Source organism: Sorangium sp. So ce295 (assembly GCF_051527405.1).
GTDB classification, from domain to species: domain Bacteria; phylum Myxococcota_A; class Polyangia; order Polyangiales; family Polyangiaceae; genus Sorangium; species Sorangium cellulosum_B.
This window is the reverse complement of sequence record NZ_CP150324.1, coordinates 12,903,811-12,960,233: the sequence shown is the minus strand read 5'-3', so window position 1 is coordinate 12,960,233 and position 56,423 is coordinate 12,903,811. Positions and strand designations below refer to the sequence as shown.

The 56,423-nt window shown below is 72.0% G+C and carries 49 protein-coding genes (2 of these 49 only partly in view); 27 read left to right on the top strand and 22 right to left on the bottom strand.

Annotated features, from left to right (window positions below; genetic code table 11):
- Both WMF11_RS48900 and WMF11_RS48895 read right to left on the bottom strand, forming a co-directional pair.
- Positions 1 to 421: the 5' portion of a hypothetical protein gene (locus tag WMF11_RS48900; protein ID WP_437975645.1), read on the bottom strand. It extends 140 nt beyond the left edge of the window; 421 of the gene's 561 nt are visible here — the first part of the coding sequence; the start codon lies at positions 419 to 421; its stop codon lies beyond the left edge, outside the window.
- 183 nt (positions 422 to 604) lie between these two features.
- On the bottom strand, positions 605 to 1,345 hold the full coding sequence (locus WMF11_RS48895) for a 3-oxoacyl-ACP reductase family protein (protein ID WP_437911103.1): 741 nt from the start codon (positions 1,343 to 1,345) through the stop codon (positions 605 to 607).
- 109 nt (positions 1,346 to 1,454) lie between these two features.
- On the opposite strand from WMF11_RS48895, the gene WMF11_RS48890 reads away from it, so the two are divergent.
- Positions 1,455 to 2,072, top strand: coding sequence for a TetR/AcrR family transcriptional regulator (locus tag WMF11_RS48890; protein ID WP_437905877.1), 618 nt, complete (start codon positions 1,455 to 1,457; stop codon positions 2,070 to 2,072).
- Positions 2,073 to 2,130: 58 nt separating this feature from the next.
- On the opposite strand, the gene WMF11_RS48885 is transcribed toward WMF11_RS48890, so the two are convergent.
- From WMF11_RS48885 to WMF11_RS48875, 3 genes are all read right to left on the bottom strand, one after another.
- Complete coding sequence (locus WMF11_RS48885) at positions 2,131 to 2,856, bottom strand: SDR family oxidoreductase (RefSeq protein WP_437975644.1); 726 nt, start codon at positions 2,854 to 2,856, stop codon at positions 2,131 to 2,133.
- Positions 2,857 to 2,933: 77 nt separating this feature from the next.
- Positions 2,934 to 3,479: a hypothetical protein gene (locus WMF11_RS48880; RefSeq protein ID WP_437975643.1), complete on the bottom strand. Its 546-nt coding sequence runs from the start codon at positions 3,477 to 3,479 to the stop codon at positions 2,934 to 2,936.
- Positions 3,479 to 4,831 carry an AAA family ATPase gene (locus tag WMF11_RS48875; protein WP_437905874.1) on the bottom strand — a complete coding sequence of 451 codons (1,353 nt, stop codon included), beginning with the start codon at positions 4,829 to 4,831 and terminating at the stop codon, positions 3,479 to 3,481. Before WMF11_RS48875 ends, WMF11_RS48880 begins: the two co-directional genes overlap by 1 nt.
- Before the next feature lie 119 nt (positions 4,832 to 4,950).
- Between WMF11_RS48875 and WMF11_RS48870 the strand changes: the two genes are divergently transcribed.
- Positions 4,951 to 5,205 carry a hypothetical protein gene (locus WMF11_RS48870; protein ID WP_437905872.1) on the top strand — a complete coding sequence of 85 codons (255 nt, stop codon included), beginning with the start codon at positions 4,951 to 4,953 and terminating at the stop codon, positions 5,203 to 5,205.
- A 13-nt stretch (positions 5,206 to 5,218) separates the two neighbouring features.
- On the top strand, positions 5,219 to 6,370 hold the full coding sequence (locus tag WMF11_RS48865; RefSeq protein ID WP_437975642.1) for a methionine aminotransferase: 1,152 nt from the start codon (positions 5,219 to 5,221) through the stop codon (positions 6,368 to 6,370).
- 38 nt (positions 6,371 to 6,408) lie between these two features.
- Here the strand turns inward: WMF11_RS48865 and WMF11_RS48860 are convergent, their stop codons facing one another.
- The 5 genes from WMF11_RS48860 to WMF11_RS48840 all read right to left on the bottom strand — a co-directional run bounded on the left by WMF11_RS48860 (position 6,409) and on the right by WMF11_RS48840 (position 10,615).
- Complete coding sequence (locus WMF11_RS48860) at positions 6,409 to 6,765, bottom strand: response regulator (RefSeq protein WP_437905870.1); 357 nt, start codon at positions 6,763 to 6,765, stop codon at positions 6,409 to 6,411.
- A gap of 88 nt (positions 6,766 to 6,853) precedes the next feature.
- Complete coding sequence (locus WMF11_RS48855; protein WP_437905869.1) at positions 6,854 to 7,588, bottom strand: response regulator; 735 nt, start codon at positions 7,586 to 7,588, stop codon at positions 6,854 to 6,856.
- A gap of 22 nt (positions 7,589 to 7,610) precedes the next feature.
- A complete protein-coding gene (locus tag WMF11_RS48850) occupies positions 7,611 to 9,191 on the bottom strand; it encodes a sensor histidine kinase (protein WP_437905868.1) in 1,581 nt (526 codons plus the stop codon).
- Between the two features lie 25 nt (positions 9,192 to 9,216).
- Complete coding sequence (locus WMF11_RS48845; protein ID WP_437905867.1) at positions 9,217 to 9,957, bottom strand: sensor histidine kinase; 741 nt, start codon at positions 9,955 to 9,957, stop codon at positions 9,217 to 9,219.
- A 46-nt stretch (positions 9,958 to 10,003) separates the two neighbouring features.
- Positions 10,004 to 10,615, bottom strand: coding sequence for a response regulator transcription factor (locus WMF11_RS48840; RefSeq protein WP_437905866.1), 612 nt, complete (start codon positions 10,613 to 10,615; stop codon positions 10,004 to 10,006).
- Between the two features lie 718 nt (positions 10,616 to 11,333).
- Between WMF11_RS48840 and WMF11_RS48835 the strand changes: the two genes are divergently transcribed.
- The 5 genes from WMF11_RS48835 (at position 11,334) to WMF11_RS48815 (ending at position 14,643) form a co-directional block, all read left to right on the top strand.
- Complete coding sequence (locus tag WMF11_RS48835; protein ID WP_437555635.1) at positions 11,334 to 11,837, top strand: GreA/GreB family elongation factor; 504 nt, start codon at positions 11,334 to 11,336, stop codon at positions 11,835 to 11,837.
- Between the two features lie 170 nt (positions 11,838 to 12,007).
- The gene (locus WMF11_RS48830; RefSeq protein ID WP_437975641.1) at positions 12,008 to 13,153 is read left to right on the top strand and encodes a Spy/CpxP family protein refolding chaperone; all 1,146 of its coding nucleotides are present in this window, start codon (positions 12,008 to 12,010) and stop codon (positions 13,151 to 13,153) included.
- 29 nt (positions 13,154 to 13,182) lie between these two features.
- Entirely contained in the window at positions 13,183 to 13,758 is a 576-nt protein-coding gene (locus tag WMF11_RS48825) for an RNA polymerase sigma factor (protein WP_437547641.1), read from the top strand.
- Positions 13,751 to 14,185, top strand: a complete 435-nt coding sequence (locus tag WMF11_RS48820; RefSeq protein WP_437975640.1) for a hypothetical protein — start codon at positions 13,751 to 13,753, stop codon at positions 14,183 to 14,185. The genes WMF11_RS48825 and WMF11_RS48820 overlap by 8 nt, the downstream gene beginning before the upstream one ends.
- Entirely contained in the window at positions 14,182 to 14,643 is a 462-nt protein-coding gene (locus tag WMF11_RS48815; RefSeq protein ID WP_437905863.1) for a hypothetical protein, read from the top strand. Before WMF11_RS48820 ends, WMF11_RS48815 begins: the two co-directional genes overlap by 4 nt.
- A gap of 40 nt (positions 14,644 to 14,683) precedes the next feature.
- On the opposite strand, the gene WMF11_RS48810 is transcribed toward WMF11_RS48815, so the two are convergent.
- Entirely contained in the window at positions 14,684 to 15,607 is a 924-nt protein-coding gene (locus WMF11_RS48810) for an NAD(P)/FAD-dependent oxidoreductase (protein ID WP_437905861.1), read from the bottom strand.
- Positions 15,608 to 15,731: 124 nt separating this feature from the next.
- Between WMF11_RS48810 and WMF11_RS48805 the strand changes: the two genes are divergently transcribed.
- From WMF11_RS48805 to WMF11_RS48795, 3 genes are all read left to right on the top strand, one after another.
- On the top strand, positions 15,732 to 16,748 hold the full coding sequence (locus WMF11_RS48805; RefSeq protein WP_437975639.1) for a DUF4349 domain-containing protein: 1,017 nt from the start codon (positions 15,732 to 15,734) through the stop codon (positions 16,746 to 16,748).
- A 438-nt stretch (positions 16,749 to 17,186) separates the two neighbouring features.
- Positions 17,187 to 18,038 (top strand): hypothetical protein, encoded by an 852-nt coding sequence (locus WMF11_RS48800; RefSeq protein ID WP_437905859.1) that lies wholly within the window; start codon positions 17,187 to 17,189, stop codon positions 18,036 to 18,038.
- Between the two features lie 411 nt (positions 18,039 to 18,449).
- A complete protein-coding gene (locus WMF11_RS48795; RefSeq protein WP_437975638.1) occupies positions 18,450 to 19,829 on the top strand; it encodes a PAS domain-containing protein in 1,380 nt (459 codons plus the stop codon).
- Between the two features lies 1 nt (position 19,830).
- On the opposite strand, the gene WMF11_RS48790 is transcribed toward WMF11_RS48795, so the two are convergent.
- The 5 genes from WMF11_RS48790 to WMF11_RS48770 form a co-directional block, all read right to left on the bottom strand.
- On the bottom strand, positions 19,831 to 20,829 hold the full coding sequence (locus WMF11_RS48790) for a hypothetical protein (RefSeq protein ID WP_437975637.1): 999 nt from the start codon (positions 20,827 to 20,829) through the stop codon (positions 19,831 to 19,833).
- A gap of 26 nt (positions 20,830 to 20,855) precedes the next feature.
- A complete protein-coding gene (locus WMF11_RS48785) occupies positions 20,856 to 21,998 on the bottom strand; it encodes a tetratricopeptide repeat protein (RefSeq protein ID WP_437975636.1) in 1,143 nt (380 codons plus the stop codon).
- Positions 21,999 to 22,029: 31 nt separating this feature from the next.
- Complete coding sequence (locus WMF11_RS48780) at positions 22,030 to 23,598, bottom strand: serine/threonine-protein kinase (RefSeq protein WP_437975635.1); 1,569 nt, start codon at positions 23,596 to 23,598, stop codon at positions 22,030 to 22,032.
- A gap of 328 nt (positions 23,599 to 23,926) precedes the next feature.
- The gene (locus WMF11_RS48775) at positions 23,927 to 24,673 is read right to left on the bottom strand and encodes a cyclase family protein (RefSeq protein ID WP_437975634.1); all 747 of its coding nucleotides are present in this window, start codon (positions 24,671 to 24,673) and stop codon (positions 23,927 to 23,929) included.
- Between the two features lie 226 nt (positions 24,674 to 24,899).
- Complete coding sequence (locus tag WMF11_RS48770; RefSeq protein ID WP_437905853.1) at positions 24,900 to 26,447, bottom strand: serine/threonine-protein kinase; 1,548 nt, start codon at positions 26,445 to 26,447, stop codon at positions 24,900 to 24,902.
- A 154-nt stretch (positions 26,448 to 26,601) separates the two neighbouring features.
- Here WMF11_RS48770 and WMF11_RS48765 point away from each other — a divergent pair, with 154 nt between their 5' ends.
- From WMF11_RS48765 to WMF11_RS48755, 3 genes are all read left to right on the top strand, one after another.
- On the top strand, positions 26,602 to 30,612 hold the full coding sequence (locus tag WMF11_RS48765) for a protein kinase domain-containing protein (protein ID WP_437975633.1): 4,011 nt from the start codon (positions 26,602 to 26,604) through the stop codon (positions 30,610 to 30,612).
- Positions 30,613 to 30,897: 285 nt separating this feature from the next.
- Positions 30,898 to 31,641: a hypothetical protein gene (locus WMF11_RS48760; protein WP_437975632.1), complete on the top strand. Its 744-nt coding sequence runs from the start codon at positions 30,898 to 30,900 to the stop codon at positions 31,639 to 31,641.
- Between the two features lie 92 nt (positions 31,642 to 31,733).
- Entirely contained in the window at positions 31,734 to 33,098 is a 1,365-nt protein-coding gene (locus WMF11_RS48755; protein ID WP_437905850.1) for a sigma 54-interacting transcriptional regulator, read from the top strand.
- A 146-nt stretch (positions 33,099 to 33,244) separates the two neighbouring features.
- On the opposite strand, the gene WMF11_RS48750 is transcribed toward WMF11_RS48755, so the two are convergent.
- Complete coding sequence (locus tag WMF11_RS48750) at positions 33,245 to 34,711, bottom strand: hypothetical protein (protein WP_437975631.1); 1,467 nt, start codon at positions 34,709 to 34,711, stop codon at positions 33,245 to 33,247.
- 401 nt (positions 34,712 to 35,112) lie between these two features.
- Here WMF11_RS48750 and WMF11_RS48745 point away from each other — a divergent pair, with 401 nt between their 5' ends.
- Positions 35,113 to 35,382 carry a hypothetical protein gene (locus WMF11_RS48745; RefSeq protein WP_437905848.1) on the top strand — a complete coding sequence of 90 codons (270 nt, stop codon included), beginning with the start codon at positions 35,113 to 35,115 and terminating at the stop codon, positions 35,380 to 35,382.
- A 759-nt stretch (positions 35,383 to 36,141) separates the two neighbouring features.
- Complete coding sequence (locus WMF11_RS48740; protein WP_437975630.1) at positions 36,142 to 36,663, top strand: hypothetical protein; 522 nt, start codon at positions 36,142 to 36,144, stop codon at positions 36,661 to 36,663.
- A 23-nt stretch (positions 36,664 to 36,686) separates the two neighbouring features.
- On the opposite strand, the gene WMF11_RS48735 is transcribed toward WMF11_RS48740, so the two are convergent.
- Together WMF11_RS48735 and WMF11_RS48730 are read right to left on the bottom strand one after the other, a co-directional pair.
- The gene (locus WMF11_RS48735; RefSeq protein WP_437975629.1) at positions 36,687 to 37,577 is read right to left on the bottom strand and encodes a cyclase family protein; all 891 of its coding nucleotides are present in this window, start codon (positions 37,575 to 37,577) and stop codon (positions 36,687 to 36,689) included.
- A gap of 67 nt (positions 37,578 to 37,644) precedes the next feature.
- Positions 37,645 to 39,039, bottom strand: coding sequence for a pyridoxal-phosphate dependent enzyme (locus WMF11_RS48730; RefSeq protein WP_437979405.1), 1,395 nt, complete (start codon positions 39,037 to 39,039; stop codon positions 37,645 to 37,647).
- A gap of 172 nt (positions 39,040 to 39,211) precedes the next feature.
- Between WMF11_RS48730 and WMF11_RS48725 the strand changes: the two genes are divergently transcribed.
- Positions 39,212 to 40,078 carry an SDR family NAD(P)-dependent oxidoreductase gene (locus WMF11_RS48725; RefSeq protein ID WP_437975628.1) on the top strand — a complete coding sequence of 289 codons (867 nt, stop codon included), beginning with the start codon at positions 39,212 to 39,214 and terminating at the stop codon, positions 40,076 to 40,078.
- A gap of 6 nt (positions 40,079 to 40,084) precedes the next feature.
- On the opposite strand, the gene WMF11_RS48720 is transcribed toward WMF11_RS48725, so the two are convergent.
- Together WMF11_RS48720 and WMF11_RS48715 are read right to left on the bottom strand one after the other, a co-directional pair.
- Positions 40,085 to 41,815 (bottom strand): helix-hairpin-helix domain-containing protein, encoded by a 1,731-nt coding sequence (locus WMF11_RS48720; protein ID WP_437975627.1) that lies wholly within the window; start codon positions 41,813 to 41,815, stop codon positions 40,085 to 40,087.
- Positions 41,816 to 41,947: 132 nt separating this feature from the next.
- Positions 41,948 to 42,793, bottom strand: coding sequence for a helix-turn-helix domain-containing protein (locus WMF11_RS48715; protein ID WP_437975626.1), 846 nt, complete (start codon positions 42,791 to 42,793; stop codon positions 41,948 to 41,950).
- 180 nt (positions 42,794 to 42,973) lie between these two features.
- Between WMF11_RS48715 and WMF11_RS48710 the strand changes: the two genes are divergently transcribed.
- Positions 42,974 to 43,846: an NAD(P)-dependent oxidoreductase gene (locus tag WMF11_RS48710; RefSeq protein ID WP_437975625.1), complete on the top strand. Its 873-nt coding sequence runs from the start codon at positions 42,974 to 42,976 to the stop codon at positions 43,844 to 43,846.
- A gap of 105 nt (positions 43,847 to 43,951) precedes the next feature.
- Here the strand turns inward: WMF11_RS48710 and WMF11_RS48705 are convergent, their stop codons facing one another.
- A complete protein-coding gene (locus WMF11_RS48705; protein WP_437975624.1) occupies positions 43,952 to 45,034 on the bottom strand; it encodes a formylglycine-generating enzyme family protein in 1,083 nt (360 codons plus the stop codon).
- 320 nt (positions 45,035 to 45,354) lie between these two features.
- On the opposite strand from WMF11_RS48705, the gene WMF11_RS48700 reads away from it, so the two are divergent.
- The 9 genes from WMF11_RS48700 to WMF11_RS48660 form a co-directional block, all read left to right on the top strand.
- Positions 45,355 to 45,870 (top strand): hypothetical protein, encoded by a 516-nt coding sequence (locus tag WMF11_RS48700; RefSeq protein ID WP_437547616.1) that lies wholly within the window; start codon positions 45,355 to 45,357, stop codon positions 45,868 to 45,870.
- Positions 45,870 to 46,592 (top strand): hypothetical protein, encoded by a 723-nt coding sequence (locus WMF11_RS48695; protein ID WP_437975623.1) that lies wholly within the window; start codon positions 45,870 to 45,872, stop codon positions 46,590 to 46,592. The genes WMF11_RS48700 and WMF11_RS48695 overlap by 1 nt, the downstream gene beginning before the upstream one ends.
- Entirely contained in the window at positions 46,589 to 47,926 is a 1,338-nt protein-coding gene (locus WMF11_RS48690) for an SLC13 family permease (protein ID WP_437975622.1), read from the top strand. Before WMF11_RS48695 ends, WMF11_RS48690 begins: the two co-directional genes overlap by 4 nt.
- A gap of 697 nt (positions 47,927 to 48,623) precedes the next feature.
- Positions 48,624 to 50,714 (top strand): FG-GAP-like repeat-containing protein, encoded by a 2,091-nt coding sequence (locus WMF11_RS48685; RefSeq protein ID WP_437975621.1) that lies wholly within the window; start codon positions 48,624 to 48,626, stop codon positions 50,712 to 50,714.
- A 293-nt stretch (positions 50,715 to 51,007) separates the two neighbouring features.
- The gene (locus tag WMF11_RS48680) at positions 51,008 to 51,304 is read left to right on the top strand and encodes a hypothetical protein (RefSeq protein WP_437905830.1); all 297 of its coding nucleotides are present in this window, start codon (positions 51,008 to 51,010) and stop codon (positions 51,302 to 51,304) included.
- Between the two features lie 4 nt (positions 51,305 to 51,308).
- Positions 51,309 to 52,523 carry a YcaO-like family protein gene (locus tag WMF11_RS48675; protein WP_437905829.1) on the top strand — a complete coding sequence of 405 codons (1,215 nt, stop codon included), beginning with the start codon at positions 51,309 to 51,311 and terminating at the stop codon, positions 52,521 to 52,523.
- Between the two features lie 2 nt (positions 52,524 to 52,525).
- Entirely contained in the window at positions 52,526 to 53,626 is a 1,101-nt protein-coding gene (locus WMF11_RS48670; RefSeq protein ID WP_437979404.1) for a TfuA-like protein, read from the top strand.
- Positions 53,616 to 54,407 (top strand): trypsin-like serine peptidase, encoded by a 792-nt coding sequence (locus WMF11_RS48665; RefSeq protein ID WP_437905827.1) that lies wholly within the window; start codon positions 53,616 to 53,618, stop codon positions 54,405 to 54,407. The genes WMF11_RS48670 and WMF11_RS48665 overlap by 11 nt, the downstream gene beginning before the upstream one ends.
- Before the next feature lie 633 nt (positions 54,408 to 55,040).
- A protein-coding gene (locus WMF11_RS48660) for a hypothetical protein (RefSeq protein ID WP_437975620.1) crosses the window boundary here: on the top strand, positions 55,041 to 56,423 show its 5' portion. It continues 438 nt past the right edge of the window; 1,383 of the gene's 1,821 nt are visible here — the first part of the coding sequence; the start codon lies at positions 55,041 to 55,043; the stop codon falls past the right edge of the window.

Below are 56,423 nucleotides of genomic sequence, written 5' to 3'. Positions count from 1 at the left end.
GCCCGATCCGCCGCGCGAAGAGGCGGCCGAGCAGCTCTGCGATCGCCTCCTGTGCTCGTTCTTCGCCACGAAGCTCGCCTCGCAGCTCGCCTCGTCGCTCGGCCTCGATGATCATCTCTCCGATGATCGGTGTGCGCCGGAGCAGCCCCTCTTCCTTGTCCTCCACCATGTCGATGAGCTCCTTCCGCAGATTATGCCCCCAGGGATCGATGGCGGCCGTCACCAGGAGCGCCGTGTACAGCTCGGCCCGCTCCGCCGCGGCCTTTGCCCCCGCGTGGATCTCCGCGACGACCTCCCGCAGCGCCGCCGCGGTCGCGTCTCGCGCCAGCGGGGCGAACACCAGCCAGAGCACGCTGCCGCGCGCCCGGAGCTCCGCGACCGTGCGCTGGTAGACGGCGTCCACGCCGGGTGGCGGCGCCATGCCGGGCTGCGCTCAGAGGTCGAATCGAGCTGCGATCTCGCTTGCCGACGCCGGCGCCGCGAAATATCGAATGTCGGCAGATACCGATGCTCCTGGGACAACTCGACGGCACCGCGCCGTACCTCCCTGGAGTCGCTGTGATGGCCGCGCGACCGGCGCCCAGCGCGGGCCGCGCGGCCCCCCTCAGGCCGAGAACCCGCCGTCGATGGTGATCGTCGCTCCGGTGATGAAGCGCCCGCCTTCGCCGGCTAGATGAGCGACCGTGGAGGCGATGTCGTCGGTGTTGCCGTAGTGACCGAGCGCGAGCATGCTCCGCTGCCCATCCGCTCCGGCGCCGTTGGCCGGGTTCATGTCCGTGTCGATCGGGCCGGGCTGGATGAGGTTGGCGGTGATGCCGCGCGGCCCGAGATCGCGGGCGAGGCCCTTCGTGAGGCCGACCAGCGCGGTCTTGCTCATGGAGTACAGCGTGATTCCCGGCCCCGGCACCCGGTCGGCGAGGCAGCTGCCGATGCTGACGATGCGCCCGCCGGCGCCCATGTGCCGCGCCGCGGCCTGCGAGGCGAGGAAGACGCCCCGCACATGGATCCCCAGCGTCTTGTCCAGGTCCGCGAGCGTCACGGCCTCGAGCGGCGCCATGATGGCGACACCGGCGTTGTTGACGAGGATGTCCAGCCTGCCGAGCTCGGCCACCGTCCGCTCGACCGCGGCGACGATCGCAGCCGGATCCGCTGTGTCCGCCGCGATCGCCATCCCCCGCCGACCCGCCGCCTCGACGTCGGCGATCACCGACCGCCCCTTGTCCGCGGCGCTCACGTACGTCAGCGCCACATCCGCCCCGCCCCGCGCCAGCCGCTTGACGATCGCCGCGCCAATCCCGCGGCTGCCCCCGGTCACCAGCGCCACCTTGCCTGCAAACTCCGCCATCGCTACCTCTTTTCTGTACAGATCGATACAGAATATATACGTTGTCCCGTGACCGGTGGTCAATCGGTTTTTTTATCGATCGTCACAGAAACACAGAAAGGTCTCGCTGATGGTCGGACGAGGGCGCCCTCGCAGCTTCGATCGGGACGCCGCCTTGCGGCGGGCGATGGAGGTGTTCTGGGAGCGGGGCTACGAGGGCACCTCGCTCAGCGATCTCACGGCCGCGATGGGCATCAACTCGCCGAGCCTCTACGCCGCGTTCGGCTGCAAGGAGGCGCTGTTTCGCGAGGCTGTGGCGCTCTACAGCGAGGTCGAGGGCGCGGCGACGAACCGGGCCATGAGCGACGAGCCGACGGCGCGCGGGGCGGTCGAGGCGATGCTGCGCGGCAACGTGGAGGGGTACGCGACGCCGGGCAAGCCGAGCGGCTGCATGATCGTGCTCGCCGCGACGCTCGGCACGCCGGAGAACGAGCGCGTGCGCGCCTACCTCGCCGGGTGCCGGCGGGCGGCGCTCGACGCGCTCCGGCGCCGGCTGGATCGCGGCGTCGCCGAGGGCGACGTGCCGGCGGGCACCGACACGGCGGCGCTCGCCGCCTTCTACACCACCGTGCTCCAGGGCCTCTCCCTCCAGGCCCGCGACGGCGCCTCGCGCGAGGCGCTCCGGGCGATCGTCGACTGCGCGATGGCCGCCTGGGAGACGCTGGCGAGGCCGCGCGCCGCGGTCTGAGCGCGCGCGGTCTGAACGCGCGGCGATGCGCGCGGCGCGCGCGAGGCGAGCCCACCCTCTACGTGGCTTCGTTCATCGGCCGCATGACGATCTGCACGATGCGCGAGCGGTCCCGCGGCAGCGCGGCGAGCACAACGGCCTCGGCCACGTCGTCCGGCGTGGAGAAGCCCTGCATGCGGTCCGAGCCGGCGGTGCGCCCGTCGCCGAGGGCGAAGTGCGTCTCGACGCCGCCCGGACAGACGGCGCTCACCTTGATGTTCTCCTGCCAGAACTCGCGATCGAGCGCCTGGGTCAGGCCCATCTGCGCGAACTTGGAGGCGCAGTAGATGGCCTCGCTCGGATAGCCCTGCAGGCCGGCGACGCTGGCGACGTTGATGATGTGGCCGCCGCCCTGGCGGCGCATGTGGGGGATCACCTCGCGGCAGAACAGCCATGTCCCCTTCACGTTCGTCGCCATGATGCGGTCGTAGTCGTCCTCCGACCACTCGAGGAAGGGCCGGTATCCGCCGATGCCCGCGTTGTTGACGAGGATGTCGACCCGCCCGAGCTCGCGGACCGCCCGCTCCACGCACGCGGCGACGGACGCGGCGCGGGTGACGTCGGCCTCGATCATCAGCCCGCGGCCGCCCGCCTCGCGGATCTCCCCTTCGAGCGCCGCCAGATCGGCCGTGGTGCGCGCCACGCCGACCACGACGGCCCCCTCCCGGCTCAGCGCGAGCGCGCTGGCCTTCCCGATTCCCCTGCTCGCCCCGGTGATGAGCGCGATCTTGTCCTTCAGCCGCACGGTGTCCCCCTCTCTCTCCGCCGCGCGCAGAGGAGAGGAACGGAGCGCCGCTCCCCGCGCCGGCGGGAGGCACGCTATCACGGGCGCGGCTCGCCGGCGCGAAGCCGGTGCCCGGCCTCAGGCGGAGCGCCGGCCTTGAGCCAAGCCAAAGCGCGGTCGCCCTCGGCCCCCGGGTTGACCCACACGATCGTCCGCAGCGCACGGACACGCCGCGACGCGCCGGCGAACAGGCCTCGCGCCGTGTCGTCCAGGGAGAGGATCGTCCGATCTGCGGCCTGCGCCGCCTCGACCAGGTGGACGTCCTTCAGCATCGCCTCGCGGCCCGGCTCCGTCGCCGGGGCGGCCTCGATCTCCCTGCGCAGCGAGGGATCTGCAGGCACGTCCTCCAAGAGCAGCTTCTTGCGGGCGACCATGGAGACCCGCCACTGGCTCGCGAACACCGATTGGTGCTTGTTCCACTCGTCTCGGATGGCAGGGGGCATGACGGCCCGATGGCAGACGTCGAGCACCGTGGTCAGGGCATCGCGGCAGCGCTTGGACAGCGGGTACGTCGCGCCCTTTCCGCCCGCCGCGCGGGCCACCGAGGCATCGATGACGAGGCGCCGAGACGCCTTGGCGCGCATCAACGCCCGGCCAGCCGCGCTTCGGCGGCGTCCAGATACCGGCTCTGCGCGGCCAGCGCGACCTCGGCGAAGTCTTCGGGCCAGTCCCCGAACGCGCCCGCGTCGTCCAGCTCCGCGCTCCGGACCTCGGTTGCACCGTCCTCGGTCTGGGAGAACCAGTGGAGCGCCACACGATCGGGAGAGAGGGCTCCTTCGGCGACGAGCGACTGCACGCCGAGCAGCAAGAGAGAGCTGTGAGTCTCTGCGACGACGCGCACGCCGCGGTTCGCGGCGTCGGCCAGGATCTGCGCGAGCGCGACCTGCGCCCGCGGGTGCAAGTGAATCTCCGGCTCCTCGAGGTAGACGAGCTGGCCGGGGCGCGCGATGAGGAGCGCCACGACCACGGGCAGGCACTGCGACAGGCCGAAGCCCACGTCGGCAATGCTGACGAGATCACGCGCCCCCCCGCGACCCCCCCGGCGGAGGCGCCCGACGCGCAGCTCGACCTGCGTGTCGTCGATGCGGGAGGTCTCGACCTTCCACGTCAGCCCGAGCCTCTCCAGCGCCGCCCCGAGCTGTTTTTGTCGGATGTCCTTGGTGATCTGCCAGTGATGGATGATGCTGGCCACGTAAGGCTCGAATGTGCCGGGGAAGACGCCCCCCACAGCCGATGTCTTGTAGGTGCGCGTCGGATTGCCACGAAGCGCGGGTACGTGAATGATGCCTAGCAGCGCCGTGTCTATCCACCGCGCCGGGCCCATCACCGTTCCCGCCACACCAGCAAGAGGGCCTGTGCGCTTTCCCTCGGCTCGGACCGTCAGGAAGCAACGATCGCGAACAACGGAGATGCTTTGAAACAATGTGGCGGCCTGCTCGCCACCACCTCCGGGTAGGGAACCAAGAATCTCGTCGCGAGACGCTCCGGCCCGCACCGTGAAGGGCGGTTCGCCTGGTCGCGTCGAGGACATTTCCACGAGGTCGAAGCCCATTCCAGGCTGCCGCTTGAAACGCACCGTCACCTTGCCGCCCCCGGTCACCACCATCGTGATCGCGAAGCCTTCGCTCATGCGCTTCTTCCCGCTTCGCGAGAGCAACTGCTCTGCTGCGGTGAACCGCACATGCGGCCCGTCGAGCAGGAGCGCACCCGGATCGTAGGGTGCCTCGAGGGTCTGCTTGAGAAGGAGCGGCGCCTGCATCACGCTCGATTTACCGGAGCTGTTCGCGCCGGCGAGGAGCGTCAACGGGCGTATCGCGACCTCCGTCCGCTGCCGCAGCGACTTGTACCCCTCGACCGCGATAGCGCTGATGCCGGCGGCTGGCGGTGCCGGCTTCGACTGCGGGGAGGCCTTCTTCGTCCGCTCGTCCTTCGCCATCTTGCCGGGCGCACTGTCCCATACCGCGGCCCCGCGGTCCAGATGCACCGACCCGAGCGGACCGCACCTGCCCGACGGACCGCCGTCCAGTGGCGAGCATCGCGCACCGGATCGGCATCATGATGAACATGATCCCGATGCTCGCCGGGGAACGCCGCCTGGACGTTCATTACGGTATCTTCTATCTCGCGGCGGGGCTCTCCGCCGCGGCGGGCAACCTGATCATCGACCGGCTCTTCGACGGGAGCTCCAGGAGGGTCGGCGCGGCGCCCTGGCTCCTGCTCGTGGCGGTCGGCCTGGCCTCGGCGTCGGCCGTCGCGGCGCTCGCGCTCCGCGGCGCGCTGCCGGGGAGCGCGGCCGCTCTGAAGGGGTGATATATAGCCCGCCATGACCACGCCCGCGCTCCCATCGAAGCTGCCGTCGACCGGCGTCAGCATCTTCACGGTGATGACGCGGCTCGCGAACGAGCACGGCGCCATCAACCTGTCGCAGGGCTTCCCGGATTTCGACTGCGCGCCGGAGCTGGTGGAGGCCGTCGCCCGCCACATGCGCGCCGGCCACAACCAGTATGCCCCCATGCCGGGCGTGCTGGCCCTGCGCGAGGCGCTCGCGATGAAGATCGAGCGGCTCTATGGCCGCCGCTACGATCCGGCGACCGAGATCACGATCACCTCGGGCGCCACCGAGGGCATCTTCAGCACGATCACGGCGTTCGTCCGCCCCGGGGACGAGGTCATCCTGTTCCAGCCCTGCTATGACTCGTACGCGCCGGCCGTGCTGCTGAACGGCGGAACGCCCGTGTTCGTCACGCTCCGCTTTCCGGACTACCGCGTCGACTGGGACGAGGTGCGGCGCGCGATCACCCCGCGCACGCGGCTCCTGCTCATCAACTCACCGCACAACCCGACCGGAACGATGCTGTCGGCCGACGACATGCGCGAGCTCGGGCGGGTGCTGGAAGGGACCGACGCCCTCGTCGTCGGTGACGAGGTGTACGAGCACATCCTCTTCGACGGCCGCCGGCACGAGAGCCTCGCGCGGTATCCAGAGCTGGCCGATCGCTCGGTGGTCATCAGCTCGTTCGGGAAGACGTACCACACGACCGGCTGGAAGGTGGGCTATTGCGCGGCGCCGCAGGCGCTCTCGGCCGAGATCCAGCGGGTGCACCAGTTCGTGACGTTCGCGGTGAACGGCGCCATCCAGCACGCGTATGCCGAGGTCGTGGCGCGCGATCCGCTCGCCGCCGATCTCGCCCCCTTCTACCAGGCAAAGCGCGACCGGTTCCTGAAGCTCATCGAGGGCTCGCGGCTGCGCCCCCTGCCGTGCGAGGGCACGTATTTCCAGCTCGTTGACTATTCCGAGATCACGACGGAGCGAGACGCCGACTTCGCGCTGCGCCTCATCCGCGAGCACGGCGTCGCCTCGATCCCGATCTCCCCGTTCCTCTCCGGCGTGGAGCCCGGGCCCGTCCTGCGGTTCTGCTTCGCCAAGCGGGACGAGACGCTCGAGCGCGCGGCGGAGCGGCTGCGCCGGGTCTGAGGGCCCGCCGCGGCGGGCCCGCGTGGCGCCTACGCGCGTCAGCCGAGCAGCTGCCGGATCCGATCGAGCAGATCCGGAAAGCCGATCCCCTTCGAGAGCACCGCGTCCGGCGGGGGCGCGTCGCCGAGGGCGTCGTCGCCGCTGCCGCTGATCAGCACCGCCTTCGCGCGCGGCAGGCGCGCCCGCAGCACCGCCACGAGATCGGTGCCGTGGCCGTCGCCGAGGTTCTGGTCGAGCAGCGCGAGGTCGTACCGCGCGCCCTCCGCCGCGATCTTCCGCCCGGCCTCGGCGAACGAGCCGGCTTCCTCCACCTGGAAGCCCTCGTCCTCCAGGAGCGTCGCGAGCACGAACCGGGACGACGCGTCGTCGTCGACGAGGAGCACGGTCACGCTCACGCCGCCCTCCTCCGCCCGCGCGGCCGGCGCGGTCGCGGCCAGGCAGGTCGCAGCGCACGCCGCCGCCCGGCGCCATGTCTCGCGGCCCTCAGCACGTCCCCGGGTCGCTCCTGGCGCGCGCGATCGTGTGCATCAGCTCGCGCACCTCGAACGGTTTGTGGAGGCAGGCATACCCGCCCTGGCTCGTGAACGCGTGGATCATCTCCGGCGTCGCGTGGCCGGTCATCGCGATCACCGTGATCCCGCGGCTCAGCTGCCGGATCTGCTCGTGCGTCCTCACGCCGTCCAGGGACGGCATCCGGAGGTCGAGCACGCAGACGTCGACCGCCGCGTCCCGCGCGCGCTGGATGGCCGTGTGCCCGTCGTACGCGGCCTCCGCGCGCAGCCCGGCCGCCTTGAGCCCCGCCACGATCGACTCCGCGACCGCGGGGAGATCGTCCACGACGAGCACGCCGCGCGACGAGAGGGCCCGCGCGATGATCCGCATGAGGTGCTCCATCGAGAAGGGCTTGTAGATGACCGCGTAGACGCCCTCGCCGATGCCCTGCTCGATGAGCTGCTCGCGCGCGAAGCCCGTCATCAGCACCACCGTGAGCTCCGGCTGGAGCCGCTTGATCTCCCGGAACGTCGCGACGCCGTCGAGGCCGGGCATCCTCACGTCGCTCAGCACGAGCGCGAAGCGCCGCCGCCTCACGAGCTCGAGCGCGTGCGCCCCGTCCCGCGCCTCGACGACCTCGTACCCCTCGAGCTCGAGGTTCGCGGCGAGCGTGGCGCGCATCCCCTCCTCGTCGTCCACCACGAGCACCGGTCCGGTCCCTTGCATCGACGGCCGTCTCCCTCCGCTGTCACGCGGGCTGCACAGAGGAGTGTACCTCCGGTGCGGCGGCGCGCGGTAACCGGATGGTGAACGTCGTCCCCGCCCCGGGCGCGCTCTCCACCGCGATCGTGCCGCCGTGCAGGCGGACGATCCCCGCGGTGATGGCGAGCCCGAGGCCCGTCCCCTTCAGCTTCGTGCTGAAGAGCGGCTCGAAGATCTTCGCGAGGTGCTCCTCCTCGATCCCCTCCCCGTTGTCGGCCACAACGAGGCTCACGGCCTGGTCGCACACACGTCCAACCACGCGCACCCACCCCTCGCGTTCGGCCGGGATCGCCTCGGCCGCGTTCTGGATCAGGTTCACGAGCACCTGCCGGAACTGGTCCTTGTCGAGGCTCGGCACCGGCAGCGCCGCCGGCACGAGGTTCTCCAGGCGCACGTGCGCGGGCGGCGTGACGACCGACATGGCGTCGTCCACGAGGGGCGCGAGCGGGCAGGCGGTGCGGCGGAGCCTGCGCTCACGCGCGAAGTCCAGCAGATCGCCGATGATCCGGTTGCACGAGAGCAGCTCCTTCTCCATCAGAGCGAGGAGCTGGGCGACGCGCGGCTCCGCGCCGACCTCGGTCCCGGCGAGGCGCTTCTTGAGGTAGTGCGTCGCGTTCCGGATGGCGCCGAGCGGGTTGCGGAGCTCGTGCCCGACGCTCGCCGCGAGCTGCCCTATCGCCGCGAGCCGCTCGACGCGCACGCTCGACGCCTGGGCCTCGCGCAGGCTCTCGGCCATGTGGCGGAGCGCCGCGCCCATGCGCCCGAACTCGTGCTTTCCCAGGTCGGGCAGCGGGTAATCGAGGTCGCCTCCGGCGATGCGCCGCGAGCACTCCGCGAGCGCGCCGAACCCGCGCGCCATCGAGCGCAGGAGCCCGCCGAGCAGGACGACGAGGAGCACGAGCGCCGCCGTCATCAGGGCGATGCTCGCGATCCTGATCCTGGCGCCTGCGCGGCCCGCCTCCTCCGTGTTCCGCGCGACGTCGCGCCGCGCGTCGGCGATGGCCGCGTCGATCTGGGGCACGAACCCCTCCTCGTACTCGACCTCGGGGCGCTCCACGAACCTCCGGTAGGCCGCCGGATCCCCGGCGCTCGCCATGCGGGACACGTGGTCGACGCCCCCGGCGATCGCCGCGAAGCTCGCGCGCATCCGGCGCAGGCGCTCGTCGCCCTCCTGCGCCTCGCGCAGCGCCTCGGAGGCGCGCTCGCCCTCGATCAGCGCCCGCTCGAGCGGCGCCCACGCCCGCTCCAGCGGCTCCCGCGCCCGCTCCAGCGGCTCCCGCGCCCGCTCGATCGCCTCCGCCGCGGACAGGTCCCGCGCGACGAGCCCGGCCAGGTGGTGGAGCTCCTCGGTGTCGCCGCCGCCGAGGGAGATCTCCGCGGCTTCCCGCATGTAGCGGCCGGCGTGGTTGGCGAGCGTGACATGGCGGGTGAGATCCTCGTACGACAGCTCGGCGCGCCGCTGGAGCCGCGTCATGCTGGCGGACGTGACGTGGAGCGCGCCGGTCGCGAGCAGCACGACGGCCGCGGCGACGGCGAAGATCAGCGAGAGGGCGGCCCGGATGCTCATCGCGGCGCCTCGGCCGCGCGCGCCGTCACAGCCGCTCCTCCACGAGCGCGCCCGCGCCGGGCGGCTCGGGCGCCAGAGCGAGGGGCAGCTCGATGCAGGCCAGCGTGCCCGAGGGCGCGCCGCGGCCGAGGGTGAGCGTCCCGAAATAGCGGCGCGCCACGCGCCCGGCGATGTTGAGCCCGAGGCCGAGGCGGCCCGGCTTGGTGGTGTAGAACGGGCGCGTGATCGCCTCCCGCTCCTGCTCGGGCACGCCCGTCCCCGCGTCGCCGACCTCGATGCGGTAGCGCGCGCCGGCCACGCTCCCGCGCAGCGTGACCACCCCGCCCCCGGGCATCGACTCCGCCGCGTTCTCGACGAGGCACCGGACCGCCAGGGCGAGCTCGGCCGGATCGAGCTCGACGACGCCCTCCGCCGCGTCGACGTCGACGCGGATCCCCGGCTCGGCGATGCGCGCGCAGGCCGCCGCCGTGAGGACGCACTCGCGGGCGCTCGCGCTCACCGGCCGCCGCCTGAGGCTCGGGTTCGCGTCGACGGCGCCGTCGACGAGCGCGCTCGCCGCGATCGCCTCCTCGTCGATGACGTCGAGGAACTGCTCCACCCGCGGGTCGTCCCGAAAGGCCTGCTCCCGGGCAACCTTGCGCCGGATGAAGAACGCCGCATTGCGGATCGTCCCGAAGCAATTGCGCAGATCGTGGCGCAGCGTGGCCACGATCTCCTCGGCCGTCGCGGTCTGCTCCACCGCGCCGAGCGGATCTCGGCTCGTCATCGTGGGGGATGGCCTCCTCGGGTGCCGCGTTCGCCGCCGCGGTCGATCACTTGAGGGTCCGGGCCGGGAGCCCAGCGTCTCCGACCCGCACCGTGTCCAGGTAGCTCGACGCCGCGCGGGAGGACGGGGGCGGGTACGAGCTCACCCGCTCTCGCTGCGAGGACACCGGCGCGTCCTGGACCTCCCGCGGCCTGAGCGACGGCGTGGCCCTCCTCGTCTTCGAGGCGGGCGCGGCGGCCTCGCGCGCCGAGGAGGCGCCCGCGCCGGCGTCCGCGGACCGCCGCGCGCGGGCGAGGCGCGCGAGCTCCAGGACGATCCGGGTGACCCGGGCGGGCTCGAACGGCTTGAGGATGACGTAGTGGCGGCCCGCCTCGCCGGAGCGGATGTACTCCTCGTCGCCGGTGATCAGCAGGCAGCTCGTGTAGAACGGCAGGCCGGCGACCCGCTTGAGGAGCTCGTCTCCGTTCATCCCGGGCATCTTGTAGTCGGAGCAGACCACGTGGAACTGGCCTGTCTGCAGCAGCTCGAGCGCCCGGTGGGCGGACGTGCAGGTCTCGACATCGACGTCGTCGTCGAGGATGGCCGCGATGCTGTCCAGCATCCTCCGCTCGTCGTCGACGACGAGCACGCGCAGCCTCTCCTGGGCATACAGGCTCACGATTCTCCTCTTGTGTGCTCGTGCAGTGATCGGGAAGCAGCCCGGGCGAGCGGCGGCAGGACGCCTCGCGTCATGTCGCGCGCGCTCGGCCCGCGCGCTCCAGGCTGTGCGGTGGCGCCGCACGACACCCATGCTCTCGTGTCGATGCGTTCCAGCCCGGAGCAGCGGCGCAGCAGATTAGGAATCTACACTACTCACCGTACCCCGGCAAAGAGATTCCTGAACGATTCCTGAGCGGTTCTCCCGCTCGCCGTCGCGGAGCGTCATCGCGCTTCATCAGCCGTCTTCGCGCGTCTTCGCGCGTCTTCGCGCGTCTTCGTGCTTCCAGGTCACCGTGTTGAAACATTCGATTCACACGAACGATAAGCGCGTCGGCAGTCCGCCGCGCGAGGCGCGCGTGGATTGCACATCTGCAAGGGGCGGGGAGATCTCGACGCGAAAAGGCGCCATGAGCTGCGACTCTGTGCGAGAGGCATCTATTACAGAGTTGCAATCAGCGCAGGTGTGCGCTCGGCGCCGCCCGCCCGCGGGCGGGCGCGCGGCGCGCGGCCTTCCCGGAGGAGCCGGGCCGCCTCCCGTCTCCTCATCATCTGCATCGGCACCGGCGGAGACGGACGCGCGCCGCGTGGCGCCGAGGACGGCTGCGCCCCTCGGCCGTCCTCAGCGCCGCGCGGCGCCCGACGACCGTGGAGTGACCGCCGCGATCCCGTCTGGTAAGATGTGCGTGTCCATGCCACCGGCCATCGACAAGCGCGCTTTGCTAGCGGCCCTGAAGGACCAGCTCGCCCGTGAGCTCGAGCGCTCCACCGAGCGGGCGCGCGACGCCGCGAGCGCCGTGACGCACGAGGAGAACCGCGCCGAGGGCGACAAGGACATGCGCGCCACCGAGGCGTCCTACGTGGCGCGAGGTCACAGCGAGCGCGTGCTCCAGATCGAGCAGGCGCTCGCCAGGCTGGGCGCCGTCACGGTGCGCGACTTCGGCCCTGGCGCGGGCATCGAGAGCTCGGCGCTGGTGGAGCTGGAGAGCGGAAAGCGGCGCGCGCTCTACTTCCTCCTGCCGGCCGCGGGCGGCGAGCGCATCCAGTTCCAGGGGGTCGAGCTGCAGACCCTCGCCACGACGAGCCCCCTCGGCGCGTCCCTGCTGGGCCTGTCGGAGGGCGACGAGGCCGAGGTCGCCACACCGCAGGGGACGCGCACCCACCTGATCGCCAGCGTGCGGTAAGGCCGGGCCCGATCCAGCCCGCGTTCGCCTCTCCCGGCTCCTTGCGGAGCTTGCCGGACGACCGGGCCTCCAGAAAAAGTAGCTCGTCCTCGTAGGGCCCCCCTCCCCGCCCGCGTCACAGGGATGAACGACCCGCTCGGCACGACGCGGGCGACGCAGGAGAAGAGTCCATGACGCAGTCTCGTTGGTGGAGGCTTGGTGGGATATTGCCGCTCGTCGGCGCGCTCGTCGGCGCGGCCGGTTGCACGGCGGAGACGGGGCAGGGCAACACGTCCCCGAGCGACGAGGCCGCCGAGGCGGCGCTCGCCAAGGGCCCGCCCGGGGCGGGCGGTCCCCGAGGGGGCTTCGGCGGCCATCGCGGCGGGCCGCGCGGCCCCGAGCACCTCCTGCGCGCGGCGCTCCACGAGCTCGACCTCTCCGACGCGCAGGAAGCGACGATCGAGGGCGCCCTCGAGGGGCTGCGCGACGGCGCGAAGGAGCGCCCGAAGGACGGGGCCGTCTTCGCGGCGCTCGCCGAGGGCGTGCGCGCCGGCAAGATCGATCGGGCGGCGATCGAGGCGAAGCTCCCCGACGCCGGCCGCGCGGCGGAGGAGCGCCGCGCGCGCGTCGCCGGGGCGCTGAGCACCCTGCACGCCACGCTCACGAAGGAGCAGCGCCGGCAGCTCATCGATGTGATCGCCGCGAAGATGGACGAGCGAGCAGAGCGCGGCCCGCGCGGCGGCGAGCAGGGCGGCGAGCACCACCGCGGCCCGCGCGGCGACCGCGGCGGCATGGGCGGCCCCGGCATGCGCGGCGACCACGGCGGCATGGGCGGCCCCGGCATGCGCGGCGGTCCGCTGGGCCACCTCCTCGCCGGCCTCGACCTGCGCGACGAGCAGCGCGCGCAGATCGACAAGGCCCTCGAGGCCGCGCGCCCGGGCGACGCCGACCGGGTCGGGCGGAAGGAAGATCACGCGGCGAGGCGCGCCGAGATGCGCGCGCGGCTCGAGACGTTCGCCGCGGATCGCTTCGACGCGAACGCGTTCCTGCCGCAGCCGCCGGCGGGCGAGAAGATGGGCCCGCGGGCGCACCTGGACCGCATGGTCGGCGCGCTGGCCGCGATCGTCCCGATCCTCGACGAGGCGCAGCGCAACGCCCTCGCCGAGCGCATCGAGAAGGGGCCGGCCGCGGGCAGGCACGGCCGCGAGCACGGCCACGGGCCTGGCAGGCACGGCCGCGAGCACGGCCCCGGGCCCGGCATGCGCGGCCCCGGGCCCGGCGGACCCGGCGGCGAGCACGGCCCCGGGCCCGGCATGCGCGGCCCCGAGCGCCGCTGAGCGCCCGTCCCTGTAGCGCGCGCGGTGCCATGGGCGCAGAATCGCGGGGGAACGTGATCGTCGACCTCAGGCTCGTCGCAGCGCGCGTCGCCAGGGGCGATGATGCGGCCTTCCGGCAGATCGTCGAGCACACGCGCGCGCCGATGTACCGCCTGGCCGCGCGCCTGGTCGGCGACCTCGCCGAGGCCGAGGACGCCCTGCAGGAGGCGTTCGTCGACGCCTACCGCGCCCTGCGCGAGGGGCGCTACGACGGGAGATCGAAGGTGGAGACCTGGCTGTACCGCATCGTGACGAACGCCTGCCTCGACGCCCTCCGGCGCCGCCGCGACACCCCGCGCGAGGCGCGCGAGGCGTCGACCGAGCCGCGCTTCGACGGCCTCGTCTCCGCCGAGGCGCGCGTCGCGCTGCGCGAGCTCGACGCGCTGCTCGCCGCGCTCCCGCCCCAGGAGCGCGCCGCGCTCGTCCTCGTCGCCGTCGAGGGCCTGCCCGCGAAGGAGGCCGCGGCGGCGCTCGGCTGCTCCGAGGGCGCCGTCGAGCAACGCCTGGTGCGCGCCCGCGCCGCGCTCCGCGCCCGGCAGATCGAGGAGGAGGCGCCGCATGTCTGACCGCGACGACGACCGGACCGGACCCGATCGGGACCTCGCGCGCCTCGCGGCCGCGACCGCTCGCATCGACGCCGACGACCGCTTCACGGCGGCCGTGCTGCGCGCTGCGACGGCCAGCACGGCCAGCACGGCCAGCACGGCCAGCGCGGCCAGCGATCCGCTCGCGCGCATCGCGGCCGCGACCGACGGCCTCGAGCCGGACGCCGGCTTCACCGACGCCATGGTCCGCGCCGCGACGGCCGCTCCTCGGCTCCTGCCCCTGCCCGCGCGGCCCGCGATCGCCGACGGCATCGTCCGCTCGGGTCGCCCTGCCCTCGTCGTCACCGCCCTCGCGGCGGCCGCGAGCATCCTCTTCTTCCTGCAGGCGCAGCGCGACGTCGACAGCGCGATCATGGCCTCCGTGGAGGCCCTCGAGGCGAGCGAATGACAGAGCGCCCCGCGTCCCCGCCCCCCCTCGCCCGCTGGAAGCCGCTGGCCGTGCTCGCCGCGGTCTTCCTCTTCGGCGGCGTCGCCGGCGCGGCCATCGGCCGCGTCACGGCGCTGCGCGACCTCGAGGCCACCTTCCGGGGCCCTCCGACCGAGGCGCGCGCGCAGTTCCGCCTCAAGGCGATGCGCCGCCACCTCGACCTCACCGACCGCCAGGTGCGCGAGCTCAAGGCGACGCTCGCCGAGGCCGAGGCCGAGCGGGACAGGCTCCTCTCCGAGTGCCGCCCCGCGCTCGACGCCCTCCGCGATCGCACCGACGCGCGCGTGAAGGGCGTGCTCACGCCCGAGCAGCTCACCCGCTACGAGGAGCTCGAGGCCGAGCGGCGGCGGCGCCCGGGCCCGCCGCCGTTCGGGCCGGGGCCTGGCCGCGGGCGCGGGCCGGGCGGTCGGGGCGACTGAGCGCCTGTCCTGGCAGCGCCGGCGAGGGCGCGCTGCCCCGCTACGCGAGCTCCTCTTCTTGCAGCGCGCAGTTGATCCCGAACGCCGCGGCGGCTCCCTCCGCGGCGGCCACGATGGCGAGCAGCACCTCCTTCGAGGCGTCCCCGGCGACGAAGACCCCATCGCGGGTCGTCTCCTCGTGCTCGGCGACCGTCTCGACGCCCCGCTCCTCCGTGACCGTGCAGCGGAGCCGCCCGGCCAGATCCGCCCCCTGCTCCTGCTTCGCCTTGAGGAAGAGCGAGCGGCGCTCCACCGCGCTGCCGTCCTCGAGCACCACGCGCTCCAGCATCCCGTCCCTGCCCTCGAGCCGGGCGACGCGCTCCTCGCGCACGCCGATCCGGTGGCGCGCGAGCCGATCGGCGTCCGATCGCGACAGGGACGCTGGGCCGTCCGTGAACAGGACGACGTCATCGCTCCACGTCTTCATGTTCACGGCGAGCGAGACCCCGGTGCTGCCCTGTCCGTAGACGCCGATCGCCTGATCGCGCGCCTCCCATCCATCGCAGTAGGGGCAGTGGTGCACGCTCTTGCCGTACATCGCGGGGAGCCCCGGGAGCTCCGGCAGCCGATCGACGAGCCCGGTGGCGAGCAGCAGCTTGCGGCAGCGCAGGCGCTCGCCGCCTTCCAGCGTCACCTCGAAGCGCCTCGCTCCGCGGCGGACGTCGGTGACGGCGGCCTCGCGGATCTCGACGCCGTACGGCGCCAGCTGCTCGCGCGCTATCCGCCGGAGCTCGGACGGCGCGATCCCGTCGCGCGACAGGAAGCCGTGCATCTCGCGCGCCGCGTGGTTGCGGTACCGCCCCGAGTCGCACACGAGGACGCGCCTCCGGCAGCGCCCCAGGATGAGCGCCGCGCTGAGGCCGGCCGGCCCTCCGCCGACGATGATCGCGTCGTATCCCGGGGTGTCCTCTTCGCGTGTCGACATGGTCGGCGCCCGCCTCGCAACGGGCGGGCCCGCCGCCGGCGCGCACGGCGTGTCCGCGTCCTCGCCCGAGGTGGGCTCACAGGCGCCGCTCGCGGTCGTTCGCTCGAACCGCTATGGTCACCGCATGCGCTCCTGCATGAGGCTGCCTGCCGTGCTGCTCCTGGCGGTGACGCTGACGAGCGCCTGCGCCAGAGGGGACCATTCCGGATCGGCCCCGCCCGCGCAGATCGCGGCGCTGGATCAGCGAGCGCCGGGGCCCTCACCCGCGTCGGCGCCGCTCGCCGGGCGGGCGATGCGGATCACCGTCGAGACCGCGATCCTCGTCGACGCCTTCGAGCCCGCGATGCAGCGGCTGCGGACCGCGGTCGAGGAGCACGGCGGCTACGTGAGCGAGGCCCGGGTGCACGGCGGCCCGCACCGGAGCGCGTCGCTCGAGGCGCGGGTCCCCTCGGCGAAGGTCGGCGCGTTCCGCGCCGTGGCGGCGTCGGTCGGCGAGGTGGTCGACGACGCGGAGAAGGCCGAGGACGTGACCGAGCAGCGCGCGGACATCGGCGCGCGGCTGCGGAACGCCCGCGCCCAGGAGAAGCGGCTGCTCGACCTGCTCTCCGACAGGACGGGGAGCCTCGCGGACGTTGTCGCCGTCGAGAAGCAGCTCGGGAGCGTGCGTGAGACGATCGAGCAGATCGAGGCGCAGGAGCGGTTGCTGGAGGGGCAGATCGCCTATGCGACCGTGAAGATGTCGATCACGGCGCGCGGCGAGGAGCAGACCTTGGGCGCCGGCGGCAAGATCGCCCGCGCGGCCAGCGAGGGAATCGAGAACGCGGGGGTCGTCGCCGTGAAAACCGCGGTCCTCGCCGCCTCGATCGGCCCCACGTTGCTGCTCCTGGCGGCGCTCTTCGGGGCGCTCACCTACGCCCTTCGCGCGATCCTCCGGCGGCAGCGGCGCACGACAGCCAGCTTCCGTCCACCCTTCCAGGCGGGCCCGATGCACGCTTACCCGACCGGCGCGGCGCCGGTGCAGGGTGCGCAGCCTTCCCCGATCACCGCGCCGCCGGCGCAGGGCACGCAGCCTTCCCCGGAACCGACCTCGCCGCCTCCGGCGCAGGGCCCGCGCGGCGACGGCGAGATCGACCCCGGGTGAGCCTGCTGGCTGACCCGAGCAGATCGATCACCGCCCGCTCGGCCCCCGCGCACGAGACCCCCTGACAGCGCCTGCCGGGGCGCTCGGCGGCGCGCTCGTCAGCGGCGTGCCTCGCGCCATGGCCCCGGCCCCGCGCACGCTCCTGTCGCCACACTGCACATCGCAACGACACACAGGCCGCTCGCTGCCCTTCTGTCGAGCCTTCATGCAATGTGAGATTTCGATCATCCACCGCTCCTTACTGGGTCTCAGACGGCGCGCGACACGCGACCTCGCGCTCGCCCGGCACGCCGTGGACAGAGCACCGCTGACTCCAACGACTCCAGAATTCTACACAAATCGCCAGTTGAGTACTGGACATGATGGCTAGTCATCGGTACACCCCATGTGACCTTCGACGAGGGCACGAAGGGACGAACCCGGGGGGGGGGAACGACGATGTACCGGATCAGCATCGCTGTTTTCGCAGCGCTTTTGGTCGCGTCTTTGGTCGGCTGCGTCGCAGTTCAGGAAGAGGAGGAGGACTCCGTAGGAGTTGCCCTTAGCGCGCTCGAGTTCATCAACGCCCTCAACCCCAACGCCCTCAACCCCAACGCCCTCAACCCCAACGCCCTCAACCCCAACGCCCTCAACCCCAACGCCCTCAACCCCAACGCATTGAGCCCGGCGGCCCTGAGCGCGATCCAGGATCCGGGCGCGGCCGGCGATCTCTCGCGCCAGCTCCTCAGCTATGTGGTCGGCTGTGCGTTCCTCCCCTCGCAGTCGTTCAGCTTCTCGTGGACCGACGGCTCGGGCACGGTGCGCAACGAGCAGTACTGGGGGATCATCGGCCTCGTGCCGGACTGGAGCACCAAGCCGCTCGGCCTGATGGACCAGCAGTGGATCTCGGCGTGCCTCGCGTCGCGGACGAACTGGTACGGCGTCTCCGTGACGATCTCCTCGCGGGGCACTCCCTCGGCCATCGACAAGACCGGTACCCTCGAGCTCACGACCTACACGCATCTGGAAGGCGCCTTCTGGGGCAATCTGTTTGCCCCCTCTCCTTACCTGAACGCCTGCTACGACGAGGCGAATCGCGGCCATGCACGGTCGCTGATGCGGGATTGCGCCGCCGGTCACCTCACCAGCGGCGGGGCCGTCCAGCAATGCGGGATGCTCAGCATCCGCGGGTCGTGCGCCGCCTACTGCCAGCAGCTCAACACGAACGGCATGTACTACCCGAGCTGCGTCAACAACCTCACCGGCATCCCGGAGTCGACCACCCGTGTGATCACCGTCTTTCTTCCCTAGCCACCGGCGGCGAGCCCGAGCCGCGGGACCTATCCCCTGGTCGACAGGACGCTCTCCGGGAACAGGAGCCACGCAAACACGAAGCGGCGTCCGTCCGGATCGAACGTGTCTTTCGCCGTGTCGATAGCGCCTCCGAGATGCTCCGATGTACGAGGCGACGAGCACGAAGGGCAGGTTCCGGTCGGTGGTGCGCGGGGCTGCGATGAGGGCGAGTCGGTCGTGCGTGGGAGTACCGCTGTCGACGCGCCAGCCCGCGAGAACGAGCCATCCCCGGCCGATTCAGTACTTCACGGGGCCGGCCTGATGGTGCACCATTTCAGCGCAGCAGGTATCCCGGACGGCCGCGGGCGGAGAGCGGTGCGCAGGGCTCAGAGGGCTGAGCGCGCTCTCCTCGGCGGCGAGCGGCCGCGCGTGAGATCGCACATCAGGCAGGGCTCAGGGGGGACGATGGAGATCGACCGGCAGAGCGACGAGCGAATCAAGGCAGAGAACGCGCGGCTCCGGGCTCGCGTGGAGGAGCTGGAGCGAAGGCTCGGCTCGGGCGCGGCGCCGCGCGACGCGCAGCGCGAGCTCGCGGACAGCGTGCCTTACCGCGCGCTCTTCGATGCGGTGACCGTACCGCTGGTGGTCCACCGCGCGGACGGGCTCCTCGTCGCGATCAACCGGGCCGACTGCGCGCGGTGGCGCATCAGGCCCGAGCAGATCATCGGCAAGTACAACGCGCTGGAGGATCCGCAGGCGGTGAAGACGGGCCACGCCGAGGCCTTCCGCCGAGCGCTCGCCGGGGAGGTGGTCACGCTGCCCCCGGTCCCCTACGACACCGAGCCGGGCGAGCTTTACAAGGAGAGGCGCCGGCTCTGGACCGAGCCGAGCTACGTTGCATTCGAGGACGCGAGCGGGAACCGCTTCGTGGCGGTGGTGACCATCGACGTCACCGCGCGCGTGGAGTCCGAGGCGCAGAGGCGCCGGGGCGCCGCGCTGCTGGAGGCCTTCATCCAGAACGCGCCGATGCTCATGTTCGCGCGGGACAGCGAGGGCCGCCACACGCTGCTGAACCCGCCGGTCGAGGCGCTCCTCGGCAAGCCCCGCGAGGAGCTGATGGGGAAGACGCAACACGACCTGTTCCCCGCGGAGATCGCCGACCGGTTCACGACGCAGGACCGGGCGGCGATGGCGTCGTCCGAGCCCATCACCTCCGAGGACGAGATGGATCTGGCCGACGGGACGCACGTGTACATGAGCACCAGGTTCGCGCTCCGCGACGAGGAGGGCAGGGTCTCCGGATGCGGGGCGATCGCGGTGGACATCACCGAGCGGGTGCGGGCCGAGGCGAGGACCCGGCAGCTGCAGGAGAAGATGCTGCGCGTGCAGCAGGAGACGATACGGGCGATCTCAACGCCGCTGTTGCCCATCGCGGACGGGGTGCTGGTGGCGCCCCTGGTCGGCGAGCTGACCCGCGAGCGGGGCGCGCAGTTCACCGAGACGCTGCTGGACGGGATCTCCCGCCAGCGCGCGCGGATCACCCTCCTCGACGTGACGGGGGTGCCGCAGGCGGGGCCGGAGGTGGCGGACGCGCTGATCCGGGCGGCGCGGAGCGCGCGGCTGCTCGGGGCCGAGGTGGTGCTCACCGGGATCCGGCCGAGCGTGGCGCAGGCGCTCGTGCAGCTGGGGGCCGATCTGGGGGGGATCGTGACGCGGGGGACGCTGGAGCGCGGCGTGACCTATGCGCTCTCCGGACGCGAGGGCGCGCGGGCGCCGGCGCGAACCCGGAACGGGCGCGGCGCGCACTAGGTCACATCCCGGGGCCGTCGTCGCTCTTCGCCAGCGTCGCGGCGTTGGTCTCCACCTGCTCGCGGGTCAATGGCTTGCCGTACAGCGCGGCATACTGGATCGAGCCGCGGAGAGAGCGCCCGGCCTTCCGCGAGTTTCCGAGCACGAGATACCACGTCGGCTCCGCCCACGTGAAGACGAAGTCGGCGGGCGGCCGATCCGGGATCGCGTTCGTTTGCGCGTCGCCGTTCACGTAGAGATCGACGACGCCCTCGGCGGCGTTCAGCACGAGGTGCAGGACGCACGGCCGCTCCAGCTCCTCGAGGGGAATGAACCACTGCCCCACGAGCAGCGTCTGGGAGCTGGCGTAGATGTGGAACAGCAGCTCTCGGTTGCCCATCCCGTCGGGGTCGCCCGCGCTCAGCGAGTACTTCCCGAACTCTCCGGTATCGGTCCCGAGGTACAGGATGCGAGCCGGCACGCCCTCGACCGCCGCGGCCGTCACGCTCACCACGGTCTCGAGCGTGAGCGCCGCCTTCGAGACGAGGAGCTTGCTCGGGGGCGTGGCGGTCGAAGAAAACACGGCCTCCACGCGCGCGTTGCCGCCGAGGTTGTTCCAGCGGATGCCCCTGCGCCCCGCCTCGCCTTCCAGGTTGAGCCTCTCTCCGTCCGACACCACGTCGAGCGAGAGCCCCGGCGCTGGTCCCGAGTCGACGAGCTTGCCATCCGTGCCGTACGCGTCGAGGAAGTACCGCGCGAGCAAGCCATCATCGACAAGGCAAGTCGAGATATGGCTCCCCGGCCCATCGCAGCCCTCCGGGGGCGCCCCGCCGCAGCCGCCACCCCCTTCACAAGGCTCCACGGTCCCGCCGGCGCTGCCGCTCGTTCCGCCTGCGCCGCCCGTGCCGGGCACGACATCCTCGTAGCTGTAAAAGACGCAGCTCCCCCCGGTGAGCGCGACCAGCGGGACGATCGTCGAGAGCGCCCGGCCCATCCACGTCCAAGATACGATGCGCACCATCGGGACGATCCCTCTCTTCGGAAACCTCACCAGCGCTTGCTGAGCCCGAGCCCGCCCGGCATGGGGATCACCGACAGGCCGGTCGCCGTCGCGTCCCGCGCGTCGGGCTGCCCTGTCAGGAGGACGTACGCCGCCGTGCCGAGCCCCGCCGCGCCCGCGGCAAGGAAGCTCCAGACCGCCGCGTTCGCGAGGTCTGCCTTGGCGTGCCCCAGGTCGTTGTACGCGCGCAGGTCGAGCCCGGGGCAGCGCGCAGGGTCGGTGCAGGCCGGCTCCAGGAGGCGCTGCTGCGCGCTCGCCTTCCCGTTCGAGAGCAGCACGAACGCGACCCCGAGCCCCGTCCCCGCGGCGGTCGCGGCGAGCCCCGTGAACACGACCGCGGGGCTGCGCGGGCGCGGGCGTGCATCCGCCGCGTCGCCCGCGTCACCGCCCTCCTGGGCGCTGCCGTCGGCCGCACCCTGCCCAGGCCCCAGCGGCCCGCCGCCCTCCTGGGCGCTGCCGTCGGCCGCGACCTGCCCGGGGCCGAGCGGCTGCGGCTCGCCGCCCGCGCCGCGCCCGGTCCTGTCGCTCTCGATCCGCACCTTACCAGCCGCGAGATCGACCTCGACCTTGGCCCTCATGCCCTCCTTGAGGACGATCTCCTTCGTCAGCCCGCGTCGTCCAGGCGCCCCCACGGCGAGCGTGTGGCTGCCCGGATCGCGCGCGACGGGCGTCGACGGCGGCACGTCCAGCCCGCCGAGCGCCACCTGGGCGCCCCCCGAGCCCGCGCCCGTCACGGTGATCTCCACGGTCGGGATGCGCGACGAGAGGGCCTCGAGCTCCGTCCTCGCCTCGGCCTGCGCCTGCCGGAACGCCTGCGAGGCGTCGGCCGGGAGCTGCTCGTCGACGATGACCTGGTAGACCGAGCGCGCCTCGGTCAGGCGGCCGAGCTTGTGGCAGGAGCGCGCGACCATGATCAGGAAGGTCGGCGCATGCACCGTGGCCTCGGCTCGGCGGAAGGCCTGGAGCGCGTCCCGGTACCGGCGTGCTCGGTAGGCCGTCCACCCCTGGTTGGCGTACGCGACGGCCGCCTGCCGCGCCTTCGCCGACGGGGGCGGCGCCTGCGCGGACGCCTCCGCGCCGGCGAACGTGACAAGGAGGAACGTACCCATCACCGCCGCTCGGAAGCGCATTCTTGCTCTCTGGGGACGCGGAGCCACCCGGCTAGAGCCCCCAGTCCGGCCTGCTCCCGCCGGACTTCTTGCGAGGAGCCGGCGCCGCCTTGCGCGGCGCCGCCGTCGACGTGGTCCGAGCGGTGGCCGGAGACGCGGGGCGCGCGGGCGCGGCGCTCCGCGCCGCCGCCGCGGAGGGGACGGCGGATGCCTGTGCCGGCGCCAGGGAGGCGGCGCCCGGCGCGCCCGCGCCCGGCTCGAGCGGCGGCGGGGCCGGTACCACCGCGGGGGTCGCCGCGGCGCGCGCCTCGGGAGCGCTCGCGATGGCGGGGACCGCGGCGGGCCCGGCCGGCGCGCCGCTCGACGGCGCGGCGAGCGCGGGCGCCGCGGCGGCCGCGGACACCTGGGCCGCGGTCGGGTCGCCGCCGGTCGATGCGCCCTTGAGCGTGGCGATGAACAGGCCGCCCCCCACGGCGACGATCGTCGCCCCGATGGCGACGCGCCCCGCGACCCGCGCGATGGCGCCGCGCGCCGCGTGCGGCGCCGACAGGTTGATCGCGCCGGTCAAGGTGCCCGGCAGCGAGTGCGGGTTCGGCGTCGAGGCGCGGACATCGTTCGGGTCCGAGCGCCGCTGGATGGGCATCGTCGTCAGCTGCGCCACCGGCGGCGTGCCGGGGTCGGCGAGCCCGGACACGCCGCCGGAGACCAGCGACGACCACCCGGCGCCCAGCGAGGTGTCCCCCACGAGCGAGAAGAACGGCGGCGCGCCCGCGACGCGCGCGAGCTCGTTCACCATGTCGCGCACGTTCTGGAACCGCTTGTCCCGATCGCGCGCCAGCGCCCGCTCGAAGAACGCGTCGATGCCGCTCGGCAGATCGGGGGCGAGCGCGCGCGCCGACGGCACCGTGCCGAGGATCACCTTCGTGACCACGCGCCCGATCGCGTCGCCCGGGAACGGCAGCTGCCCCGTGAGCATCTTGAACAGGATGACCCCGAGCGACCAGAGATCGCTGCGCGCGTCCACGTCCCGCTCGCCATAGAACTGCTCCGGGCTCATGTAGTTGGGCGAGCCCATCACCTCGCCCGTGGCCGAGATATCGGTCGCGAGCACCGCCGAGACGTCCTTCGCGATCCCGAAGTCGAGCAGCTTCACGATCTCGCCGTCCTCGCCGTCGACGCGCGCCAGGAAGAAGTTGGCGGGCTTGAGGTCGCGGTGCACGAACCCCGCTTCATGGACGCTGCGGAGCGCCTTCCCGGCCTGGACGATGATGTGCAGCGTCTCCGGGAGCGAGAGGCGGCCGCACCGCTGGAGGCGCTTGCTGAGATCCTCGCCTTGCAGGAGCTCCATGACGAGGTAGGGCACCTCGTCGTCCTCCTCGAAGCCGAAATCGTGGACCTGCACGATATGGGGGCTCTTGAGCTGCGCGGCGGCGCGCGCCTCCCGCTCGAAGCGCGCCCGGAGCACCGGCAGCCGCGAAAACGAGTCGCGCATGAACTTGATCGCGACGAGCGTGCCGAGCTGTACGTGCTGCGCCACCCAGATCGAGCCCATCCCGCCGTGCGATAGCTCTCGCTCCAGGCGGAACTTGCCGGCCAGAAGGACGTCTTTCTCGAACTTCATACGCCCGGTCACCTCCCGAGGGGGGAGTCGAGAGGATACCGAATCCCGGGCAGGACGCGAAGCTCCGTGTGGTCGCTCCGGCGCGGGGAGCAGCACCTCGTACGACCGTCGCGGGGGGCGGTATGCAAACAGGCGACACGGCGCCGGAGCAGGGCGACGGGGCCAGGACGGCGCGCGCTGCGCCCCAGGCGTGCCTGCGCCGATCCGTCCCCTGGGCGAAAGGTGAGGCGACGCGTGCGGCAGGTCAGAGAGCAGCCAGGGGTGCTGACGCGCTGCAATGCGCAACGCCGCGGCCGCCGCCCGAGCCTGCCCGGCGATGTGCGCCGCGCTAGCTCGCCGGGCCGCCGGAGGCCGGCACCAGCGCCAGCACCCGGGCCGGCGCGCCGCTGCCGCGCGCGAGCGGGAGCGGCGCGACCACAACGACCGCCCCGGCCTCGGGCAGCTGATCCAGGTTGGCGAGGTTCTCGATGTGGTAGCCGCCGGCGCCAAGGAAGGCCCTGTGCTGCTCGAATGTCTCGCTCTGCCCCGGGTCGGTCGACAGCGTATCGATACCGATGCAGCGCACGCCGCGCTCGCGCAGGTAGCGGCTCGCCTCCACGGAAACCCCGGGGAAATGCATGACGCCCTGGGGGTCCTGGTTCAGGTACCTCGCCGGATCGGACCAGCGAGCCCCCCAGCCCGTCCGGATCAGCACGATATGCCTCGCGCCGAGGGCCCCGTGCCGCGCCTCCCAGCTGCGGAGATCATCCACCGTGACCCGGTGGTCCGGGTTCGCCGCCACGGCCGCCGTCACGTCCACGACCGCCGCCGCCCCGACGAGCTGCTCCGGCGGGATCTGCTCGACGGTCGCTGTGCCGGCCGTGAAGTGCGCCGGCGCGTCCACGTGGGTGCCGGCGTGCTCGTCCATCGAGAAACGATTGGAGCAATACGCGTCCTTCTCGAGGGTGCTGAGCGCCTCCGACGCATAGGGCTCGTCGCCGGGAAACAGCGGCATTTCCGGGGTGATCGGGTGCGTCAGATCGACCACCCGCGCCGTGGCGAGGTCGATCACCCAAGCTCCGTGCGCCTCCTGCATGGCGCACAGCTCACCACGAGCCCGCTGCCCGCACAAGGCACGTCGACGGGCGGTCGCGCCGCGCCGCGAGCGCCGCGCCCGCCCGACGCGACGACCGAGCGGGCATGCAGACGCGCTTCGGCGACGACTGCTCGCGGCAATAGCGCAGGGCCGCCGCGAGCAGCGTCCCGGACGACGAGCCGGCGAGGATGCCCGTCCTGGCGCACTGGGCATGAGGGGCGGGTGATCAGCCCTGTCGTGTCCGTGGCGCTGTGATCCGGCGGAGCGCGCCCTCTTCTCCTGCCGTTGCGATCTCCAGATCGGACAGGAGCTCGGGTGAAGCGAAGACGCCCTCTCCGGCTTGGTCTGGCACCCACGCCGCGACCTCCAGCAGCTTGCCGGCTGCGGGCGAGCCTTTGCCGGTATCCGTGAGCTCTCCCGCGTGGAGGCACAGGCGCACATCGACCCTGGGATCGCGCCCGGAGCGGGCCTCGAGCCGCTGGTAGATCGCGAGCGCCGTGCGCACCACCTGGCGGCGCGCCTCCCTGTCCCCGGCCGGGTCGTCGGGACGATCCACCGTGAAAAGCATGCTGCTGCCGGTCTGCACCATGGTCGTGAGACCGGCGCTGACGAGCTCGGCGGCGATGAAGGGGAGGATGACCTCGAGATCGGCGAGCAATCCATCCTCCGGCTCCTCGAGGGCGCTCGGCTCGACGTGCACTTCGGCGTAGAGCGCGAGCGCCTGCCGCTCGCGCGCGGCAGAAGACAGCGCGCCTGTCCCGCCGCTCGCCTCCACCGTGGCCCTCAGCTCGCCCAGAAAGGCCGTGATCGTCGGGGGGCGCTCCCTGCGATCCTTGCTCATCGCACGGAGGATCACCTCATCCAATGCGGGATGGACGCGCGCCCGGGTGCTCGGGCGCGGCGGGTCCACGTAGAGGTGCAGCTGGCGCAGCATCGGATAGGAGCGCTCGACGAAGGGCGGCTCGCCGACGAGCATCCGGTACGTCAGCACCCCGAGCGCGTAGACGTCAGCGCGGGAGTCGATCGACTCGCCGAGGATCTGCTCCGGGCTGATGCACGTCGGGGTCCCGACGATGTGCCGCGACGACGTGAGCGCAGGCTCCGGCGCATCGAGCAGCTTGGCCACGCCGAAGTCGAGCAGCACCACCCTCCGCCGCCCGCCCTGCTCGGCGAGAAAGACGTTCGATGCCTTGATATCCCGGTGCACGATCCCCCAGCGGTGCGCCGCGTCGAGCGCGCTGCAAAGCGGCTCCAGGAGCGCGAGCACGTCCGTGGCGGACAGGCGTCCGCGGGCGCGGAGGTGCTCGTCGAGACTACAGCCCTCGAGCAGCTCCATGACATAGTAGGGGGCACCACGGCTGCTGAGCCGCCCGTGATCGAGGATCGCGACCACATTCGGATGATTCAGACGCTGTATCGCCTCGATCTCCCGCGCGAAGCGGACGACCGCATCGAGATCCGAGGCGAGGTCGGCGTGAAGGACCTTGAGCGCCGCGGCGGTGCCGCGCTCGGCGTGCGTGGCGCGATAGACGAAGCTGAAGCCACCCCGGGCGAGGGGGCGATCGAGGATGTAGTCGCCGACGCGAGCCCCCCGCGGCAGGGTGCGGAGCAGCGGATCGGGCGACGGGTCCTCCTGCGTGCGCGTGGCCTCGGCCTCCCGTATCCGAAGTGTGGCGTCGTCGAGGGCGCTCGGCTGATGAGCCACGGCCGCCATCGCCAGCGCGGAAGGGGTATGTGAGCTGGGGAGCGTGTCGTCTTCCGTGGTTCGTGCCATGCGCCGGACAACAACGATATCATGAGCGCCGCTCACGGCCCCGGTCCGCGCCCGTCGCGAAGGGAAAACCGATTTGCATCGCTGTCCATCGTGCCACAGGCGGATCGCAGAGGCGGCCTCGTGCCCCCGGCACGGCGGGCCGCCGCCTGGGCCTGTGCCCGCAGAGGCCCGCGGCTCAGCGCCGCGCGTCGAGGGCTTCCGTCTGACCGAGCTCCTCGGTCTGGGCGGCTTCGCTGCCGTCTGGGCAGGCTGGCGCGAGCGCGACGAGGTGCCGATCGCCGTCAAGGTCGGCCTGATCGGCGCGGAGCAGAGCGAGCCGCGCTTCCAGCGCGAGGCCGGCGCTCTCGAGCGGATCGGCCCCCCGCACGTGCCGCGCCTGTACGGGCAGGGGAGGCTCGACGATGGCCGGCCGTGGATCGCCATGGAGCGGCTGCGAGGGCGCACGCTCGCGGCCGACCTCGCGGCGCTGCCCGGGCCGCCGGACCCGGGCTGGGCGCTCGGGCGAGCCGATGCGCTGCTCGTCGCGCTCGAGGCGGCGCATGCCCGGGAGGTGATCCACCGCGACGTGAAGCCGGAGAACGTCTTCCTCGTGCCAGCGAGCGGCAGCGGAGCGCGCGCCGGCGCGGAGGAGCGCGTGGTCCTGCTCGATTTCGGCCTCGCCAAGCGGGGCGCCGGCGCCGAGGCGACCGGCGCCGAGCTCACGCGCGCCGGGACCATCGTTGGGACGCCCGTCTACATGTCGCCCGAGCAAGCGCGCGGGGACCTCGCGATCGACGCGCGCGCCGACATCTACGCGTTCGGCGTGATCCTGTTCGAGCTCCTGACGCTGCGACCGCCGTTCGTCGGCGACGCGGGCGCCATCGAGCACGGCCACCTCGCGCTGCGTCCGCCGCGCCCGACCGAGCTGGCCGCCGTCCCGGCCGCGATCGAGGACGTCGTGCTCGCATGCCTCGCCAAGGATCCAGACCGCCGGCCCGCGAGCGTGTCACTGCTCCGACGCGCCCTCGCCGCGGCGGGCGCTGGCCGCGCCAGCGGCGCTGTCGTGGGGGCTCGCCTCGCCGGCGGCGCTGTCGCCGTGCAGGCGGCCCCGCCCGCGGCCCCGGCCGAGCTGCCCGAGAGCGCGGGGAGCGCCCGGCTCATCGCGGACGGGCGCGAGCCGGTCGTGGTGCTTGTCGCGGACGTCAGCGGCGCCGTGCCGTCGGCCGTCGCCGCGCTGGCGAGCCGCAAGGGGCTCGTCGTCCGCCAGCGCGGACGCCGCCTCGTGGCGCTGTTCTCGGGCCGCGACATCGAGCATCCGGCGCAGGCGGCGCTCGCCGCCGCGCGGGAGCTCGCCGGCCGGTGCGACGCGCGCGCGGGGCTCCACCTCGCGGGCGTCAGCGTGCGCCGGAAGGGCAGGTGCGCGCCCGTCGCCTATGGCACGGCGGTCGATCGCCCGGAAGGCTGGCTGCCGCCCGAACCCTGGTCCGGGGTCGTGCTCAGCGCGGAGATCGAGCGCGTGCTGGTGGAGACCGAACCCACGCCACCCTCGACAGGCGCCGCGGCCGCGATGGGCGCGTCGACCGCGACGGGCGCGGTCGACGGCGAGGTGCCCCTGCTCGGGCAGAGCGAGGTCGTCGAGGCGCTGGCAGCGAGCGCCGCCGCGGCCTTTGACGGCACGTGTCCCGGCCTGATGACGCTGCTCGGCGAAGCCGGCCTCGGCAAGACGCGCCTCGCGAACGAGGCGGCTGCCGTGGCGCGATCGCTCCATCCGGAGGCGCTGGTGCTCTCGATGCGCGCGGCGCAGCCGCTCTCGTGCGAGGTCGCGCGAGAGGTGGAGGAGATCCTGCGCGCCGCGCTGGGCGCGCCGGAGAGGCCGCCGGCCGACGTCGAGGCGTTCTGCGTGGAGCGGCTCGGCCAGGAGATCGGGCGCGCGGCGTGGCCGGCCGTGGCGTCGGCGCTCGGGTGGGGCGCCCCGTCCGGCAGCGCGTCGCGCGACCACGAGCTCCTGCGGGCGATCGCGGAAGGGCTCCGCCGGCGCGCGCGCCGCGGGCCGGTGGCCGTGATCCTCGACGACGCGCACTGGGCGGACGACGCGCTGCTCGATGCGCTCGAGGTCGCGACGCTCGACGGCGCCGGCGTGGCGCTCTGGGTCGTGGTCGCCGCGCATCCGCGGTTCGAGCAGCTCCGCCCCGGGTGGGGTACCCGCACGCAACGCTTCGAAAAGAGGGCGCTTTTGCCGCTCGACGAGGGCGCCGGGATGCGGCTCGCGGCGGAGCTTCTCCTGCCGGCGGAGTACCCGCCGGCGGACACGCTGAGGCGGCTCGCCGCGTGGGCCGGCGGCAATCCGGCGTGCCTTGTGGCGATCGTCCGGGAGCTGAAGCGGGCCGGGATCGTGCGCCAGCGGTCGAACACGGGCAGCTACTACGCGGCGACCGCGGCGCCCGAAGGCCTTTCGCCCTCGCCTGGGTGGCAGTGGCTGGCCCTGCGGAGGCTCGAAGCGCTGCCGCCGGAGCTCGCGGCGTGCGCGCGGCTCTGCGCGGTGCTCGGGGCCTCGTTCACCAGGGCGGAGCTGGAGTGGGTCCAGGACGCCGCCGATCGGGCCGGTGGGGCCGGGTCGCCGGTAGACGCGGGCTTCGGCCTGAGCGCGCTGGTCGAGCGGGGCATCCTGGAGCGCGCGCCGCGCGCGTCGCGCACGCTAGGCGAGCGGTACGCATTCCAGAGCGGCGTCTTCCGGGACTCGGTGGTCGAGCCGCTCCATCCGGAGCACCGCAGGGACACCCACCGGTACGCGCTGGCCTTCTGGCGAGCGCGGGTCTCCGCCGGGGATGCGACCCCGGAGACCCTTGCCTCGCTGGCGCGGCACGCGAGCGCGTGCGGAGCGAGCGAGGAGGCGGCGGAAGCCTACGTGAAGCTCGGGGACATCGCGCTCTCAGCTCACCGACACGTCGAGGCCGACCAGCACTACAGTGCGGCCCTCGAGCACATCTCTGCGGCGGACCTGCGCCGGCGCGCGCTCGCGCTCGCGGGCCGGGGCAGGATACGCTACCGAGCGCACCGGACGCGGGAAGCCATCGAGGATCTGACCACGGCGCGCGAGCTAGGCGAGCGCCTCGCCGACGAGGTGCTCGTCGGCGAGATCCTCCTGGAAGAGGCCATCCTGCTCGACTGGACCGGGGATTACGAGGGGTCGGCGCGGCGCGTGGAGCAGGCGCGCCCCCTCGTCGCGCGGTCGGGCTCACCGCGGCTCGCGGTCCGGCTCGTGGTGGCCGATGGACGCAGGTGCGTGCGGACGGCGCAGGTGGCGCAGGCGATCGCGCTCCTGGAGAAGGGCGCCGTCGAGGCGGAGGCGCTCGGCGATCACGACAGCCGGATCGTCGCGCTGCTGCTCCTGCCGGTCGAGCTGGCGCACGCGGGCTCGTTCAGCGAGGCAGAGGAGCGCGCGCGCGAGGCGATCGACCTCTGTGCAAGGGTCCACGATCTGCCGCACCTGTGCGTCGCGTACATGAACCGCGTCGTGCTCTGGACGCTGAAGAAGTCGCCGTCCCGGGCCACGGCGGATCTCCGGCGCGTCATCTCGCTTGCGCGCGAGATCGGCAACCCATGGCTGGAGCGCGTGGCGACCTACAACGTCGCCGAGCTGCTCTACTGGAGCGACCGGCGCGAGGACGCGCTCGTGCTCGCCCGCCGGGCCCATGTCCTGGAGCGGCGGTTCATCGAGCGCCCGGTGCCCGAGTGCTCCCTGCTGCTCGCGCGGCTCCTGGCCACGGCAGGGCAGCACGACGAGGCGCGCGAGCTCATCGCCTGGGTAGCGGGCGCCTGCCCGCCAGAGCCCGGGGCGCACGCTGCGTTTGCGTGCTTCCGGATGCTCCAGGCGCTGCTGATCGACGAGGCGGGGGGCGCCGTCGATCCCCAGGAGGGAATGGCCCATGAGACGGTGGCCCATGAGACGTTGGATGAAGCGATGGGCGCAGCCAGCAGCGCGGGAAGCGTGCTGTTCGCCGATGAGTTCCTGGAGATCCTGTACTGGCGGGCTCGCCTTGCCCTGCGGGACCGGCGAGATGCCGACGCTTCTGCGGTCGTACACAAGGCGCAGGCCATGCTGGGGGAGCACCCGGCGTGGCGGGCTCGCTTCGACGGCCTCGCGCGCGCCCTCGAGAAGGTGCTGGCTGGGCCATGCGGCACCTGAGGGCTGCAACATGCAGGCACCGCCGGATCTCGGCCGCATGGGTGTTGTACGACTCACGTGCTTCGCGCGGCGGCGCGGCCATTTCTCATGCAGGGCCTGCTCCTGCCGGGGCGGGCGGCTGAAGCAGAGGGCCGGCCTGCGCCTTGCACAGCTTGCTCGCCGAGCACATGCGGTCGGCGCCGCGCGCGCCTCGGGGGGATCATGTCCATTTCACGAGCGTTCAGCGCTGTCATGACGGGGTTTTCTCTCTTCATCGCCGGATGTGGAGCAGAGCGGCACAGCGGCATGAGCTCGCGCACCGAGGAGCAGGACGCGATCATCGTCATGAACGGAGACGATCCTGCTTTCTTCTGGCGATCCGCGACGCAGCAAGCCTTGCGCGCCCTGGCTGAGGTGCCGCTCGAGGGATCGAGCGGCGAGCTCACCGACACCCCGCTGCTCGCGAGCGCAGAGGGGCGGCGGCTCCTCTCGTACATGGTCCTCTGCGCGCTCCCTGAAGGCGAGGCGCTGCGCGGTGGGGCCGCGGGGATCTCCTTCGAGGGCACGGTCGGCCTCGCGCCACGGTGGAGTTCGTCGCCTCTCGACGACGTCGAGACACAGCGGTGGATGACGGCGTGCCTGCTTCAGACGCTCAACGGCCTCAGCATGGAAGTGGAGGTCCGGATGACGGGGAGCCACCAGGCGCTCGCCGGGCGCCCGGGGGCCGCGCCGTCCGAGTTCACCACCCCGGATGCCACGATGTTCGGCAACCTCTTCCATCCGGACAGCCCGGCTGCGTTCGCCTGCGTCGACAACACGGATGTGGCGGCGTGCGGCGTCGACTGGAGCGGACATTCGGTCCAGCGGATCTGCGGCATCTCGCCCACGTGCGGCGTCACCCTCCTTGGCCCGTGCTCCCTCGCCTGCGCTCGCGACGCGGACGGCCACTCCACGTGTGACACGCCGGGAGGCGGCCGCTACGTGGAGGCCATCACCACGAGCCTGCATAGCAGCATCTCTCTCGACTCGTTCGCGCCCTGCAGCCCGTGACGCGCCGGGCAGGCTCGGCGCTTGCCTGCCTCGGCTTACGACGACGCGCTCCGGGAGCGCGGGCCGGTCGCTCGTATGGTAGCCTGAGATCGATGGCCTCGGAGCGACCCCCCTGCCAGGATGTCGGCGCGACGGCGGTGCTGGAGGCGCGCCCCCGCGAGGTGGCGTTCAGCCGGTTCCACGTCCAGGTGCAGCTCGGCCCTGATCAGGGCGCCTCGCAGGTGGCAGATGCGCCGGAGCTCGTGATCGGCTCCGCCCGCGGCAACCAGCTTGTCCTGACCGACCAGGCCGTGTCGCGGCACCACTGCGTCATCACCGTCACGCCACAGGGGTTCCTGCTCCGGGACCTCGGCAGCACCAATGGCACGAGGGTCTCGGGGATCCGCGTCGAGGCCGCGTACCTCGATCCGGGGGCGCTGATTGGCGTGGGCCAGTCCACGCTCCGCTTCGACGTCCTTCCGGACGAGATCCGCGAGCCGCTCGGCGACGAGGACCTCTCCGGCCGCGTCCTCGGGCAGAGCACCGCGATGCGGCGTATCTTTGCCATGCTGCCACGGGTCGCGGCATCCGACTCAACGGTGCTCCTCGAAGGGGAGACCGGCACCGGCAAGGGGCTCTTCGCCGAGCTCATCCATCAGCAGAGCCGCCGCTCCTCGGGGCCGTTCGTCGTGATCGACTGCGGCGCCATCCCACCCACGCTCATCGAGTCCGAGCTGTTCGGGCACGCCAAGGGTGCCTTCACAGGCGCGCAGCAGGCGCGGGCGGGCGCCTTCGAGGCGGCGCGCGGGGGGACGGTGCTGCTCGACGAGCTCGGCGAGCTCCGGCTCGACCTGCAGCCCAAGCTGCTTCGCGCCCTCGAGGAGCGGACGATACGGCGGGTCGGCAGCCTCGACCCGATCCGCCTGGACGTGCGGGTGATCGCCGCCACGAACCGCGATCTGCGCCAGGAGGTGAACCGGGGCAACTTCCGCTCCGATCTCTTCTATCGGCTGAACGTGGTCCGGATACGCGTCCCGTCGCTGCGGGAGCGCCGCGAGGACATCCCGCTGCTCGTCGCGCACTTCTACCGGCAGTTCGCCGACGGGGCCACACCGCCCCTCGGGCTCGTGGAAGCGATGGCGCGCCACGACTGGCCGGGCAACGTCCGCGAGCTGCGCGGCGCGGTCGAGCGGGCCGTGCTGCTTGGAGATCCGGTCCTCTGGCGGGAGGGCGCGGCGACCGAGGGCGAGGCCGCGCAAGGCGAAGCCCGCGAGAACGTCTTCAGGGAAGATGATCTGTCGCTGTCGTTTCGTGAGGCGAAAGAGCGAGTCATCACGCTCTGGGAACGCGCTTATGTCCACGCGTTGATCCGCACCAACGGCAGCAATGTCTCGCGCGCGGCGCGAGCGGCGCGGATGGATCGCAATTACCTGCGGGAGCTGCTTCGCCGGCATGGCGTCCTGGCGACCGACGTCTGAGCGTCCGTGGGCCATCCCTGGCACCGACGTGCCGGGCGGCCCGGCAAGCGATCATGACACCGCATCCAACCGGGAGGAGGGCGTGGAGGAGTTCCCCGGTTCGCCCTCCCATGTTCACGGTCGAACCCGGCCGCGGCGACCTCGGATCACATCGGCGTGCGGAACATGGCCTGCGCGGAGCAGAGGACCTGGGTCACCGCCTCCGCCTGCGCGTCGCTGGCGGCCGCCGCGGTGAGCGTCGGCGCGAGCGCCTCGACCCCTGCCGCGAACTTCGCGTAGGCCTCGACGATGCCGTCCAGCTCGGCGTCGACGCTGGCCGACGCGCTCGCGTCGGCGTGCGCCTCGGCGTCGAGGTAGGCCGAGAGCGCGGCCTTCAGGTCGGCGTCGAGCTGCGCGTTGAGGTCGACCGTGGCATCGAGCACCGTCCGCAGCGCCGCCTCGGCGTCGGCCGTGGCGCCCACCAAGAGGCCGAGCGCACCGTCGGCCTCGGCCTGCGCCTCGCCGGAGAGGGTCGCGATGAAGTCGGCGCGCGCGGTCGTGATCGCGTCCACGCTGGCTGCTGCGGCCACGTCTGCCGTCAGCTTGGCGCCAGCGTCCGCGATCGCGTCGACGGTGGCTTGCGCGGCGCCGCTCATCTTGGCGATCTCCGTGGTCGCCTGCGCGGTCGCGCGCGCCTCCAGCTGTCCGGCGGCGTGGGCGCAGGCGAAGAGGACCACCTCTACGTCCGCGGACGCGTCGAGGGCAGCGCTGAGCGCGGCGCGGAAGGTCATGCTGGCCGCGGCCTGCGCCTGGGCGCGCACGTCGGCGGCGGCTCCTGCGGCGTCCAGCGCGGCGTCGACCTCCGCGAGGAACTGAGCGGTCGCCTCGCCGGCGGGAACCTCGCTGTCCAGCGCCGCGTTCAGGGTCCGGGCAGCCTCCAGCTCCGCGCTGGCGAGCGCGCCGGCGTCGATGTTCGCTCCCGCGGCTGCGAGCGCGCGCAGCTCCGCGTGGTGCGCTCCCAGGGTCGCCCCGGCGATCGCCTTCACGACCGCCTTGGTCTCGGCGCCGGCAGACGCCGCGGCCGCGACCGCGGCGGCGAGCTCCGCGTCGACGAGCGCGCGCACGTCCGTCGCCACGGTGGCGTCCACCGCGACGCTGGCCGCGAGATCGATGAGCACGAGCGCCTCGACCGAGCTCTCGGTCGAGATCGGCGCCGCGACGGCGATCTCGCCCGCGGCGCTCCCTGCCGCATCGAGGAACGCGGAGCCGATCACCTGGCCCGAGCCGTCGAGGGCCTGCACGATGAGCGGCTTTGCGTCCACCGGGACCTCCGCGGAGAAGGCCCCCGCCGCGTCGATCGTGGTCTCTGCCAGCGACTCGAGCGCTCCGCTCTCGAGCAGATGAGAGACGCGGACCGTCTTCGTGCTCGCGATGGTGCTCTCGCCGGCGAGGCTGTGGTCGTGAGACCCGGCGCCCTCGTCGGTCACGTGTCCGTTGACGATCGCGAGCGCGCCGTCTCCGGTCTGCGGATCGCCGTCCGAGGACGAGCCACCGGAGCCGGAGGAGCATCCCAGGGCCATCGAGACGCCAATCACCAGGGCCAACACGCTGCACTTCGAAGAGATGGTTCTCATGCTCACTCCTGTGTTTGCGGTGTACGCTCCGCGCCGCTGGGCCATGTCGTTCGGACGAGCCGACGACCTCCCCGCGACGCGACCACGACGTGATCACGAGGCGATTTGCGGAGGTGGTCGCCGGCCGGCGCCGAAAGGAATCAGGTTCCGCGCTGCGCGCCTGCTGTCCTGACCTCCAAGCAGGCTGCGTGCCGTCGGCGCTGCGCGCCTGGCCCGCGGGGAACGCACTGCAGGCCCGCGCGTCTTCAGCGTGGAATCAACGGTTCTGAAGGTGCGAATCGACCGGGTGTCACAAGCGCGAAGGGGGGTCGGTTGCTGGGGACAGCCAGCAGTGCTGCAGGCTGTCGCAAGCAGCGGCCGTCAACTTCCGTTCCGGATTGGACGTCCATGTAAGTGCGTTGATGTCGACCTGCGCATGCTCGGATGAACTCGGCCACGTCCTCCGCGCTGACGCAACGGTGCTGGTGCCGTGCTATCTCGCCGGCTCGCCGGAGGCCGGCACCAGCGCCAGCACCCGGACGGTCGCGCCGCTGCCGCGCGCGAGCGGCGCGACCACCACGACGGCCTCGGCCTCCGCGCCGCTGGCGCAGGGCGCGCAGCCTTCCCCGGAACCAACCTCGCCGCCTCCGGCGCAGGGCCCGCGCGGCGAGGGCGAGATCGGCCCCGGGTGATCCCGGCCGCAGACCCGAGCAGCTCGACCACCGCCCGCTCGGCCCCCCCCGTGCACGCCCTCCCCTGACAACGCCGTTCGAAGCGCTCGGCGACGCGGTTGTCATCGGTGTGCCCCACGCCATTGCCCCCGGCTCCGAGCACGCCACCATCGCCACACTGCAAATTGAAACGACACACAGGCCGCTCGCCGTCGTTCTGTCGAGCCTTCATGCCGTGTGAGATTTCGATCATCCACCGCTCCTCACTGGGTCTCAGACGGAGCGCGACGAACGCGACACGCGGCCATGCGCTCATCCTGCACGCCGTGGACAGAGCAGCCCTGACCCCAACGACTTGAGAATTCTTCAGAAATCGCCTGTTGAGCACTGGACATGATGGCTAGTCATCGGTACACCTTAATTCGACCTTCGACGAGGGCACGAAGGGACGAACCCCGGGGGGGAACGACGATGTACCCGGATCAGCCTCGCTGGTTTCGTAGCGCTTTCGCTCGCGCTTTTGGTGGGCTGCATCTCAGCGCAGGAAGAGGAGGAGGGCTCCGTAGGAGTTGCCCCTAGCGCCCTCGAGTTCGTCAACGCCCTCAACCCCAATGCCCTCAACCCCAACGCCCTCAGCGCCAACGCCCTCAGCGCCAATGCATTGAGCTCGGCGGCCCTGAGCGCGATCCGGGATCCGGGGGCGGCGGGTGATCTCTCGCGCCAGCTCCTCAACTATGTGGTCGGCTGTGCGTTCCTCCCGTCGCAGTCGTTCAGCTTCTCGTGGCTCGATGGCTCGATGGCTCGGGCAAGGTGCACAACGAGGTATACTGGGGAATCATCGGCCTCGTTCCGGACTGGAGCACCAAGGCGCTCGACCTATACAACCAGCAGTGGATCTCGGCGTGCCTCGCGTCGCGGACGAACTGGTACGGCGTCTCCGTGACGATCTCCTCGCGGGGCACTCCCTCGGCCCTCGACAAGGCCGGTACCCCCGAGCTCACGGCCTACACGCGTCTGGAAGGCGCCTTCTGGGGCAATCTGTTTGTCCCCTCTCCTTACCTGAACGCCTGCAACGACGAGGCCAATCGAAGCTATGTACGGTCGCTTATGCGGGAGTGCGCCGCCGGTCACCTCACTAGCGGCGGGGCCGTCCAGCAATGCGGGATGATCAGCATCCGCGGGTCGTGCGCCTCCTACTGCGAGGCGCTCAACACGAACGGCATGTACTACCCGAGCTGCGTCAACAACCTCACCGGCAGCCAGGAGTCGACCTCCCGTGTGATCACCGTCTTTCTTCGCTAGCGCGCCGCGGCTCCAGCATCGCGCTACCTCGACGGCTTGCCGGCGGCCGGCACCAGCGCCAGCACCCGGGCGGGCGCGCCGCTGCCGCGCGAGAGCGGGAGCGGCGCCACCACCACGACCGCCCCGGCCTCGGGGAGCTGCTCCAGGTTGGCCAGGTTCTCGATGTGGTAGCCGCCCGCGCCGAGGAACGCCTTGTGCTGATCGAACGTCTGGCTCGGCCCCGGATCGGTCGACAGCGTGTCGATGCCCACGCACCGCACGCCGCGCTCGCTCAGGTAGCGGCTCGCCTCCACGGAGACCCCGGGAAAGTGCATCACGCCCTTCGCGTCCTGGTTCAGGAACTTCGCCGGCTCGGACCAGCGGGCCCCCCACCCCGTCCGGATCAGCACGATGTGCCTCGCGCCGAGCGCCCCGTGCCGCGCCTCCCAGCCCCGGAGATCGTCCACGGTGACCTGGTGGTCGGGGCTCGCCGCGACCTTCGCCGTCACGTCCACGACCGCCGCCGGCCCCACGAGCTGCTCCGGCGCGATCTGCTCGACCGTCGGCGTTCCGGCCTTGAAGTGCGCCGGCGCGTCCACGTGCGTGCCCGCGTGCTCGTCCATCGAGAACCGGTTGAGGTAGTACGAGTCCTTCTCGACGGTGCGGACCGTCTCCGATGCATACGGCTTGCTGCCAGGATACAGCGGCATCTCCGGCGTGATCGGGTGCGTCAGATCGACCACCCGCGCCGCGGCGATGTCGAGGACCGCGGGCGCGGACGGCGGCGCGGACGGCGGCGCCGCGGCGGGCGGCGACGCCGCAGCGGGCGCGCACGCCGAGAGGGCGAACGCCGCCGAGCACAGCGCGTACGCCGCGGCCCCCCTGACGCCCGCATGAAAGAAGCTGACCACGCCGGTCCTCGGCGCCTTTTGCATGGCGCACATGTCACCACAAGCCCGCTGCCGCCACAAGGTGGAGGCCGGGCCCTCGCGCCGGGCCGGCTCACACCTCGTGCAGCTTCACCCGGCGTCGCAGGTAGTTGATCAGGTCGATGCGGGTGACCAGCCCGACGAACTCGTCACCATCGGTCACGATCGGCACGAGCCCCGCGTCGAACATCGGAAGGAGCTCCCGGATCGGCGTCCGCACGTCGACCGTCCGGAGCCGCGTCGTCATCGCGGCCTCGACCGACTGGCGGAAGCGCGTCACGTCGTCGACGGCCGCGAGGAGGAGGTCGGACTCGTCCAGGATGCCGATGATCTTGCCGTCCTCCAGGACGGGCAGCTGCGACACGTCGTAGAGCTTCATCCTCGCATAGGCCACGAGGAGCGCGTCCGACCGCTGCACCGTGACCACCGCCCTGTCGGCGTGGCGGCGCGTGATCACGTCGCGCAGATCCCCTGTCGGCGCGCGGTCGGTGAAGCCCTGATCGGCCATCCAGAAATCGTTGTACATCTTCGACAGGTACTTGTTGCCGCTGTCGCAGACGAGGGTGCAGACGCGCTTCGGCGACGACTGCTCGCGGCAATAACGCAGGGCCGCCGCGAGCAGCGTCCCGGACGACGAGCCGGCGAGGATGCCCGTCCTGGAGAGCAGCAGCCGCGCCGTCTCCAGGCTCTCCCGGTCGGAGATCGTGTAAGCGCGCTTGACATGGGAGAGGTCGAGGATGGGAGGGAGGAAGTCCTCCCCGATGCCCTCCACGAGCCATGAGCCCGCCTTGCCGAGCTTGCCGGTCTTGACGTAGCCCGCCAGCACCGAGCCCTCTGGATCGGCGAGCACCATCTCGCAGCGCGGCTGCGCCCTGGAGAAGTAGCGCGAGAGCCCTGTCATGGTGCCGCCGGAGCCGACGCCGCACACCATCGCGTCGATCCTTCGATCGAGCTGCGCGTCGATCTCGGGGCCCGTCCCGGTCTCGTGGGCGAGCGCGTTCGCCGGGTTCTCGAACTGGTTCACGTAAAACGCGCCCTCCTCGCGCGCGATGCGGGCGGCCAGGTCCTGGTAATAGCTCGGGTGGCCCTTCTCGACGTCGGAGCGCGTCATCACCACCTGCGCGCCGAGCGCCTTCAGGTGGAACACCTTCTCCTGGCTCATCTTGTCCGGGATCACGAGCGTGAGCCGGTAGCCCTTCTGCGCCGCGACGAGCGCCAGGCCGAGCCCGGTGTTGCCCGCGGTCGCCTCGACCACGTGGCGCCGCTCGCCCCCGAGCTGGCCGGCGCGCTCGGCCGCCTCGATCATCGACAGGCCGATGCGATCCTTGATGCTGCCGCCCGGGTTCTGGCTCTCCATCTTGAGGAAGAGCTCGCACGGGCCGGCGTCGAGCTGAGTCACCTGGATCATCGGGGTGTGCCCGATGAGAGCGACGATGTTCTCTGCGGGCGCGGGGATCGGCAGGGGCATTGGCATGACAGCTCAACGGTCACACGACGCGCACCGTCTGTCGAGGTGTTCGACCGCGCATGACGCGCGTCGACGAGGGCAGCCTTGGAAAACGGAACAACGTCCGCTAGGATGGACTGCTCCTTGCGGAGCGCGCGAGGGGGCGCGCCAGATAAAGTAAAGAGGGTTTCTCATGTCTCGACCGCTCACAGGGGCCGTGGCGCTCGTCACGGGGGCCAGCCGCGGCGTCGGCAAGGGAGTCGCGCTCGGGCTCGGCGAGGCAGGGGCCACGGTGTACGTGACCGGGCGGACGGTCGCGGAGGGCGAAGCGGCCATCCCGCTGCCCGGCACCATCGATGGCACGGCCGACGAGGTGACGCGGCTCGGCGGGCGCGGGATCGCCGTCCGCTGCGACCACCGGGACGACGAGCAGACCCGGGCCGTCATCGAGCGGATCCGCGTCGAGCAGCACGGGCGGCTCGACGTGCTCGTCAACAACGTCTGGGGTGGATACGAGCACTTCCATGATGGCACCGAGTTCTGGACGGAAGCCGGGTTCTGGGCTGCGCCGTTCTCCCGGTGGGACAAGATGTTCTCCGCGGGCGTGCGGGCCCACTACGTCGCGAGCGCCCTCTCGGCTCCGCTCATGATCGCGCGGGGCCGCGGGCTCATCGTGAACATCTCGTTCATCGCCGCCGAGAAGGACGACATGGGCGTGGCCTACGGCGCGGCCAAGGCCGCCTGTGACCGCATGGCCGGGGCGATGGCGCACGAGCTCAGGCCGCACGGCGTCGCGGCCGTCAGCCTGTACCCGGGCCTCGTGCGGACAGAGGGCGTGATGAAGCACGCGTCCTTCTTCGGCGAGCAGCTCAAGAACAGCGAGAGCCCCACCTTCATCGGCAGGGCCGTCGCCGCCCTGGCCGCCGATCCGGGCGTGATGCAGAAGAGCGGAGCGGTCCTGATCGCGGCCGAGCTGGCGAGGGAATACGGCTTCACCGACGTGGACGGCGCCCAGCCGAGGTCGATCCGTGATGTCGACGCCGGCGACTCCGCGCCGTAGAGGGCGTCAGGCGGCGGGCCGGACGGCCTTTTGAAACGCCGCCAGGCTGCGCGCGTTCAGCACCTCGCCCCGGCGGAGGCCGCCTCGCCGCGCGGTCCCCACGCCGAACCGCAGGTTGTGGAGCGCGCTCGTCGAGTGTGCGTCCGTCGAGATGACGAAGCGGATACCGCGCTTGCGCGCCTCCTTGATCCACCGGGGCTCCATGTCGAGGCGGTACGGGTCCCCGTTCACCTCGATGGCGGCCCTCGACTCGGCCACGGCGTCGAGCACCTCCTCGACGCGGCACGCGAACGGCTCGCGCCGCTGGATGAGCCGGCCGAGCGCGTGCCCCCAGATCTTGAAGACAGGCAGCCGCATGGCGCTGACGAGCCTGCGCGTCATCTGGTCCGCATCCATCTTCATGCGCGAGTGGATGCTCGCGATGACCACGTCGAGCTGCTCCAGGATCGCGTCCGGATAATCGAGCTTCCCCGATTCGAGGATATCCGACTCGGTGCCTCGGAGCAGCTTCACGCTCACGCGCTCCTGGACGCGGGCGATCTCGTCCCACTGATGCTTCAGCCTGTCGAGGCCGACGCCGTTCGCGTAATGGGCGGCGGGCGAGTGATCGGTGATGGTGAGGTATTTCATCCCCATCGCGTCGGCCTCGAGGGCCATCTCCTCGATCGTGTTCTTGCCGTCCGAGTACACCGTGTGGCAGTGCACCATCCCCTGGATATCGCCCTCCTCGACGAGCTCGCCCTCGCGGCCCGCCCGCGCGGCGCGCTCGATGGCAGCGACGATGTCCTCCGCGCTCTCGCGGAGCTCGGGCGCGATGTACGGGACGCCGATGTGCTCGTAGAGGTCCTCTTCCGTCTTCACGGAGAGGCGCTTCTTGCCCCGCGAGAGCCCTCTCTCGTCGAGCGTGAGCCCCAGCTCGCGCGCGAGCGCGCCGAGCGCCGAGAGGTACTCGGGCGCCCCCGTCCGGTGGTGAAGCGCGGCCGCGTAGTCCCGGGGCGGCACGCAGAGGAGCTCGCCGCGCAGGCCGCCCGAGAGCCTCACCCTGCAACGCGCGTCGCCGCGCTCCTCGACCTCGGCGACCCGCGGGGACCGGACGAAGCAGTCGATCACCTGCGCGGCGTCGTCCGCCGCGGCCACGAGGTCGATGCCCGTCACCGTCTCTTCCCAGCGCCGGATCGAGCCCGCGAGATCGGCCTGCTCGGTCGCCTCGCAGCCGCGCACGTGGGCGAGGAGCGGCTCGGCCGCCTCGAGCGCGTCGACGAGCAGGACGCGCTCGTCGCGCGCCTCGTGGAGGGCGATCCCCTCGAGAAGGCTCGCCTCGGTCTTCGCCCCGAAGCCCTTCACCGCCCGGACCTTCCCGGCGAGACAGGCCCGCTTCAGCTCTTCCACGCTGCCGATGCCGAGCGCCTCGTGGAGCGCCTTCATTCGCTTGAGGCTCATGCCCGGCACCTGGGCGAGCTCCAGCACGCCGCTGGGCAGCTCGGCGCGGAGCTCCTCGAGCTGCCCGGAGCGCCCCGTCTGGTAGAGCTCGGCGATCTGGGCGGCGAGCGCCGGGCCGATGCCCTTGATGCCGGTGAGCTTCTTGCTCCTGACGAGCCCGCCGAGGTCGTCCGTGAGCTGCTCCAGCGCCTCGGCCCCTGTCTCGTAAGCGCGCGCTCTGAACGGGTTCTCCCCCTTGATCTGGAGGAGCGTGCCCGTCTCGCGGAGGGCGCGGGCGATGTCGAGCTTGTCGAGCATGGATGACGGCAACTCTAGCACTCGTGGGCCGCCGGAGTTCATGCCGCAAGGCCCCGTGCAGCGGGGCAGTTTGCCACAGCGCCACCGTCGGAGGCACCGGCGGCCGCGCCCGGCCGGGAGCACCGAAGTACGTCAGCGCGCGCTGGCCGCGACCTTTGCCGGCGTCACGCCGAGGACGCGGCGCATGCACCTCGCCATGTGGCTCTGGTGCGAGAACCCGGCCTCGATCGCCACCTGGCTGGCGGGCAGGTCGCCGCGCAGGAGCAGCGCCTTCGCGCGCTCCACCCGGCGCTGGATCACGTACTCGTGCACCGGCACGCCGGTCGACCGCTTGAACAGCGTCTTGAGGTGGGACGCGCTGACCCCGGCGACGCCGGCCAGCCGATCGAGCGACAGGTCGTGCTCGAGGTGCTCCTCGATGTACGCCGTCACGCGCCGTAGCTGCGGCGCAGACAGCCCTCGCCGCAGGCGGCCCGGCGCCTTGTAACGGCCGAGCAGGTGCGCGGCGAGCGCGACGCCAAGGCTCTCCCTGTAGAGAAGCCCGGTCGGATCGCCGGCCCTGCGCTCGGCGTCGAGCGCCCAGGCGATGTGCTCGATCTGCGGGTCCTTGATCTGGTGGCGCGGCTCCAGGCCGGCTTTGTCGGGGTCGAGCCCCATGTCCGCTGCGACCCGGCGCAGCAGCGAAGGGGACAGCGCCAGGATGAGCGAGGTGCCCGCGTCGTCCTCCTGCCAGACGTCCGAGGCTCCGGCGGGGATCAGGTCCACGTCGCCGCGCGTGTAGACGAACCGATCGGCGCGGCAGGCCCCGCGTACCGGCGCGCCCGCATGGATCTTCACCCGATGATCCTGCGAGGCCTCGAGCGCGATCACGCCAGGCTGGGTCGAGTGAACGCCGACATGGACCCCGACGTACGGGCGCGGCGCGCCCGTGGACGGCTCCAGTCGGAGGGGGGCTCGGGTCTGTCCGATGACCTGCATCCCCGCCAGTATCCACCGCCGCCGAGCGGCGCGCCACGGGGCGGCTCCGCGCTCACCGCCGTCCGAATGTGCTCTCCGGGCGTCCGATCGTGCGCGACGGCCCGGGTCGCAGGCCCCCACCTTGGCCGGCACGAAGGCGCGCCCGTCATCGGCAGACGGGCCGCAAACGAAGGAGCTCACATGCTTGAAGTCACGGTCATCGGTCTGGGTCTCATGGGCACCGCGCTCGCTCGGGGATTGCTCCGCGGCGGCGCCCGCGTCACCGTCTGGAACCGCTCGATCGCGAAGGCCGCGCCGCTCGTCGCGGAGGGAGCGGTGCTGGCCCCGAGCGCGGCCGCGGCGGCGCAGGCGAGCGGGATCGTGATCACCTGCGTCACCGACTACCGCGCGACGTACGGCGTGCTGGAGGGGCGCGACGTGGTCTCCTCCCTCGCCGGCAAGGTGCTCGTCCAGCTCAGCACGGGAAGCCCCGAGGACGCGCGTACCCTCGAAGGGTGGGCGAAGCAGCGCGGCATCGACTACCTCGACGGCGCCATCCTGGCCACCCCGAGCCAGATGGGGAAGCCGGAGAGCAGCATCCTCGTCTCGGGCTCGGGCTCGGCCTACGAGAAGAGCAGGCCGCTGCTCGAGAGCATGGCCGGGACCGTGAGCTACCTCGGGGAGAAGGTCGGCTGGGCGGCGGCCATGGACCTGGCGTTCCTGTCGCACCTGTTCGCGGGGCTCCTCGGCTTCTACCACGGCGCCCGCATCTGCGAGGCCGAAGGGATCCGCGTGGCCGACTTCGGGGCCATGGCGGCCGTCGTCGCTCCGGCCATCGGTGGGATGGTCAAGCACGACGCGGACTCCATCCAGTCCGGAGCGTACGACGCCTCGGAGGCCACGCTGGAGATCTGCGCGCAGGCCGTCGAGCTCATCCAGCGGCAGGCGCGGGAAGCGAGGATCAACGCCGAGCTCCCGGCGTTCGCCGCGGCGCTCTTCAGGAAGGGAGTCGCCGCGGGCCACGGGGCGGAGTCGCCAGCCGCGCTCATCAAGGTGTTTCGCGAGAGCGCTTGAAGCTGGCGATCCGCGGCACGCGGGCAGAGGAGCCCGAGGCGCGCCTCGTCAGAAATAGGAACGTGAGCCCTCCGCGACGCTGCCGGCGAGGGCCGCGCGGAGGGCTCAAGGCCCTGGCAGGTCGCGCGCGCACATCGCCGATACATAGTAGTGGCGGCCATCGGTCTCGTAGGGTGCGCGGTAGGTCGTCGTCTGCCGGTATCCGGCGGCGACGAAGCTCCCGCCGTGCGTGACACGCAGGGCAGCGTGGTTGTCGAGGCGGGAGCAATCGGCGCACGGTACGAGCGGGCGGTCGTCGTCGGCGGCGTCGCGCGTGACCTTGTAGGCCTCGCCGGCGAGATCGAGCTGGCCCCAGCGCCCCGCGCCCCTGGGAAAGGAGCCGACGGGCGCGAGATCGTCGGTCGTGCAGTGGATGAGGCTCCACGGGGGAAACGCGTCCTCGCAGGGCAGCGACGTCGCGCCTTCCCCCTGGCAGCAGAAGGCCGCGTCTTCGGAGGTGATGGGGGAAGAGCCCCACGGATACAGCCGCTGCTCGTCGCCGCCTGCAGCCGCGTAGTTCATCTCGGCCTGGGTCGGCAGGCGCCCGCCGTCCCACGCGCAGAACGCGAACAGCTCGAGCCATGTCGCGCACACGATGGGTTTGTCCTCGTTCGCCGCCGGAGCGTCGGTCCACGTCGGCCAGCCGTAAGGATCGCAGACGAGCGCTTGCTTCATCGCCGCCGTGGTCGCCTGGAGCATGGTGTTCCAGGCCGGGTCCCACCCGCTGTCCGGGATCTTCGGGTGCGCCCCTGCGCCGGCCGGCGGCGGGCTCAGCTGCGTCGGGCCGCCGGTCTCTTCCAGGTAACGGCGAAACCGCCCGACGGTGACCATGTACTTGTCCAGGTGGAAGCTGCTCACGCTCGCTGGATACCGCGGGTCGTTGAGCCGGTTGAACGTCCCGCCGGGCACGAGCAGGCTGGCGCAGCAGTCGTCGTCGTGGCCGAGGCCACAGCGGTTGTCGGCGCCGGGTGTGCCGCCCGCGCAGCTCGGCGGAGGCGCCTGCGCGCGGTCGCGCCCTGCGTGAACGGAAGCATTCGCGTCCTGCTCCGCAACGCCACCGCTGTACGCGTGGCTGGATCCCAGGATCGCCGCGAGCGTGCAGAGGGCGAGGAGGGTCGAGAGCGGCTGTCGAGACGGTCGAGTGGCCATTTGAGCGCTTAGGTGCGAGCGCCGCCGCTCTGGTTGTGCGACACGGCGGAAGGCCAGCGCGAGGCGGCTCGGGCGCCCAGGCGCACGGGAACCAGCGAGCTCCTCCTCCGCGCTTTCCTGGCTTCCTGCGATGCCGTCAGAGCCCTTGAAGGTCGCAACCGTCGACTGGACCGGTCGAACAACGGGCCCGTTCGCGGTCGCCAGCCGCGAGGCGCCGCGCTGCATCGCCGGAGCTGGCGCGCGCGTCCGCACGGTGCCGCTGGAGCGCGAGATCAGGCCTGGATCCAGGCCCTTGCGAGCCGCTACGCTGGAGTGCCCTCATGCCTCCGCACCGACCGCCTCGCGACCCCGGCCATCGCTACCCTTCATTGCCCTCGTCCGTGGTGTCCGCGTTCATCCGCCCCGCGAGGCTCGATGCGCTGCTCGCCCCCTGGATGCCCGACGCGGAGGAGCGCGCCTTCGTCGTCCGGTGCATCGTCGGGGAGGGCCCGGTCCATCACCGCGGCGCGAGCTACACGCTGGTCTGCCTGCTCGGTCTGCTGCTCGAGGAGCTCGGCCCGCCGGCGGGCAACGCGCCGAGCGGCGAGTCGCTGCCCGTCCCGATCCGCCTGCCGCCGCACCTCGCGCGCGGCAGCGAGCACGACTACCCGCTGGCCATCCCGCTCGCGCCGCTGACGCGCCTCGCCCCGAAGGGCTCGCCGGAGCTCGCGGCGCTCGTCGACTGCCTCACCGACGGGCCGCCGCACCACGCGCTCGCCAACGCCGCGATGGTCTGCCTGCTCGACGCCCTCTTCGCGCGCGCCGAGCGCGCCCGCGCCGGGGCGGAGCCGGCCTGATGGCGCTGCCGCCGGCGCTCGGACAGGCGTTCCGGATGGTGGCCGCCGAGCTGGGCATGCGCTCGGCGGCGCGGCTGTTCCTGCGCGAGCTGATGAGCGAAGGCGGCGCCCCGCTCGCGCGTGAGGCCCGCGACCAGCTCGGGCGCGAGTTCCCCGTCCTCGACTTCGTCGCCGAGCAGTGGCTCTCCGGCGGCGCCGAGGCGCCGCTCGACCTGGCAGGCGTCCTCGACGCGCTCCGCGGCGTGACCCGGCTGCTCGTCGTGGGGCTGGAGGCCGACTGCCTCGACGCGCTCGTGCCGCGGCTCTCCGGCGTCGAGGCGGGCCTCGTCACCGACGCGGGCGGGCTCGACACGGACTTCGGCCGTGTGCTCGCGAACTACGACGGGCTCATCGCGCCGGTGGGTCTGTCCGAGCTCCACCGCTGGGCCGGGCGGAGGAGCGCGCTGCTCACGTTCGTCTACGGCACCGACGGGCATGCGGCGCACGTGAGCCCCTCGTGGCTGCGCGTCTCGGGCCCCGACGTGCGGACCCAGTTCCGCTCGCTGATCGGCTGGGACATCCTCGGCCGGCCCATGACGGTGTACCCGCGCTGGATGGTCGAGACGAGCGCGGCCGATTTCTCGTGCCTCGTCGGGCCGGCCCCGCGCGCCCCCGCGCCCGAGGTCGCCGCCGCCGGCGCGGGCGAGCCGCGCGCGCTCGCGCCGGCGATCGAGGCGACGTGACGGCCCCCCAGGCCGCGCTCTTCGCCGTCCTGCTCGGCACGCTGCTGCTCCAGGCGCTCCTGCCGTCGCGCCGCGTGCTCATCGTGACGGGCGGCGCGGGCCTCGCCTGCCTCGCGTCGACGCTGCTCGGGGTCGCGACCACGCCGCGCCTGCTCGCCGATGTGCCGTGGGACGTGCTCGTCATCCTCGTGACGCTGGGGCTCCTGTCCCAGCTCTTCGCCGCCTCGCGGCTCTTCGACCGCCTCGCCGTCGCGGCGACGCGGCTGAGCGGCGCCGAGCCCTTCCGCGTCCTCGTGGTGTTCTCGATCGCGATGTACGTCGTGAGCGGCGTCGTCAACAACCTCACGGCGCTCGTGCTCGTCCTGCCGGTGCTGCACGTGCTGCTCAAGCTGATGGGCACGCGCCAGCGGTACGTCTCCTGGCTGCTCGGCCTGCTGCTCGTCGCGTGCAACCTCGGCGGGGCCGCCACGCCGATCGGCGATTTCCCGGCCATCCTGCTGCTCGGCCGGGGCAGCATGACGTTCGGGGGCTACCTCTCGCGCGCCGCCCCGGCGACGCTCTGCGCGCTCGCCGTGCTGCTCCTCGTCGTGCGCGCCGTGGTGCGCCCGGCCGCGGGTGTTCCGCGCGATCCGGTCTCGGCGCGGCTCACGCGCGCGGCCATGGAGGCGCTGCACCGGCGGGTGCGGGCCGACCGGCGCCTCCTCGTGCCGGCGGCGGCGTCGCTCGGCGCGATGGTGGTCGCGTGGCTGTTCCTGCCCGCGGAGCTCGGCGTCGGCCCCGAGCTCGTGTGCTGGCTCGGCACCGGCGCGGCGCTGCTCGCGTCGCGCAGGCTCGGCGAGCGGCTCGCGCGGACGGGGCTCGACATCGAGGCGGTGCTCTTCCTGCTCTCGCTCTTCGTGATGGTCGCGGCGGTGCGGCGCACCGGCCTGTTCGAGGAGGTCTCGCGCTCGCTGGCGCGGCTCCCGGTCGCGCCGTCGCTGCAGCTCGTCGCGTTCCTCGTCCTCGCCGGCGTGCTCACCGGGCTGTTCTCGGCGGGCCCCAGCATGGCGGCGCTGCTCGACGTGGCCGAGTCGCTCGCCGAGCGGCTGCCCGGGCCCGCCGTGTATGTCGGCCTCGCCCTGTCCGTCTGCGCGGGCAGCTCGCTCTTCCTGACCGCCGCGACGTCGGGCCCGCTCGCGCAGGCGCTCACCGAGCGGGCCGACCTGCGGGACGTCGACGGCAGGCCCATCCGGTTCGGCTTCTTCGATTTCCTGCCGACCGGGCTCCTGAGCTTCGCGATCATCCAGGCCGTGGCGATCGCGTACGCGCTCCTCGCCATCTGGGCGGCCCGATGAGGTCGCCCGCCGCGGGAAGGAGATGGCTCGCGCTGCGAGAGATGGGTGGCATTCGCGTCCGGGTGGGTGCGCCTCGAGCATGAAGACGGGTCGCGGCCGTCTCCGGCTGGCTCCCGCTCCAGCATGAAGACGGGTCGAGGCCGTCTCCCGCTGGACATGCCCCCAACAAAACACGGGTCGCCCCGTCTCCCGGTGGACGTGGCTCCACAAAAAAGATGAGTCGCACTCGTCTCCCGGTGGACGTGCACCTCCGGTAGGTCGTGGCCCATCTACGCCGGTGGACGACCAGGGCTCCACCCTCGACCAGGGGGCGCCGCGGCTTCGCTTTCGGCGTGCGCCCATCGACCGATGCGCGATGCACGCGTGGGTCATGCACGCTGCGATTCGTGACATGTCACGCCGCGACTCGTGACATGTCACGCGGCGATCCGTGGCATGCGACGTTGCAGTCCGTGACATGTCACAGAGAAATGAGCCGCCTTTCACGGCGGGCGACTGATTCTGCCGGCGCGTGGAACGCGACATCTCGAGACATCGAGCGCCCTCTGCCCCTGGCACACGGCGTGCGTTGACCGCTCCAAGCGGACCTAGCAGCGTCGAGCTCTCGGGCTCGGCATCACGATGCGCCTGACCGCGAATCGACGCGGGTGGGCCTCTTTGTCTTGGAGAGAAGAAAATGCGATTGAGAAGCACTTGGATGATGATGCCGCTCATGCTCATGATCGGGGCCTGCATCGGCGTGAACGAGGACGACGAGCCCGCCCTCGATCCCACGATCGAGACCAAGAGCGCCGGACAGGCGCTCATGTCGTCCCTCGATCGACGGCGGATCCCGATTCGCGCCATTGCCCAGGCCGATAGCGATTGCACTACGAGGCCGGCCCCGCTCTGCGGCACGACGTGCTTCGGGCATAACGGCGAACTGAATGATACGCGCTTGCAGCAGGGCATCGCGATCGCCAACGAGATCTACGCCGCGGCCGGCGTGGAGTTCTACCTGCGGAGCTTCACGCGCGTGGAAGCCCCGGCCCTCTGGTGCGCCGAGACCTCGGCGCAGACGTGGGCAGATGTGAAGAGCACGATCATGGCCGCCTTCCCGGAGGTCCCGGCGAACGCCTGGCCCGACACGACCGTGAAAGGCACGACGCCGGCCGGGGCCTCGTTCAAGAACGACTGGTGGCACGCGACAGCCGCGACCTACGCGCCCGATGACGAGATCGTCGTGGTCATCAACGGAAGACACCCCGACAACATCAACGCGGCCGACTTCCCGCACGTCGGGAGGATCGCCATGATGCTTCCGGGGAGCCTCGACGACGCGTCTCTGGCGCACGAGCTCGGGCATTATGTGGGGCTGGCCCACGTGTTCCAGACGGCAAACGGCCAGGATCCCGACACGGGCCTCACCTGGAAGAAGGCCGATCGCTACGATCTCATGTTCAGGTCCACGACGAGCGGTCCGGTCTTCTTCGGCAGCAAGGCCGCGGCGACGCCTTTCGAGAGCAGCCTCGCGTTGATCGGTCCATCGTGCACCTACGAGGACACCACGGTCTGCGACGTGAGCTGTACGCTCGCAGGAGACACCTTCGTCCCGGGTGACCCGGAGATCGACGGCGTGGCGCGCCTGTATCCGGACGGCGTCGTCGGGTTGAACGTCATGGATTACCAGTCGGTCAACGTATGCAGTCGGCGGCACATCTCCGATTCCCAGGCCCACATGATCTGGTCGTTCCTGAACCGCGAGCCGCCCATCACGACGCAGTTCATCGAGCGCGTGGGCACGCTGCCGACCGGATACACGAAGCCGCTCATCACCGCCCGCCCGCGCCTCGGCCTCGTCCCTGGCACCTGGTCGACCGCGCGTAACTTCTGCCGCGCCGCGGACGAGCACCTCTACTCGGGCGACTTCAACGGCGATGGCCGCATGGATCTGCTCTGCAACCAGGACGACGGCGATATGTTCGTCGATCTCGCCAACACGAGCGGCGAGTTTTGGTCCTCCGACTGGTCCCTCTCGGCTCGCAACTTCTGCCGCGCCGCGGACGAGCGCCTGTACGTCGGCGATTTCAACGGCGATGGCCGCGACGATCTGCTCTGCAACCAGGACGACGGCGACATGTTCGTCGATCTCGCCAACACGAGCGGCCAGTTCCTGGGCTCCGACTGGTCCCTCTCGGCTCGCAACTTCTGCCGCGCCGCGGACGAGCACCTGTACGTCGGCGATTTCAACGGCGATGGCCGCGACGATCTGCTCTGCAACCAGGACGATGGCGACATGTTCGTCGATCTCGCCAACACGAGCGGCGAGTTTTGGTCCTCCGACTGGTCCCTCTCGGGTCGCGACTTCTGCAACGGGACCGGCAAGAAGCTCTACGTGGGCGACTTCAACGGCGATGGCCGTGATGATGCGCTCTGCAACCAGACCAACGGCGCCATCGCCGTCGACCTGTCGAACACGAGCGGCCAGTTCTGGAGCAGCGATTGGAGCCTCGCCACGCGCAACTTCTGCACGGGCTCGAACGCCACGCTCCACGTCGGCGACTTCAACAACGACGGCCGGAGCGACCTCATGTGCCGCGATGGTGTGTCGGGGAAGACCGAGATCGATCTCTCGAACACCACCGGCCAGTTCTGGACGGCCGAGTGGCGCGGCGACCTCGACGGCTGGTGCACCGGCGCCACGATCAAGGACGTTCACGTCGGCAATGCCGACGGGCAGTTCGGCTCGGATATCGTGTGCAACGAGACCAACGGCACGCTGAACGTGGCGAAGGTGCGGATGGAGTGATCGCTCGATCCCCTGTCCGGTCCATCTCGTGCGCGACCATCCGCTCTCGGAACGCCTGCTGCGCGCCCTGCGAGAGTTATTCGGTCTCTCTGGATAGCACGATCACGTCGTGGTTGTGGCGTTAGCTAAGCTGGATGGGCGGAGCGAATCTTGACACGGGCGAAGGTTCCGCGGTTTCCTCTCCGCCGGCGTCGCCGACTCCGCGTCGAGTCGGTGCGCCGGCGGTGGCGCGAGCTCTGCGCCATCGCCGAGCGAGGTGGAGAGGTTCCATCGCGTTTCTCAGGAGGGGTGACATGAAGCAGATGACGGATGATCCGTTCACGCTCGTCGTGATCAACAGCAAGGGAGATGGCTACTACGTGATCGACAGCAGAGACCTCGGGCCGCCGAGGCGGCCGCTCGAGCCGATCTGCAAGGAGCTCGTCGAGCAGCGCGTCGCGACGCAGCACGTGCCGTACGCGGATGCGCCGCTGGCCCACCGTCTCGTCGAGCAGGAGCTGGCGCGCGGCGGCGCCGCCGAGGAGGTCGGGCCCGCGGAGTTCTGCGGCACGTTCTACTTCAACCTGAACGCGTTCAAGCCGCAGGACTAGGGCCGTGCCCTGCACCGAGAAGGCGTACTGGCGCGGCACGCAGCGCCGGATCAGTCCGGCCGACACGCTCGCCCGGGTCCGGCCGCTGCTGCGGCGACTCGGCATCACGCGGATCGCGGATGTCACCGGGCTCGACTCGATCGGCATCCCGGTCGTGATGGTGTGCCGGCCGAACGCGCGCTCGATCTCGGTCTCGCAGGGCAAGGGGCTCGACCTCGAGGCGGCGCGCGCGTCGGGCGTGATGGAGTCGATCGAACAGTGGCACGCCGAGCACATCCTGCGACCGATGGTGTTCGGCACCGCTGCCGAGCTCGCCGCGACGCGCCGTCTCGTCGATCTCGCCGGGCTGCCGCGGCTCGCGATCGGGGCGTTCCAGCCTCATCGCAAGCTGCTGTGGCTCGACGGTGTCGACCTGTTCGACGGGGCGCCGCGCGCGGTGCCGCTCGAGGTGGTCACCACCGACTACACCTCGCCGCGCCCGCCGGGCAGCGGCTGCTTCTTGACGACGTCGACCGGGCTCGCGTCGGGCAACGACGCGCTCGAGGCGACGCTGCACGGGCTGTACGAGGTGATCGAGCGCGACGCGGTGGCGATCTGGCGCGCCGGCGGCGCCGAGGTCCGGCGGCGCACCCGGATCGCGCTCGACACCGTCGACGACCTCGACTGCCGCGCGCTGCTCCTTCGGTTCGAGCGCGCCGGCGTCGCGGTAGGTGCGTGGGACGCGACCAGCGACCTCGGGCTGCCGGTCGTGGTCGTCGAGATCGCGGATCGCGCTCCGGACCCGTTCCACGCGCTGTGCGTGAGCGGCGGCCAGGGCTGTCACCGATCGAGCGCGATCGCGCTCGCCCGCGCGCTCACCGAGGCCGCGCAGAGCCGGCTGACCGCGATCTCCGGCGCGCGCGACGACATCGTGGAGCCGTCGTTCCAGCGCGTCCGCGCGGCGGACCGGATCGCGGCGGCGCTCGCCGAGCTCGAGGCGCCCGCCGCGCGCTCGTTCGCAGAGCTGCCCGATGCGGCGAGCGACTCGTTCGACGACGACCTCGCCGCGGTGCTCGGCGCGCTGCGCGGCGCTGGGCTCGCCCAGGCCGTCGCGGTCGATCTGTCCCGGCCCGAGCTCGGCGTCGCGGTGGTCCGCGTCGTCGTGCCGGGGCTCGAGAGCATGTGGAACGCACCCGGCTACGCGCCCGGTCCGCGGGCGCAGCGAGCGAGGCCATCGTGATCATGCTGTTCACCGGACCGAGCCTGCCGCCGGCCGACGTGCCGGCGGTGCCCGACCTGCGCGTGCTGCCACCGGCGGCCCAGGGCGACGTCTACCGGGCCGCGCGCGAGCGGCCGTGGGGCATCGGCCTCGTCGACGGGTTCTTCGAGCACGTGCCGGCGGTGTGGCACAAGGAGATCCTGTGGGCGATGGCCGAGGGCGTGCACGTGTTCGGAGCGTCGAGCATGGGCGCGCTGCGCGCGGCCGAGCTCGCCGACTTCGGCATGGTCGGCGTCGGCTGGGTGTTCGAGCAGTTTCGCGCGGGCGCGCTCGACGCCGACGACGAGGTCGCGCTGACCCACCTCGCGGCCGATCACGGCTATCGCCATGTGTCGGAGGCGCTGGTCGACATCCGCGCCACGCTCGACGCGGCGGTCGCCGCCGGCGCGTGCACCCGCGCGGCGGCCGATCGGCTGGTCGCGCTCGCGAAGCAGCGGTTCTATCCCGACCGCCGGTGGCCCGAGCTACTCGCCGAGGCGCGCGCCACCGGCTGCGACGTCGCCGCGCTCGAGCGCTGGCTGCCCGGCGGCCGCGTCGACCAGAAGCGCCGCGATGCGCTCGCGCTCGTCCACGCGATGCAGGCCGCGCGCGCCGCCGGCGCCGCACCGAAGCGCGTCGACTACGCGTTCGAGCGCACCGACGCGTGGGACCACGCGCTGCCGCGGATGCGCGCGGCGCGCGGCGCGACCGCGGCGCCGCTGCTCGACGCGCTGCGCGCGCTCGGCGACGCGTCGCTGTACGCGAGCGCGGTCCACGGCGCGCTCGCCCGCGCGCTCGCCGAGGACGCGGCGGCGCGCCAGGGCCTGTCGGTCAGCGCCGACCTCATCGAGCGCACCGCGCAGCAGTTCCGCCGCGAGCACGGCCTGTACACCGCCGCCGAGACCCGGGCGTGGCTCGCCGAGCAAGAGCTCGACCCGGCCGCGTTCCTCGATCTGATGCGCCGCGAGGCGGTCCTGCGCTGCGCGCAGGCCGCGACCGAGCCCGAGCTCGATCACCACCTCGCCGATCAGCTGCGCGCGATGAGCTGCTACGGGCGCGTGCGCCGGAGCCGCGGTGCGGAGTGAGCCGGTCGAGCACTGCCCGCCGCCGCTGCGCACGTTCGCGGCCGCGCACGAGGGTGCGGTCGGCCAGCTGCGCTGGAACGCCGACCTCGCATGCCGCTACGCCCGGCCCGGCACCGCGAGCGGCGTCGCGTGGGGCTCGGGCACGCTGATCGCGCGCGACCTGTTCCTCACCGCGGGGCACTGCTTCGATCGCACCGGCGGCCGCTGGCTGCGCCCGCTCGACGACCGCACCGGCGACGTGATCGGCTCCGCCGAGATCGCCACGAACATGCACGTCGCGTTCAACTACCAGCTCGATCCCGCCGGCGAGCTGCGGCCGACGCACTGCTACCGGATCGTCGAGCTCGTCGAGCACCGCCCGGGCGAGCTCGACGTCGCGATCGTGCGGCTCGCCGGCGCGCCCGGCGCCGCGTGGGGAGTCGCCGAGCTCGCGCCGACCGGCGCGCGCCCGGGCGAGGCGGTGTGCCTGATCGGCCACCCGCTCGGCTTCACGAAGCACCTGGTCGCGGGCCGGTGCGTGGCCGCGGGCGGCACCGCGCTCCGCTACCTCGGCGCGGCGACGTTCGAGGGCAGCTCGGGCTCGGGCGTGCTGCGGATCTCCGACGGCCGCCTGGTCGGCGTCCACACGAACGGCCGGAGCGGCGCGGGCACGAGCTCCGGCGTGTGCGTGAGCGCGCTGATCGCGCGATCGCCGACGCTCCAGCTGGTTAGCCGGGCGGCGGCAGCAGGCGGAACAGCGGCGCGTCCTTGTTCCGCGCCGCGGCCGCGACGCAGCCCTTGAGATCGGCGAGCGCGCGGATCGCGGTCTCGGATTTACCTGCTCGGGGTCGGCCGCGTCGGCGGGGACCCTCCTGGCCGATTGCCGCGGCCGATCTCCGACGGCGTGAATGTCGCCGGACGGTGGCGGAACGGGTTGACGAGCTCGGGTTATCTCGTCACGGCGAATGCGCGCAAACACCTATTCGTTGGGCCCGAGTTGGGTCCATGCCTTCCAAACGGGTGCGATCGGTGGTTTGGCGCCCCCCAATTCGCCTGCTGCGACTCGCACGATGCCAAGCACGATGACGGAGCGACGACGATCTGCGATGTCGCGCAGAGCCCGCCGATCCCGATGAACCCGGGCTCCACGCCTGCCCGCGGGATAACGCCTCTCTCGAGGGCGGCGCCGCGGACGCGTGCGGTGACTGGTACATGTCACATCGACCGCGAAGCGCGTCGAGATCCCCGGCGGCGGGCGCGAAGCGCCGACGTTCGCGCCGCCGCGGGCAGCGTGCGTGAACGCGCGTGAACGCGACCGATGCGCAGGGCCTCGGACCACGCTGCCAGACGCGGCTCGCCAGAGCGTAATTTTCCACATCGCGATTGCTGCGCACGCAGGGCCGATGATAGCGTCTCCTGATTGCCTGGGGGTGCCATGCCTGTACGACATGTCATGTTCAATGCGCTGCCCGATCCCGTCCGCGATCGGCTCGTTCGGTGCCTCGAGGGTCAGGGCCCGCCCAGGCCGATCCTCTCCGCGCCCACGAGCGCAGGCGCGGGGATCCTCGGATGGGGCTTCCTCGCGCTGGCCGCCGCCGCCGTGACCCTGGTGCTCGTCTGCAATCATTTCGGATCACTTTGGTCAGGCGTTCAGGGCACGGCGCACCTCCTCGGCTACGCCGGCAGCATCTTCCTGCTCTTCGTGTCGACCCTGATGGCCATCAAGCGGCTCAGGTTCAAGTCGACCCTCCCGTTCAGGGCGGGCCGGTATCTCTTGCCGGCGGACTACGTCGACGCGACAGGGCCCAGGCTGACGATGATCCCGATGTCGGATCTCGTGAACGTCGGCGCGGTACACCACCACACGAATGGGGTCTACTCCCACTCGCTCATCACCTTCAGCTTCCAGGGGAACGTCAGCCAGTCGTTCGTCGTCCGTTCGCAGGCAGAGGTCCAGGCCAAGGTCGGTGAGCTCGAGTGGTCCCGGCAGGCGCTCCGGGCCGCGTTCGCGTCGAGGGACGTGCAGCAGCTCATCGCGCTGGATCCGTTCTTCGAGGTCCGGCGCGACGACGCCTGGGACAGGCTCGTGGCCGTCGATCCACCGCACGCAGCGGGCGGCCACGCGCCGCGTGTGGGCACGATGCCGTCGTTCCTCCACCCCGGCTTCATCGCGGGCGCCTCGACGCTGGTGGCCGTGATCCTGGCGCTGCCCTTGTGGTACGTGCGCAACCTCCTGAGCGACGAGGCGATGTTCCGTACCGCCAAGGAGGTAGGGAGCGAGTTCGCCTACGAGGGCTATATCCATTCAGGCCGCAGGCACCTCGATGAAGTGAAGAACAGCTTGCTCCCCCGGGCCGCGCTCACGGAAGCAAAGCGCGAGGGCAGCGTCACCGCGCTGCGCGCCGTCCTCAAGAAGTACCCGGGATCGGTGGTGGAGGGAGAGACGCGCGCCGCGGTCCATGAGCTCTTCTCGAAGACGCTGGCCGACTTTCGAGCGCAAGCCTCGACATCGGACCCGGTCATGCTGAGCTTCATGGAGAAGCTGATCTCGTACCTGGAGAAGAGCGAGCGGTCGACCGTCGAGGTCCGCTTCGACCCGCCCTCCACCGACATGCTCGCGAAGCTGGATGCGGTCTTGCAGCAGAAGGCGCAGGCCCTCCGCCCGCGGGGCGCGGGCGTGGCGCCCGTCGCGAAGCATTTCGATGTCGCGCACTCCCTTCCTCGCGAGGCGGCCATCGTGAACAACCTGGCGGCCGGCTTCAAGCGGGTCTTCCCGACAGACATCCTCGAGCTCAAGCAGGGGGAGCGCCTGACCGAC

Excerpts from the sequence above, each read along its gene's own strand:
- WMF11_RS48780 (WP_437975635.1), bottom strand. The coding sequence starts at position 23,598 with ATGAAGTTCGAGAAAGACGTCCTTCTGGCCGGCAAGTTCCGCCTGGAG.
- WMF11_RS48775 (WP_437975634.1), bottom strand. The coding sequence starts at position 24,673 with ATGCAGGAGGCGCACGGAGCTTGGGTGATCGACCTCGCCACGGCGCGG.
- WMF11_RS48770 (WP_437905853.1), bottom strand. The coding sequence starts at position 26,447 with ATGGCACGAACCACGGAAGACGACACGCTCCCCAGCTCACATACCCCT.
- WMF11_RS48845 (WP_437905867.1), bottom strand. The coding sequence starts at position 9,957 with ATGACGAGCCGAGATCCGCTCGGCGCGGTGGAGCAGACCGCGACGGCC.
- WMF11_RS48695 (WP_437975623.1), top strand. The coding sequence starts at position 45,870 with ATGGCGCTGCCGCCGGCGCTCGGACAGGCGTTCCGGATGGTGGCCGCC.
- WMF11_RS48685 (WP_437975621.1), top strand. The coding sequence starts at position 48,624 with ATGATGATGCCGCTCATGCTCATGATCGGGGCCTGCATCGGCGTGAAC.
- WMF11_RS48830 (WP_437975641.1), top strand. The coding sequence starts at position 12,008 with ATGACGCAGTCTCGTTGGTGGAGGCTTGGTGGGATATTGCCGCTCGTC.
- WMF11_RS48680 (WP_437905830.1), top strand. The coding sequence starts at position 51,008 with ATGAAGCAGATGACGGATGATCCGTTCACGCTCGTCGTGATCAACAGC.
- WMF11_RS48895 (WP_437911103.1), bottom strand. The coding sequence starts at position 1,345 with ATGGCGGAGTTTGCAGGCAAGGTGGCGCTGGTGACCGGGGGCAGCCGC.
- WMF11_RS48730 (WP_437979405.1), bottom strand. The coding sequence starts at position 39,039 with ATGCCCCTGCCGATCCCCGCGCCCGCAGAGAACATCGTCGCTCTCATC.
- WMF11_RS48810 (WP_437905861.1), bottom strand. The coding sequence starts at position 15,607 with ATGTCGACACGCGAAGAGGACACCCCGGGATACGACGCGATCATCGTC.
- WMF11_RS48710 (WP_437975625.1), top strand. The coding sequence starts at position 42,974 with ATGCTTGAAGTCACGGTCATCGGTCTGGGTCTCATGGGCACCGCGCTC.
- WMF11_RS48715 (WP_437975626.1), bottom strand. The coding sequence starts at position 42,793 with ATGCAGGTCATCGGACAGACCCGAGCCCCCCTCCGACTGGAGCCGTCC.
- WMF11_RS48865 (WP_437975642.1), top strand. The coding sequence starts at position 5,219 with ATGACCACGCCCGCGCTCCCATCGAAGCTGCCGTCGACCGGCGTCAGC.
- WMF11_RS48835 (WP_437555635.1), top strand. The coding sequence starts at position 11,334 with ATGTGCGTGTCCATGCCACCGGCCATCGACAAGCGCGCTTTGCTAGCG.
- WMF11_RS48855 (WP_437905869.1), bottom strand. The coding sequence starts at position 7,588 with ATGCAAGGGACCGGACCGGTGCTCGTGGTGGACGACGAGGAGGGGATG.
- WMF11_RS48875 (WP_437905874.1), bottom strand. The coding sequence starts at position 4,831 with ATGGCGAAGGACGAGCGGACGAAGAAGGCCTCCCCGCAGTCGAAGCCG.
- WMF11_RS48750 (WP_437975631.1), bottom strand. The coding sequence starts at position 34,711 with ATGAGAACCATCTCTTCGAAGTGCAGCGTGTTGGCCCTGGTGATTGGC.
- WMF11_RS48800 (WP_437905859.1), top strand. The coding sequence starts at position 17,187 with ATGTACCGGATCAGCATCGCTGTTTTCGCAGCGCTTTTGGTCGCGTCT.
- WMF11_RS48760 (WP_437975632.1), top strand. The coding sequence starts at position 30,898 with ATGAGCTCGCGCACCGAGGAGCAGGACGCGATCATCGTCATGAACGGA.
- WMF11_RS48805 (WP_437975639.1), top strand. The coding sequence starts at position 15,732 with ATGCGCTCCTGCATGAGGCTGCCTGCCGTGCTGCTCCTGGCGGTGACG.
- WMF11_RS48670 (WP_437979404.1), top strand. The coding sequence starts at position 52,526 with ATGCTGTTCACCGGACCGAGCCTGCCGCCGGCCGACGTGCCGGCGGTG.
- WMF11_RS48700 (WP_437547616.1), top strand. The coding sequence starts at position 45,355 with ATGCCTCCGCACCGACCGCCTCGCGACCCCGGCCATCGCTACCCTTCA.
- WMF11_RS48880 (WP_437975643.1), bottom strand. The coding sequence starts at position 3,479 with ATGCGCGCCAAGGCGTCTCGGCGCCTCGTCATCGATGCCTCGGTGGCC.
- WMF11_RS48755 (WP_437905850.1), top strand. The coding sequence starts at position 31,734 with ATGGCCTCGGAGCGACCCCCCTGCCAGGATGTCGGCGCGACGGCGGTG.
- WMF11_RS48870 (WP_437905872.1), top strand. The coding sequence starts at position 4,951 with ATGATGAACATGATCCCGATGCTCGCCGGGGAACGCCGCCTGGACGTT.
- WMF11_RS48815 (WP_437905863.1), top strand. The coding sequence starts at position 14,182 with ATGACAGAGCGCCCCGCGTCCCCGCCCCCCCTCGCCCGCTGGAAGCCG.
- WMF11_RS48705 (WP_437975624.1), bottom strand. The coding sequence starts at position 45,034 with ATGGCCACTCGACCGTCTCGACAGCCGCTCTCGACCCTCCTCGCCCTC.
- WMF11_RS48820 (WP_437975640.1), top strand. The coding sequence starts at position 13,751 with ATGTCTGACCGCGACGACGACCGGACCGGACCCGATCGGGACCTCGCG.
- WMF11_RS48850 (WP_437905868.1), bottom strand. The coding sequence starts at position 9,191 with ATGAGCATCCGGGCCGCCCTCTCGCTGATCTTCGCCGTCGCCGCGGCC.
- WMF11_RS48720 (WP_437975627.1), bottom strand. The coding sequence starts at position 41,815 with ATGCTCGACAAGCTCGACATCGCCCGCGCCCTCCGCGAGACGGGCACG.
- WMF11_RS48725 (WP_437975628.1), top strand. The coding sequence starts at position 39,212 with ATGTCTCGACCGCTCACAGGGGCCGTGGCGCTCGTCACGGGGGCCAGC.
- WMF11_RS48890 (WP_437905877.1), top strand. The coding sequence starts at position 1,455 with ATGGTCGGACGAGGGCGCCCTCGCAGCTTCGATCGGGACGCCGCCTTG.
- WMF11_RS48790 (WP_437975637.1), bottom strand. The coding sequence starts at position 20,829 with ATGGTGCGCATCGTATCTTGGACGTGGATGGGCCGGGCGCTCTCGACG.
- WMF11_RS48785 (WP_437975636.1), bottom strand. The coding sequence starts at position 21,998 with ATGCGCTTCCGAGCGGCGGTGATGGGTACGTTCCTCCTTGTCACGTTC.
- WMF11_RS48745 (WP_437905848.1), top strand. The coding sequence starts at position 35,113 with ATGTCGACCTGCGCATGCTCGGATGAACTCGGCCACGTCCTCCGCGCT.
- WMF11_RS48735 (WP_437975629.1), bottom strand. The coding sequence starts at position 37,577 with ATGCAAAAGGCGCCGAGGACCGGCGTGGTCAGCTTCTTTCATGCGGGC.
- WMF11_RS48825 (WP_437547641.1), top strand. The coding sequence starts at position 13,183 with ATGGGCGCAGAATCGCGGGGGAACGTGATCGTCGACCTCAGGCTCGTC.